53 protein-coding genes and 3 tRNA genes (1 of these 56 running past the window's edge) are annotated in these 55231 nt (G+C 64.4%); 29 read left to right on the forward strand and 27 right to left on the reverse strand.

Annotation, left to right across the window (positions count from 1 at the left end; translation table 11 throughout):
- Positions 1 to 529, forward strand: the 3' portion of a protein-coding gene (locus QUG03_RS15050) for a TlyA family RNA methyltransferase (RefSeq protein WP_107797837.1). The gene continues 218 nt to the left of window position 1, outside the view; 529 of the gene's 747 nt are visible here — the last part of the coding sequence; the start codon falls outside the window, past its left edge; it ends in the stop codon at positions 527 to 529.
- A 60-nt stretch (positions 530 to 589) separates the two neighbouring features.
- On the opposite strand, the gene QUG03_RS15055 is transcribed toward QUG03_RS15050, so the two are convergent.
- The gene (locus tag QUG03_RS15055; protein ID WP_107797838.1) at positions 590 to 1066 is read right to left on the reverse strand and encodes a universal stress protein; all 477 of its coding nucleotides are present in this window, start codon (positions 1064 to 1066) and stop codon (positions 590 to 592) included.
- A 169-nt stretch (positions 1067 to 1235) separates the two neighbouring features.
- Here QUG03_RS15055 and QUG03_RS15060 point away from each other — a divergent pair, with 169 nt between their 5' ends.
- Positions 1236 to 1556, forward strand: coding sequence for a hypothetical protein (locus QUG03_RS15060; RefSeq protein ID WP_146176546.1), 321 nt, complete (start codon positions 1236 to 1238; stop codon positions 1554 to 1556).
- 68 nt (positions 1557 to 1624) lie between these two features.
- Here QUG03_RS15060 and QUG03_RS15065 read toward each other — a convergent pair whose 3' ends face one another.
- From QUG03_RS15065 to QUG03_RS15095, 7 genes are all read right to left on the reverse strand, one after another.
- Positions 1625 to 2974 carry a glutamine synthetase family protein gene (locus tag QUG03_RS15065; RefSeq protein WP_107797840.1) on the reverse strand — a complete coding sequence of 450 codons (1350 nt, stop codon included), beginning with the start codon at positions 2972 to 2974 and terminating at the stop codon, positions 1625 to 1627.
- Between the two features lie 303 nt (positions 2975 to 3277).
- Positions 3278 to 4885: a methyl-accepting chemotaxis protein gene (locus QUG03_RS15070; RefSeq protein ID WP_107797841.1), complete on the reverse strand. Its 1608-nt coding sequence runs from the start codon at positions 4883 to 4885 to the stop codon at positions 3278 to 3280.
- Between the two features lie 188 nt (positions 4886 to 5073).
- On the reverse strand, positions 5074 to 6465 hold the full coding sequence (locus QUG03_RS15075; RefSeq protein WP_235084936.1) for a DUF2252 domain-containing protein: 1392 nt from the start codon (positions 6463 to 6465) through the stop codon (positions 5074 to 5076).
- Between the two features lie 304 nt (positions 6466 to 6769).
- Entirely contained in the window at positions 6770 to 7153 is a 384-nt protein-coding gene (locus QUG03_RS15080) for a hypothetical protein (RefSeq protein ID WP_107797843.1), read from the reverse strand.
- A gap of 127 nt (positions 7154 to 7280) precedes the next feature.
- Positions 7281 to 7703, reverse strand: coding sequence for a DUF2214 family protein (locus QUG03_RS15085; protein WP_235084933.1), 423 nt, complete (start codon positions 7701 to 7703; stop codon positions 7281 to 7283).
- Positions 7704 to 7798: 95 nt separating this feature from the next.
- Positions 7799 to 8275 (reverse strand): WbuC family cupin fold metalloprotein, encoded by a 477-nt coding sequence (locus QUG03_RS15090; protein ID WP_107797845.1) that lies wholly within the window; start codon positions 8273 to 8275, stop codon positions 7799 to 7801.
- A 112-nt stretch (positions 8276 to 8387) separates the two neighbouring features.
- The gene (locus QUG03_RS15095) at positions 8388 to 9647 is read right to left on the reverse strand and encodes a glutamate-5-semialdehyde dehydrogenase (RefSeq protein ID WP_474455439.1); all 1260 of its coding nucleotides are present in this window, start codon (positions 9645 to 9647) and stop codon (positions 8388 to 8390) included.
- Between the two features lie 244 nt (positions 9648 to 9891).
- On the opposite strand from QUG03_RS15095, the gene QUG03_RS15100 reads away from it, so the two are divergent.
- The 4 genes from QUG03_RS15100 to QUG03_RS15115 are packed head-to-tail and all read left to right on the forward strand — an operon-like array spanning position 9892 to position 13717.
- On the forward strand, positions 9892 to 10884 hold the full coding sequence (locus QUG03_RS15100; protein WP_235084925.1) for a sulfate ABC transporter substrate-binding protein: 993 nt from the start codon (positions 9892 to 9894) through the stop codon (positions 10882 to 10884).
- A 7-nt stretch (positions 10885 to 10891) separates the two neighbouring features.
- Positions 10892 to 11746, forward strand: coding sequence for a sulfate ABC transporter permease subunit CysT (cysT, locus tag QUG03_RS15105; RefSeq protein ID WP_048408327.1), 855 nt, complete (start codon positions 10892 to 10894; stop codon positions 11744 to 11746).
- A gap of 1 nt (position 11747) precedes the next feature.
- On the forward strand, positions 11748 to 12644 hold the full coding sequence (cysW, locus tag QUG03_RS15110) for a sulfate ABC transporter permease subunit CysW (RefSeq protein WP_048408326.1): 897 nt from the start codon (positions 11748 to 11750) through the stop codon (positions 12642 to 12644).
- Entirely contained in the window at positions 12641 to 13717 is a 1077-nt protein-coding gene (locus QUG03_RS15115) for a sulfate/molybdate ABC transporter ATP-binding protein (RefSeq protein WP_107797848.1), read from the forward strand. The genes cysW and QUG03_RS15115 overlap by 4 nt, the downstream gene beginning before the upstream one ends.
- Positions 13718 to 13879: 162 nt before the next feature.
- On the opposite strand, the gene QUG03_RS15120 is transcribed toward QUG03_RS15115, so the two are convergent.
- The 3 genes from QUG03_RS15120 to QUG03_RS15130 form a co-directional block, all read right to left on the reverse strand.
- Complete coding sequence (locus tag QUG03_RS15120; RefSeq protein ID WP_235084922.1) at positions 13880 to 14329, reverse strand: hypothetical protein; 450 nt, start codon at positions 14327 to 14329, stop codon at positions 13880 to 13882.
- 932 nt (positions 14330 to 15261) lie between these two features.
- Positions 15262 to 16923 carry an acid phosphatase gene (locus tag QUG03_RS15125; protein ID WP_500820340.1) on the reverse strand — a complete coding sequence of 554 codons (1662 nt, stop codon included), beginning with the start codon at positions 16921 to 16923 and terminating at the stop codon, positions 15262 to 15264.
- Between the two features lie 72 nt (positions 16924 to 16995).
- Positions 16996 to 17883, reverse strand: a complete 888-nt coding sequence (locus tag QUG03_RS15130; RefSeq protein ID WP_500820341.1) for a phytanoyl-CoA dioxygenase family protein — start codon at positions 17881 to 17883, stop codon at positions 16996 to 16998.
- Positions 17884 to 18122: 239 nt separating this feature from the next.
- Here QUG03_RS15130 and QUG03_RS15135 point away from each other — a divergent pair, with 239 nt between their 5' ends.
- Positions 18123 to 19733, forward strand: a complete 1611-nt coding sequence (locus QUG03_RS15135) for an FMN-binding glutamate synthase family protein (protein WP_500820342.1) — start codon at positions 18123 to 18125, stop codon at positions 19731 to 19733.
- Between the two features lie 2 nt (positions 19734 to 19735).
- On the opposite strand, the gene QUG03_RS15140 is transcribed toward QUG03_RS15135, so the two are convergent.
- From QUG03_RS15140 to QUG03_RS15160, 5 genes are all read right to left on the reverse strand, one after another.
- The gene (locus QUG03_RS15140; protein WP_107797854.1) at positions 19736 to 20140 is read right to left on the reverse strand and encodes a hypothetical protein; all 405 of its coding nucleotides are present in this window, start codon (positions 20138 to 20140) and stop codon (positions 19736 to 19738) included.
- A 57-nt stretch (positions 20141 to 20197) separates the two neighbouring features.
- Entirely contained in the window at positions 20198 to 20623 is a 426-nt protein-coding gene (locus QUG03_RS15145) for a DciA family protein (protein ID WP_048413534.1), read from the reverse strand.
- Positions 20624 to 20706: 83 nt separating this feature from the next.
- Entirely contained in the window at positions 20707 to 22020 is a 1314-nt protein-coding gene (locus QUG03_RS15150) for an ABC transporter ATP-binding protein (RefSeq protein WP_253313501.1), read from the reverse strand.
- 10 nt (positions 22021 to 22030) lie between these two features.
- The gene (locus tag QUG03_RS15155) at positions 22031 to 23770 is read right to left on the reverse strand and encodes an ABC transporter permease (protein ID WP_235084911.1); all 1740 of its coding nucleotides are present in this window, start codon (positions 23768 to 23770) and stop codon (positions 22031 to 22033) included.
- 357 nt (positions 23771 to 24127) lie between these two features.
- Complete coding sequence (locus QUG03_RS15160; protein ID WP_500820343.1) at positions 24128 to 26167, reverse strand: alkaline phosphatase D family protein; 2040 nt, start codon at positions 26165 to 26167, stop codon at positions 24128 to 24130.
- A 436-nt stretch (positions 26168 to 26603) separates the two neighbouring features.
- On the opposite strand from QUG03_RS15160, the gene secA reads away from it, so the two are divergent.
- Positions 26604 to 29315, forward strand: a complete 2712-nt coding sequence (secA, locus tag QUG03_RS15165) for a preprotein translocase subunit SecA (RefSeq protein ID WP_227106503.1) — start codon at positions 26604 to 26606, stop codon at positions 29313 to 29315.
- A gap of 247 nt (positions 29316 to 29562) precedes the next feature.
- The gene (locus tag QUG03_RS15170) at positions 29563 to 30087 is read left to right on the forward strand and encodes a DUF2087 domain-containing protein (protein ID WP_107797859.1); all 525 of its coding nucleotides are present in this window, start codon (positions 29563 to 29565) and stop codon (positions 30085 to 30087) included.
- 45 nt (positions 30088 to 30132) lie between these two features.
- Here QUG03_RS15170 and QUG03_RS15175 read toward each other — a convergent pair whose 3' ends face one another.
- Positions 30133 to 30609: a TlpA family protein disulfide reductase gene (locus QUG03_RS15175; RefSeq protein WP_107801581.1), complete on the reverse strand. Its 477-nt coding sequence runs from the start codon at positions 30607 to 30609 to the stop codon at positions 30133 to 30135.
- Between the two features lie 122 nt (positions 30610 to 30731).
- Between QUG03_RS15175 and QUG03_RS15180 the strand changes: the two genes are divergently transcribed.
- The 6 genes from QUG03_RS15180 to QUG03_RS15205 all read left to right on the forward strand — a co-directional run bounded on the left by QUG03_RS15180 (position 30732) and on the right by QUG03_RS15205 (position 35623).
- Positions 30732 to 31676: a carbohydrate kinase family protein gene (locus tag QUG03_RS15180; protein WP_107797860.1), complete on the forward strand. Its 945-nt coding sequence runs from the start codon at positions 30732 to 30734 to the stop codon at positions 31674 to 31676.
- 139 nt (positions 31677 to 31815) lie between these two features.
- A complete protein-coding gene (gene gshA, locus QUG03_RS15185; RefSeq protein WP_107797861.1) occupies positions 31816 to 33105 on the forward strand; it encodes a glutamate--cysteine ligase in 1290 nt (429 codons plus the stop codon).
- Positions 33102 to 33722 carry a hypothetical protein gene (locus QUG03_RS15190; protein ID WP_500820344.1) on the forward strand — a complete coding sequence of 207 codons (621 nt, stop codon included), beginning with the start codon at positions 33102 to 33104 and terminating at the stop codon, positions 33720 to 33722. The genes gshA and QUG03_RS15190 overlap by 4 nt, the downstream gene beginning before the upstream one ends.
- Before the next feature lie 2 nt (positions 33723 to 33724).
- Positions 33725 to 34684 carry a glutathione synthase gene (gshB, locus tag QUG03_RS15195; protein ID WP_107797863.1) on the forward strand — a complete coding sequence of 320 codons (960 nt, stop codon included), beginning with the start codon at positions 33725 to 33727 and terminating at the stop codon, positions 34682 to 34684.
- Between the two features lie 142 nt (positions 34685 to 34826).
- Entirely contained in the window at positions 34827 to 35198 is a 372-nt protein-coding gene (locus tag QUG03_RS15200) for a diacylglycerol kinase (RefSeq protein WP_500820345.1), read from the forward strand.
- Positions 35199 to 35242: 44 nt separating this feature from the next.
- On the forward strand, positions 35243 to 35623 hold the full coding sequence (locus QUG03_RS15205; RefSeq protein WP_107797865.1) for a DUF1622 domain-containing protein: 381 nt from the start codon (positions 35243 to 35245) through the stop codon (positions 35621 to 35623).
- A 90-nt stretch (positions 35624 to 35713) separates the two neighbouring features.
- Here QUG03_RS15205 and topA read toward each other — a convergent pair whose 3' ends face one another.
- The 4 genes from topA to QUG03_RS15225 all read right to left on the reverse strand — a co-directional run bounded on the left by topA (position 35714) and on the right by QUG03_RS15225 (position 40883).
- Entirely contained in the window at positions 35714 to 38014 is a 2301-nt protein-coding gene (topA, locus tag QUG03_RS15210) for a type I DNA topoisomerase (protein WP_227106512.1), read from the reverse strand.
- Between the two features lie 265 nt (positions 38015 to 38279).
- Entirely contained in the window at positions 38280 to 38738 is a 459-nt protein-coding gene (locus QUG03_RS15215) for a Smg family protein (protein WP_048413521.1), read from the reverse strand.
- A 34-nt stretch (positions 38739 to 38772) separates the two neighbouring features.
- Positions 38773 to 39852, reverse strand: coding sequence for a DNA-processing protein DprA (gene dprA, locus QUG03_RS15220; RefSeq protein ID WP_500820346.1), 1080 nt, complete (start codon positions 39850 to 39852; stop codon positions 38773 to 38775).
- The gene (locus QUG03_RS15225) at positions 39849 to 40883 is read right to left on the reverse strand and encodes a LysM peptidoglycan-binding domain-containing protein (RefSeq protein WP_235084894.1); all 1035 of its coding nucleotides are present in this window, start codon (positions 40881 to 40883) and stop codon (positions 39849 to 39851) included. The genes dprA and QUG03_RS15225 overlap by 4 nt, the downstream gene beginning before the upstream one ends.
- A 149-nt stretch (positions 40884 to 41032) precedes the next feature.
- On the opposite strand from QUG03_RS15225, the gene def reads away from it, so the two are divergent.
- From def to QUG03_RS15265, 8 genes are all read left to right on the forward strand, one after another.
- Complete coding sequence (gene def / locus QUG03_RS15230; protein ID WP_107797869.1) at positions 41033 to 41536, forward strand: peptide deformylase; 504 nt, start codon at positions 41033 to 41035, stop codon at positions 41534 to 41536.
- Positions 41537 to 41573: 37 nt separating this feature from the next.
- On the forward strand, positions 41574 to 42494 hold the full coding sequence (fmt, locus tag QUG03_RS15235; protein ID WP_500820347.1) for a methionyl-tRNA formyltransferase: 921 nt from the start codon (positions 41574 to 41576) through the stop codon (positions 42492 to 42494).
- Positions 42495 to 42529: 35 nt separating this feature from the next.
- Positions 42530 to 43387, forward strand: a complete 858-nt coding sequence (htpX, locus tag QUG03_RS15240) for a zinc metalloprotease HtpX (RefSeq protein WP_227106518.1) — start codon at positions 42530 to 42532, stop codon at positions 43385 to 43387.
- A gap of 95 nt (positions 43388 to 43482) precedes the next feature.
- Positions 43483 to 44733: a 16S rRNA (cytosine(967)-C(5))-methyltransferase RsmB gene (gene rsmB / locus QUG03_RS15245; RefSeq protein WP_227106520.1), complete on the forward strand. Its 1251-nt coding sequence runs from the start codon at positions 43483 to 43485 to the stop codon at positions 44731 to 44733.
- Complete coding sequence (locus tag QUG03_RS15250; protein WP_233246632.1) at positions 44720 to 45292, forward strand: DUF4390 domain-containing protein; 573 nt, start codon at positions 44720 to 44722, stop codon at positions 45290 to 45292. Before rsmB ends, QUG03_RS15250 begins: the two co-directional genes overlap by 14 nt.
- Positions 45292 to 47400 carry a sensor histidine kinase gene (locus QUG03_RS15255; protein WP_107797874.1) on the forward strand — a complete coding sequence of 703 codons (2109 nt, stop codon included), beginning with the start codon at positions 45292 to 45294 and terminating at the stop codon, positions 47398 to 47400. Before QUG03_RS15250 ends, QUG03_RS15255 begins: the two co-directional genes overlap by 1 nt.
- On the forward strand, positions 47400 to 48668 hold the full coding sequence (locus QUG03_RS15260; protein WP_019100015.1) for a sigma-54-dependent transcriptional regulator: 1269 nt from the start codon (positions 47400 to 47402) through the stop codon (positions 48666 to 48668). The genes QUG03_RS15255 and QUG03_RS15260 overlap by 1 nt, the downstream gene beginning before the upstream one ends.
- A gap of 227 nt (positions 48669 to 48895) precedes the next feature.
- On the forward strand, positions 48896 to 49651 hold the full coding sequence (locus QUG03_RS15265; RefSeq protein WP_500820348.1) for a HesA/MoeB/ThiF family protein: 756 nt from the start codon (positions 48896 to 48898) through the stop codon (positions 49649 to 49651).
- A 49-nt stretch (positions 49652 to 49700) separates the two neighbouring features.
- On the opposite strand, the gene QUG03_RS15270 is transcribed toward QUG03_RS15265, so the two are convergent.
- From QUG03_RS15270 to QUG03_RS15290, 5 genes are all read right to left on the reverse strand, one after another.
- Entirely contained in the window at positions 49701 to 50186 is a 486-nt protein-coding gene (locus QUG03_RS15270; protein ID WP_500820349.1) for a TlpA disulfide reductase family protein, read from the reverse strand.
- A gap of 55 nt (positions 50187 to 50241) precedes the next feature.
- Positions 50242 to 50655: an acyl-CoA thioesterase gene (locus tag QUG03_RS15275; RefSeq protein ID WP_107801583.1), complete on the reverse strand. Its 414-nt coding sequence runs from the start codon at positions 50653 to 50655 to the stop codon at positions 50242 to 50244.
- A gap of 70 nt (positions 50656 to 50725) precedes the next feature.
- Complete coding sequence (locus QUG03_RS15280; protein WP_107797877.1) at positions 50726 to 51094, reverse strand: VacJ; 369 nt, start codon at positions 51092 to 51094, stop codon at positions 50726 to 50728.
- 20 nt (positions 51095 to 51114) lie between these two features.
- Entirely contained in the window at positions 51115 to 51975 is an 861-nt protein-coding gene (locus tag QUG03_RS15285; protein WP_486636411.1) for an energy transducer TonB, read from the reverse strand.
- Positions 51976 to 52115: 140 nt separating this feature from the next.
- Positions 52116 to 52583 (reverse strand): Dps family protein, encoded by a 468-nt coding sequence (locus tag QUG03_RS15290; RefSeq protein ID WP_107797879.1) that lies wholly within the window; start codon positions 52581 to 52583, stop codon positions 52116 to 52118.
- Positions 52584 to 52684: 101 nt separating this feature from the next.
- Here QUG03_RS15290 and QUG03_RS15295 point away from each other — a divergent pair, with 101 nt between their 5' ends.
- Complete coding sequence (locus tag QUG03_RS15295; RefSeq protein ID WP_107797880.1) at positions 52685 to 52981, forward strand: DUF167 domain-containing protein; 297 nt, start codon at positions 52685 to 52687, stop codon at positions 52979 to 52981.
- Here the strand turns inward: QUG03_RS15295 and QUG03_RS15300 are convergent.
- Positions 52975 to 53412 (reverse strand): FxsA family protein, encoded by a 438-nt coding sequence (locus tag QUG03_RS15300; protein WP_474455458.1) that lies wholly within the window; start codon positions 53410 to 53412, stop codon positions 52975 to 52977. The genes QUG03_RS15295 and QUG03_RS15300 overlap by 7 nt on opposite strands.
- Positions 53413 to 53669: 257 nt before the next feature.
- Between QUG03_RS15300 and QUG03_RS15305 the strand changes: the two genes are divergently transcribed.
- From QUG03_RS15305 to QUG03_RS15325, 5 genes are all read left to right on the forward strand, one after another.
- Positions 53670 to 53745: transfer RNA gene (locus QUG03_RS15305), tRNA-Lys, on the forward strand.
- Positions 53746 to 53781: 36 nt separating this feature from the next.
- A tRNA-Lys gene (locus QUG03_RS15310) sits at positions 53782 to 53857 on the forward strand.
- Positions 53858 to 53882: 25 nt separating this feature from the next.
- Positions 53883 to 53958: transfer RNA gene (locus QUG03_RS15315), tRNA-Lys, on the forward strand.
- Between the two features lie 245 nt (positions 53959 to 54203).
- A complete protein-coding gene (locus QUG03_RS15320; protein ID WP_227106529.1) occupies positions 54204 to 54785 on the forward strand; it encodes a biliverdin-producing heme oxygenase in 582 nt (193 codons plus the stop codon).
- Positions 54782 to 55228 (forward strand): YbaN family protein, encoded by a 447-nt coding sequence (locus QUG03_RS15325; protein WP_199225783.1) that lies wholly within the window; start codon positions 54782 to 54784, stop codon positions 55226 to 55228. Before QUG03_RS15320 ends, QUG03_RS15325 begins: the two co-directional genes overlap by 4 nt.
- Positions 55229 to 55231: the final 3 nt, after the last annotated feature.

The raw sequence follows: 55231 nt of genomic DNA on the forward strand, positions 1-55231 counted from the left end.
GTCCGGCCTGGACCCGCGCGACGCGCTGGCGCTGGACGTGGGCCAGTCCACCGGCGGTTTCAGCGACTGCCTGCTGCAGCAGGGCGCGCGGCGAGTGGTGGGCGTGGACGTGGGGCACGATCAATTGCATCCGCGGCTGCGGACGGACGCGCGCCTGCGTTATTTCGAAGGGGTGAACGCCAGGGCGCTGGACCACGCGGCCCTGTTGGCGGCCAACGAGGGTTTGCCTTTCGACCTGATGGTGTGCGACGTGTCCTTCATTTCGCTGACCCTGGTGCTGCCCTCGGCGCTGCCCTTGATCCGTCCCGGCGGTCACCTGCTCAGCCTGGTGAAGCCGCAGTTCGAGGTGGGGCGCGAAGGTTTGGCCAGAGGCGGCATCGTACGCGACGAGAGCCTGTACCCGCGCGTGCGGGACAAGATCAGCGAGGCGGTGCGGGAGCAGGGCTTTGAGCTGCTGAAGTGGTTCGACAGTCCGATCACCGGCGGCGACGGCAACCGCGAGTTCTTCATCTACGCGCGCAAGCGCTGAGCGGCGCGAGGCGACGCCTTGTTATGATGAAGGCATCGCCAGGGCCGCGCGTCGCGGTTATTATTCCGCTTGGCCGAACTCGCTTTGCTCGCTGCGCAGAACCATGACGGGACAGTTGGCGCGGCGCAGCAGGTTCTGGGCGAAGCTGCCCAACAGCAGATGGGCGATGCCGCTGCGGCCATGGGTGCCGAGCACGACCAGGCCGGCTTTGTGGCTGTCCGCGTAGCGCACCAGCAGTTCCGCCATGTCGGCGCCGCCGTCCCAGCTTTCCGCCATGTGGATCTGCACCTGTTCCACGCCGGCTTCCACCGCCTGTTTGCGCGCCTGTTCCAGCACGCGGTTGCCGTCGCGGAAGGCTTGATCGTGCAGTTCGTGGGTGCCGAGCAGGCCGACGCCTTCCACCGCCAGATCGCGCAGGCTGGCGATGTGGAACAGGGTCAGGCTGGCTTTGCAGAACTTGGCGACGCGAATGGCTTCCAGCAGCGCCTTGTCCGAATTGCTGCTGCCGTCCAGCGCGGCGATGATGTGTTGGTACATGTCCGATGTCCTTTATGGCTGGTGAGACAGGGGGATTATCGTGACAGCATATCGCGGCGGGCGGCCCAGGCCAAGCCGGCATGAACCGGGTTTGACCTGGCGCAAGGCGTTGACGGCGGGGCGAGGCGGTGTTTTACAATGACATCCTCAGTTAAAGGTTTGATTTGAAATGTTTGTTTTTCTATTGATCGTGGGCGCGTGTTTGCTGGCTTTGCTGGGGTGGATTGTGTACTCGCGCCGTGCGCCGCGCCAGGTCACGAGGACGCGCGCCGAGGACAAGGTGTACGCCTTGAATACCCAGATCCGCAGCGTGGAGCCGCCTGAGCATTCCACCGGGGCGGCCTTCGGCGTGTTGCTCAAGGCCGCGCGCGGCGACCGCGCCGCGGTGGAAAAGTGGATCGTGGCCGAGCAATACCGCGGCAGCGTGCCGGTCAGCCGCGAGGAGGCGATCGAACTGCTGGCGCGGCGGCTGCTGTTGAGCCGCAACTGAGGCGCTTGGCGCGAGACAATGCAAACAGGCCCGCATCAGCGGGCCTGTTTGCATTGGTCAATGGGTTCTCAGGCCAGCAGACCCAGGTATTGACGCTCCCACGGCGTGATCTGGCTGTGGTAGTGAGTTAGTTCCACCTCCTTCACCGCCAGATAGGCGGCGCTGAACTCCGCGCCGAACAGCTGCGCGGCGGCGTCGCCGCCGGCCATCGCCTCGCAGGCGGCGTCCAGAGTATTGGGCAGGCTGGCGCGTTCGCTCTTGAACACATTGCCGGTGGCGGGCTCGCTGGGCTGCAAGCGGCCTTCTATGCCCAGCAGGCCGGCGCCCAGGCTGGCCGCCAGCGACAGATAGGGGTTGGCGTCGCAGCCGGGAAGCCGGTTTTCCACGCGGCGGCCTTCCGGGCCGGACACCGGCACCCGCAGCCCCACCGAGCGGTTGTCCAGGCCCCAGCTCAGATTGACCGGTGCGGCCATGCCTTTGACGAAGCGGCGGTAGGAATTGGGGCTGGGGCAGAACAAGGGCATCAGTTCCGGCAGATAACGCTGCAGGCCGGCGATGAAGCCGTAGAAGGTTTCCGAGGCTTCGCCGTCGGCGCGGCTGAAGACATTGTCGCCATGCTGGTCCACCACACTTTGGTGCAAGTGCATCGAACTGCCCGGCTGGCCCGGCAGCGGCTTGGCCATGCACACCACGCTGAGGCCGTGGCGGTTGCCTATCTCCTTAAGCGCGGTCTTGAACAGGAAGGTTTGGTCGGCCAGCGCCAGCGCGTCGCCGTGTTTGAGGTTGATTTCAAACTGGCTGGGGCCCATTTCGTGGACGAAGGTGTCGGTGGCGATGCCCAGCATTTCGCAGGCGCGGTAGAGATCGTCGAAATAGGCTTCCAGATCGTTGAGCGAGGAGAAGCTGAAGGAGTCGAAGCCGGCTTCGCGGCGGCCGCTGCGCAGCGTGGGCGGCTGAAACGGCTGCTGCGGGTCGCCGTGGGCGGCGAAGATGTAGAACTCCAGCTCCGGCGCCACCACCGGCGTCCAGCCGAGCGCCGCGTAGCGCGCCAGCACTGCTTTCAGCGCCGAGCGCGGCGCCAGCGGCGCCAGGCTGCCGTCATGGTCCACGCAGTCGCAGATCACGCTGGCGCGCGGGGTCTTGGCCCACGGCACCTGGCGCAGGGTGGCGAAATCCGGAACCAGGGTGACGTCCGGATCGTGCTCGCCGTAGTAGCGGTAGTCCGGGAATTCGCCGATGCAACTTTGGATGGGCACCGCCCGCGCGATGCGCAGCGGCTGCCCCTTGATGAAGGCCTTGGCCGGCAAGGTTTTGCCGCGGGCAAAACCGTGCACGTCGGCGAAAGCCAGTTCTACGTCACGAACATTCTGTTGAATCAGCCATTCGGCCAAGTCCGCCGGGATGGTGGCCTGGGACATGAATCTCTCCCGATGCGCTTGCGCATTATTGTTTGCATGTTTGGGTCTGTCTGTCCGTGGCTTTGTTTTATTTTTGGAGCGTTTGCTCTGCGCACATTATGCCATCAGGCAGGGGCGGGAGGGCAAGCCCGGAATGAAGGCGGCAAAAAGCCCCGGCGGAGCGGGGCTTGGGGAAGGCTGGGAAGGGGTTTACGATCGCGAGCTAGGGCGAGACAAGGCGTTGCGGCCGAGAAAGCGGAACGTACTCGTGGCGCATGAGTACTTCGACTTTGTTTTCAACGCCGTATCGCCGCCAACAGGCTCTTAGAGGCGGAAACGGCCCACGGTCTGTTGCAGGGTGTCCGCCTGCTGATCGATGGCGCGAACCGCCCCCACCGCGTTACTGACCGAATTCTGGGTTTCCTCCACCACGCCGGCCACCTGCTCGACGTTGCCGGCGATATTGGTGCCGGCCTGGCTCTGCTCGCCCATCGCCACCACCACATTGTGCACATGCTCCAGCGCCTGGCTGGCCTGCTTGCTGATGGCGTCCAGCGTCTGGGCCGCCTGCTGCACCTGCTCCACGCCGCCTTCCACCGCCGGGCGGATGTCGTCCATCTGGCTGGACACGCTGCCGGTTTCGCTGACCACCGCCTGCACAATGGTGGAGATCTCGTCGGTGGCGGAGGCGGTGCGCTCGGCCAGCTTGCGCACTTCGTCCGCCACCACCGCGAAGCCGCGGCCCATCTCGCCGGCGCGCGCCGCTTCGATCGCCGCGTTCAGCGCCAGCAGATTGGTCTGGTTGGCGATATCGCGGATGGTTTCGGCGATGCCGCTGATGTTGCGGGTGCGTTCGGCCAGCTTGCCCACCATATCGCTGGCGCTATGCACTTGGCCGGCGATGTTGCGGATGCCCTCGGCGGCCCGCGCCGCCAGCGCTTCGCCCTGGCGCGCCAGCTCCACGGTGTCGCGCGAGCCGGATTCGGTGTCGCGGGCGCTGGCGGTGACGTGGTCTATGCTCACCGACAGCTGCTCGATGGCGGCGGCGGCGGAACTTGTGGAGGAGCTGGCCACGCCGGAAACGTCGTGCACCTTGTCCATATCGCTGGACAGCTGACGGCTGGCCTGGTTGATATTGGTGGCGGCGAGGCTAATCTCCTCGATCATCTGGCGCAGTTTCAGCTGCATTTCGCGCATTGCCGCCAGCAGGCTGTGCGGCGGGCCCTGCACCACGATGTCGGTGCCCAGATCACCGTCGGCGATGGCCTTGACCACCTGAGCCGCGTAGTTGGGATCGCCGCCCAGAGACTGCATGATGCTGCGCGAGACCAGCAGGATCAGGCCGGCCAGCGTGATCACGCCGATGGCGGCGATGATCAGCAGCGTGCGCGCCTGGCTCCAGAACAGCTGGTCGATGTCGTCGATGAAGATGCCGGTGCCCACCATCCAGCCCCAGGGCTCGAAGCGCACCACGCCGTTGAGTTTGGGAAACTCCCCCTTGCTGCCCTTGCGCGAGGTCTGGATGGTCACCAGGCCGTAATGCTCTTTCTGCAAGGCCTCTTCATAGACCGCCACCGTGGTGCGGCCGTCCGGCAGCGTGCTGCCCATGTCCACCTTGCCCACCCGGTCTTTGTTGGGGTGGAACATCACCACGTTTTGCGGATTGCGGCCGAAGAAGTAGATGTCGTCTACCTTGAGCGCGTTGAGGGCGGCGATGGCTTGTTTTTGGGCGTCGGCGCGCGGCAGGCCTTTTTCCTCCAGTTTCTGGAAGTGGCTCATGGTGCCTTCCGCCATGCGCAGCAGGTGGGTGATTTGCTCGCGCTTTTCCTGGCCCAGCGTGGCGCGGGTGGAGAGCAGCGCCACGGCCGCGATGCTGAGCAGCGCCAGCAGGCTGGCCGCCATGATGATGAACAGTCTGGTATTGACCCGCATGATGTTCGCTTTTCGAAGGTGGATGTCTGATTGTGGGCTGTCGGCCCTGTCTTTGCCGGCGGCAAGGACAGGGCCGGGATTATCGCCTGTTCTAGTATGGTTTTATGACATTACAAGCAACAAGATCAAGGGTTTGGTATTAATACGGAAGGATGAACGCCGCCGGAGGCGGCGTTGCGACGGGGTTTTCAGTCGTGGACTTGCAGCCGGCCGCTGGCGATGGCGGCCTTGAACACCTGGTAATCGGCTTCCACCTGGTCGGCGTAGGCCAGCGCGTAGCCGGCGATGGCCTGGTCCAGCTTGTCGCTGTCGCCCACATAGCCGGCCAGTTGGGCGGCTTGGCCGCCGGATTTGGAGTGCGCGCGCGCCAGCGCCCAGGCGCAGGCCTGGCCGTAGGCGGTCAGCGCTTCCGGCGTGGCGAAGGCTTCCAGCGACGGCGCCGCCTTCATGTCGCGCAACTGGCGCACGTAGAAGTGACGGCCGGCCGGGCCGGTGGTCCAGCCCAGGAACAGATCGCTGGCCGCCTGCATCAGGCGCTGGCCGAACACCACCCGCTTGCCCTGGTGGCCGTGCACGCAGGCCTGGGTGTAAGGCTCCAGCACCGAGGGGCGCGCCTCCTTCAATTGCAGGAACAGCGGCTGGTCGAAGTTGTCCTGCAACAGCATCACCAGACAGCGGGTGCCCACGCTGCCCACGCCCACCACCTTGAACGCGCAATCCACCAGCCGGAAGCGCTCCAGCAACTGACGACGGTCTTCCTTCAAGGTGTCGATGTAGTTGTCCAGCATCGGCTTGACCAGGGCCTCGGCGTCGTCGGCGGACAGCCAGCTGTCGTCGTTGTCCAGCAGGGTGTTCTTGTCGTGCAGATGGAAGATCACCGGCGGGTTGTCGCGCAGCCGCAGGGTACCGTCCTCCAGCTCCGTCATCTTGGGCAGCAGTTTTTCCTGGGTCTGGTGTCTGGCCTTGTCGGACAGCTTGAGCATTTGCTGGCGGATGGCGTCGGTGGGCGCGCGCTCCAGCAATTGTTCGAAGCCCACCTTGGTGTACCACAGCTCCAGTTGTCCCATGCGGGCGTATTCGTTGACGCGGCGGCGGTAGACCTCGCTGGCGCGGCACACCATGTCCCGTGCCTGGCTTTCGCTGAAGCCCTGGCCGCGCGCGGCCAGCACCAGGCTGACCGCCAACCGTTTCAGATCCCATTCCCACGGACCGTGGTGGGTTTCGTCGAAGTCGTTGATGTCGAAGATCAGCTGCCGTTCAGGGGAGGCGAAGAAGCCGTAGTTCATCAGGTGGGCGTCGCCGCAGATCTGCAGCTTCAGGCCGCTGGAGGGATTGGCGGCCAGATCGGCGGCCTGGATCATGGCGAAGCCGCGGAAAAAGGTGAAGGGCGAAACCTGCATCCGGCTGTAGCGCAGCGGAATCAGGCCCTGCACCCGGCCCTGCGAGGTGTGTTCCACCATGGCGAGGATGTCGCGCGGCGCGCTGAGCCGGTTTTCGGCTTGCAGCGTGCGGGAGCAGGTTTGGCGCAGCGCCTTGCCGGCGGCGTAGTGCAGTTCGTACTTGGCGTGGTAATTGGACATGCGGGCTCCTGGACGAAGATCTCTTGTCCAGTGTAACCGCTGGAGAATTTTTGTCAGCGGGACTGGCTGTCAAACGCGGGCTCCGCTTATCCACAAGCTTGTCCCCGTTTCATCCACATTACACACAGCGCGCCGTGGGTTTCAAAAGTTGTGCACAAGCGGAAAAGGCAAGCGGACGCAATCAAACCGGGGGTCTGCCGGAGGCTTTTTAATGTTATCCACAGTTTTGTGCACAGTTTGCGCACACTTTCCACAGCCGCGGGGCCGCGGCCGGCGCTGTCCACAGCCCGGCCGGGGGAGGGACTCAGGCGCGCTGGGCGCAGTCCGTGACCAGCTTGCGCCATGCCTTGCTGTAACTGAGGCCATGGGTGTTCACCGTCAGCTTGCTGGCGTCGCCGTCCGGGCGGATGAGGATTTCCAGCCCGTCTTTCTGGGTGGCCGGATTGGTCAGACGCACGGTCTCGCCGCCATCTCGGCCGCGTTCGCGTTCGATGTATTCGCTGGGAATGCGCAGCTTGCGCATGCGTTCGTCCAGGCAGCTGGCCACGGCGGGCGGCGAGGCCTTGGCCTTCAGCGTGGCGACGGGGTCGCTCAGGTTGGCGAGCGCAGGCATGACCGCGCAGCTCAGGGCGACGCCCAGCACGGTTTGAAGCAATAGGGATTTGCAGTGTTCGATCAGAATGGGCATGGCGTTCTTGCGTCGGGACGGGATATGGGGTTGGAAGCCCGGTGCCGTGCGCAAGTTCGAGTTAGGCCGGTTGCAGGTGTTAAGGAGTTTGAGACGGCGGAGCCGCGGCGGACTGGGCGCCGTTTATTCAGCCATGCAGCGCGGCGGATTCGCCGACGATGGCGAGCAGCAGCCAGATTTGCCAATAACTGCTGCGGGCTAGCGAGTCGGCGCCGCGCAGTTCCAGACTGCGCTGGATGCGCAGCTGGCTTTGCCAGCGCATCAGGCCGCGCGAAGCGCGGACTTCCAGCAGCAGCAGCGGGGCCAGGGTCAGCAGTTTGAGCATGAACAACGGTTGTTGCAGCCGGGCGGGGTCCAGCGAGAGCAGGCCCAGGCCGCTGACGGTCCACAGCGTCAGCGCCAGCAGCCACCAGCGGTGGCAGCGAAACAGCTGCGGGGTCTGATTGGGGAATTGCTGCTGGCGCAGCAGGCCGGCTCGGCTCCAGAGGGCGGCCAGGCCGGCGCCCAGAGCCAGTAGATGCAAGCTTGCCAGCAACCAATGCCACAACATGGTCCGACTCCCGCCCCCAAGAGATGCCCTACACGGTAAACAGGGGCGAGGCGGCTGGCAAGCTTATTCGGCTAGCCGTTTGACCGGCGCGGGGCTCAGCCGTCGAAGCGCTGGCCGGCTTGAGCGCGGCGCAGGAAATCCAGCATCGCCGGCACGCGCTCGGAACCTTCGACCGGGGACCAGGCGGCCAGGTTCTGGTCCTGCAGCGGCAGATACGGGCCGTGCTTGACTTCGAACACCACGCTGCCCGGTTGCAGCGACACCACCGAGTGCCAGGTGTTGGCCGGCATTTCGAAGACGCGCGCGCCGTCCGCGCCCAAGCGATGGCGGCCTTGCACCACGCCGGCCTCGTCGAAAACGATCACTTCAAAGGCGCCGCTGAGCGCGATCAGCATTTCCCAGCTGTGGTCGTGGCGGTGCGGGCGGACATAGGTGTCCGGCTCCATGGCGATGGCCAGGCGCTGGATCGGGTCTTCCAGCTGGACGTGGAAATTCTGATTGGCGCGCAGGCGCGGCGCACAGGCGGCTTTGGCCGACAGCGCGGCCAAGTCTTGTTGGTTCAGGGTCAGCATGGAATCGCCCGGTATGGAAGCAAAGCAGCGATTATCAATGAAAACGCCGCCGGCAGCGAGGCCGGCGGCGTAGCGAAAGCCGCTCAAGCAAGCGGCCTTCGATGCGGCGGGATCAGGAACGGATATGGCCGTCGCCCAGCACGATCCACTTTTGGCTGGTCAGACCGGTCAGGCCCACCGGGCCGCGCGCGTGGATCTTGTCGGTGGAAATGCCGATTTCCGCGCCCAGCCCGTATTCAAAACCGTCGGCGAAGCGGGTGGAGGTGTTGACCATCACGCTGGCGGAGTCCACCTCGCGCAGGAAGCGGCGGGTGCGGCCGTAGTCTTCGGACACGATGGCGTCGGTGTGGTGGCTGCCCCAGTGGTTGATATGTTCGATGGCTTCGTCCAGATCCTTGACCACCTTGACGGCCAGGATGGGCGCCAGGTATTCGCTGGCCCAGTCCTCTTCCCCGGCCGGACGCACCTTGTCGCCCAGGATGGCGCGGGTGCGTTCGCAGCCGCGCAGCTCCACGCCTTTTTCCCAATAGGCCGCAGCCAGGCGCGGCAGGATGAATTCCGCGAAGGCGGTGTGCACCAACAGAGTTTCCATGGTGTTGCACGTGCCGTAGCGATGGGTCTTGGCGTTCAGCGCGATGTCGAAAGCCTTGTCCGGGCTGGCGGTGTCGTCGATGTAGACATGGCAGTTGCCGTCCAGATGCTTGATCACTGGCACCCGCGCCTCGGCGCTGATGCGGGCGATCAGGCCCTTGCCGCCGCGCGGCACGATCACGTCCACGTATTGCGGCATGGTGATCATCTCGCCCACCGCGGCGCGGTCGGTGGTGGCCAGCACCTGCACCGCCTCGGCCGGCAGGCCGGCTTCGCGCAGGCCCTCGTGCACGCAGGCGGCGATGGCCTGATTGCTGTGGAAAGCCTCGGAGCCGCCGCGCAACAGCGCGGCGTTGCCGGATTTCAGGCATAGGCCGGCGGCGTCGGCGGTGACGTTGGGGCGGGCCTCGTAAATGATGCCCACCACGCCCAAGGGCACTCGCATCTTGCCCAGCTGGATGCCGGAAGGACGGTAGGCCATCTCGCTGACCTCGCCCACCGGGTCCGGCAGCGCGGCGATTTGGCGCAGGCCTTCGGCCATGCCGGCGACGGTATTCTCGTTCAAGGCCAGGCGGTCCAGCAGCGCCGGCTCCAGGCCGGCCTTGCGCGCGGCCTCCATGTCCAGGGCGTTGGCGGCCAGCAGCTGCGCCTGCTCGCGCAGGATGGCGTCCGCCATCGCCAGCAGCGCGCGGTTCTTCTGCGCGGTGTCGGCGCGGGCCAGTTCGCGGCTGGCTTTGCGGGCGGCCTTGCCCGCCTGTTGCATATAGTCTTTGACGTTCATCGTGGAAACTTCCGAGAGCCAGAATAGAGGATTGACTCTGAGAGTAAACCAAAGCGGGGAGGGCGGCCAGAGCGGTGCGCGCGCCGCTGGAGCGCGCGGGAATGCGAAGAGGGTGGGGCGGGCTTGTTAGATGATTGAGGGATAAGAGTATTTCACAATATTATTTATGGATATAACAGTCCTTGGGTATAGTCGGGAACATCTCGGGAACATCGCCGATCATCCATTCAGAAAAGGTCTGTCCATGAAGCTCCGTCTCGCCCTGGCCGCCCTGTTGCTGGCCGCGTCAGGCTCCGCGCTGGCCGACGCCACATTGCTCAACGTGTCCTACGACGTGATGCGCGACTTCTACAAGGACTACAACCCGGCCTTTCAGAAAGCCTATAAGGCCAAGACCGGCGAAACCGTCACCCTGCAGCAGTCGCACGGCGGCTCCAGCAAGCAGGCGCTGGCGGTGGCCAACGGCCTGGCCGCCGACGTGATCACCATGAACCAGGCCACCGATATCGACCTGCTGGCGGGCAAGGGCCTGGTGCCGTCCAACTGGGCCAGCCGCCTGCCCAACCACGCGGTGCCGTTCACCTCCACCATCGTGTTCCTGGTGCGCAAGGGCAATCCGCAGCAAGTGCGCGACTGGAGCGATCTGGCCAAGCCGGGCCTGAAAGTGGTGATTCCCAATCCCAAGACTTCCGGCAACGGCCGCTACAGCTATCTGGCGGCCTGGGGCTATGCGCTGAAACAGCCGGGCGGCAACGAGGCCAAGGCCCAGGATCTGGTAGGCCGCATCTTCAAGAACGTGCCGGTGCTGGACGGCGGCGGCCGCGCCGCCACCACCACCTTCATGCAGCGCCAGATTGGCGACGTGCTGGTGACCTTTGAGAACGAGGCGGAAATGATCGCCCGCGAATTCGGCCGCGGCGGCTTTGAACTGGTTTACCCCAGCGTGTCCGTGCTGGCCGAGAACCCGGTGTCCGTGGTGGACAAAGTGGTGGACCGCAAGGGCAGCCGCAAGCAGGCGGAAGCCTATCTGCAATATCTGTGGAGCCCGGAAGGCCAAAAACTGGCCGCCGACAACTACCTGCGGCCGCAAGACCCGGCGGTGGCCAAGCAGTTCGCCTCCCGCTTCCCGGCGGTGAAAACCTTCACCGTGGCCAGCGTGTTCGGCTCCTGGACCGCGGTCAATCAGAAGCACTTCGCCGACGGCGGCAGCTTCGACCAGATCTTCAGCAAGAAATGAGCGCGTGATGGCGGCCAGCGGCTTCAATCTGATCAATAAGCGCCACTCGGTGCTGCCCGGCTTCGGCCTGTCCTTCGGCATCACCCTGTTCTGGCTGGGCCTGATCGTGCTGCTGCCCTTTGCCGCGCTGCTGTGGTCGGCGCACGGCATGGGTTGGGCGGCCTTCGTCGACGCGGTGGCCCATGAGCGCGTGGCCGCCGCCATCCGCCTGTCCTTTGTTTCCGCCGGCATCGCCGCGCTGATCAATCTGCTGTTCGGTTTCCTGGTGGCCTGGGTGCTGGTGCGCTACCGCTTTCCCGGCAAGCGGCTGATAGACGCGCTGGTGGACCTGCCGTTCGCGCTGCCCACCGCGGTGGCCGGCATCGCGCTGACCACGCTGTACGCGCCCAACGGCTGGATAGGCCAATACCTGGAGCCGCTGGGCCTGAAAGTGTCGTTCACCCCGCTGGGCATCATTGTGGCACTGACCTTCATCGGCCTGCCCTTCGTGGTGCGCACGGTGCAGCCGGTGCTGGAAGACCTGGAGCGCGAGCTGGAAGAAGCCGCCACCTGTCTGGGCGCCGGACGCTGGGACATTTTCCGGCGCGTGATCTTCCCGGCGGCGTTGCCGGCCTTGATCACCGGCGGCGCGATGGCCTTCGCCCGCGCCACCGGCGAATACGGCTCGGTGATCTTCATCGCCGGCAATATCCCGATGGTGTCGGAAATCGCCCCGCTGATCATCGCCGCCAAGCTGGACCAGTTCGATCAAAACGGCGCGGTGGCGGTGGCGCTGGTGATGCTGGCCATCTCCTTCCTGTTCCTGTTCGCCATCAACCTCATCCAATGGTGGGCCGCGCGCCGCCACGGCGCGGGTAAATGATATGCAAAGCCTGACCACTGAATCGCGCACGGTGCGCTATCTGCTGACCGGCCTGGCACTGGCCTTCTTGTTCCTGTTCCTGCTGGTGCCGCTGCTGGCGGTGTTTTGGGAAGCCTTCCGCAAGGGCTGGGACCTGTACCTGGCCGCGCTGGTGGAGCCGGACGCATGGGCGGCCATCAAGCTGACGCTGACCGCCGCCGTCATCGCCGTGCCGCTGAACCTGGTGTTCGGCGTGGCGGCGGCCTGGGCCATCGCCCGTTTCGAATTCCGCGGCAAGAGCTTCCTGACCACGCTGATCGACCTGCCGTTCGCGGTGTCGCCGGTGGTGGCCGGCCTGATGTACGTGCTCTTGTTCGGCGTCAACACCGCGCTGGGCGGCTGGCTGCAACAGCACGGCCTGCAAGTGATCTTCGCCGTGCCCGGCATCGTGCTGGCCACCGTCTTCGTCACCTTCCCCTTCGTGGCCCGCGAACTGATCCCGCTGATGCAGGCCCAGGGCGCGGACGAGGAGCAGGCGGCGCTGGTCTTGGGCGCCTCCGGCTGGCAGACCTTTTGGCGCGTGACCCTGCCCAATGTCAAATGGGGCCTGCTCTACGGCGTGATCCTGACCAATGCCCGCGCAATGGGGGAATTCGGGGCGGTCAGCGTGGTGTCCGGCCATATCCGCGGCCAAACCAATACCATTCCGCTGCATGTGGAAATCCTGTACAACGAGTACAACTTCGTCGGCGCCTTCGCCTGCGCTTCGCTATTGGCCTTCCTCGCCCTGGTCACCCTGGGCGTCAAGAGCCTGGTGGAGTGGCGGATGGCGCGACAGAGCGACGCCGCCGCGGAACGCAGCGCGGCCGCTCGCCTGGCCGCCGCCGGCCGCGCCATAGCCAAGGACCAGCCCGCATGAGCATAGAAATCCGCAATATCCGCAAACAGTTCGGCGATTTCGTCGCGCTGGACAATGTCAGCCTCAACGTGGAAGCCGGCGAACTGCTGGCGCTGCTGGGGCCGTCCGGCTGCGGCAAGACCACCTTGCTGCGCATCATCGCCGGCCTGGAACAGCCGGACGCCGGGCAGGTGCTGTTTTCCGGCGCCGACGCCACCCACACCCATGTGGCCGAGCGCGAAGTGGGCTTCGTGTTCCAGCATTACGCGCTGTTCCGCCACATGACGGTGTTCGACAACGTGGCCTTCGGCCTCAGCGTCAAGCCGCGCAAGAGCCGGCCCGGCAAGGACGAGATCCGCGACAAAGTGATGCAGCTGCTGAAAATGGTGCAGCTGGACTGGCTGGCGGACGCCTATCCCGGCCAGCTGTCCGGCGGCCAGCGCCAGCGCATCGCCTTGGCGCGTTCGCTGGCGGTGGAGCCCAAGGTGCTGCTGCTGGACGAACCCTTCGGCGCGCTGGACGCCAAGGTGCGCAAGGACCTGCGCCGCTGGCTGCGCGATCTGCACAACGATATGCACATCACCAGCGTGTTCGTCACCCACGATCAGGAAGAAGCGCTGGAAGTGTCGGACCGGGTGGTGGTGATGGACCACGGCCACATCGAGCAAGTGGGCCGCCCGGACGATATCTACGAAAACCCGGCCACGCCCTTCGTCACCCAGTTCCTGGGCGATGTGAATTTGTTCCACGGCCGCATCGAGCGCGGTCAGCTGCAGATCGGCGGCTACGCTCATGCATTGGAAGGGCTGACGCTGGCCAGCGGCGACGAGGCGGTGGCCTATGTGCGCCCGCATGATCTGGACCTGTCGCGCCAGGCCGACGGCGCGCTGGCGCAGGGCACGGTGGAGCATATCCACGCGGTGGGGCCCATTGTGCGGGTGGAGCTGGTGCAGGCCGATGGCCGGAGCATTGAGGCGGCGGTGAGCAAGGAGCGTTACCGCGAGTTGGGCGTCTTGCCTGGCGACAGCCTGTATGTGACGCCGAAGAAGCTGTCGGTGTTCGCCAAGCAGGAAGGTCAGGATTACGTGATTTGAGCGCTTGTCGCTTCCATTCAAAACGCCCCGGAAGTCGGGGCGTTTTTTTTTGCAAGATGGCTGGGTCTAGCTTGTTGGTGGGTATCGCCTATCGGCTCCACCCACCCTACAAACCGCCTGCCGTAGGGTGGGTGGAGCGCAGCGATACCCACCGCAAGACGCTTAGCGGTTTCGCAGGCGGATGCGGCGGAAGCGCGCTTCCAGGCTGAAGCGCTGTCCCAGCGCCAGATAGATCTGGTGTTGGCTATCGACATGGCGGTAAACCCGGACCCGGTCGGCCCCCAGCAGCATCATGATTTCCAGATAGTTGAAGAAACCCATCCACTGGCCGCGTCCGTCGCGGTCGTCAAAATCAATGTCGCGCGCCACGCGGCTGAGCAGGCCTTTACCGACGTATTCCCGATTGTCCTTCATCCATTGCAACAGGTGAGCCGCGCATTCGCGGCCATAGGCGTGGTCGGCGAGGAGATCCTTGCTGGGTGTGGGCATTTGCCAGTAATGCGGGTAGGTGTGGCCGGGGCAGAAGCGGACGAAGGGGAGCAGTGCGCTCTGTTGTTCCAGAGCGTTCAATTTGTAGCGACGGCGCGGGGGAAAGTTTTGAGGGTGTTGCATGGTGTTTCTCCTGTAATGACACAAGATGAAGCACCTGATCCCAAAGCAGAGGGAACAGGATTGGCGTCTAAACAAATCAAATAGTTGAAAATGGAGGCTTATAGCCCACCATGCGTCTGCCAAGTAGCACGCTCATGGTAAAACCAAGCTCACACCGGAAAGTGTGAGCCCTCTGTCAACTTACGGGACGCCAATCCCGTGTGCCGTTATTGTCGACACCGGGCGATTGTTGCTGAGGGGGCGGCTGGGGTCAAGGTGGGGTGGTTGCTTTGATTGAGCGGGGCTTAGTTGTTGAGTGATCTGGTTTTGAATCCGCTACGCGGATATTAATTTAGGTGCCGCTTTCCGCGCTGACCGAGCGAGGCAAGCGCAGCGTCGCGAGGGAATAAGACGGGGAGGGGGCGGGCCGCCGCCCCCTTCCATCCCCCTCGTCCCCCAGGACGCGAAACCCGGAGCGCGCCCCGAGGGGACACTTGGTTACTACACGAGGTGGTCAATTTTCGAGATAGGGGATGGTTGATTCGCTGCCTAGGCCGCTTTGTGGGTAACTTTGCTTCACTACCCTTGTCTGTGGATAAGTCTTATTCCATAAAGGAAACCACGTATTCGACGCGCCCCTAGTCCCTTCAAGCCTGCCGACGGGTGGCAGGTCCGAGGTCTTAAGCGGCTGCCTGTTCGAGCACCGCGACGTTAGCGCGGTGCGAGTTCAGCCGCGCCTCGGGCCTGACGGGCCCCGGCGGGAAGCCACAGGCCAGGCTTGCAGGGCGGCCTTTGGGGTGAAGGGGAATTTGGCCGAGCAAATTCCCCTTCCTGCCCGCCGGGCAGCCCCGGCAATGAAAATCATTATCCGCGTAGCGGATTCAAATTCCTTAGACACTAGCCCTAAGCAAGTGTAGGGCTGCGAAGAAGCAAACCCTACTCACCAAGCCCCCTCACGCAAACGCCAAAGCCCCGGTCAAATCCCCCGGCGGCTGCGCGCCGCGCGCGCGGAAGGCCGCATTGCGCGCGCTCACCCCCTCCAGCTCCGGCAAATCGTGCAGCCGGCTGATGAAACGGATGATGGACGTGGTGTCGTAAAAGGTGTGATCCACATGCCCGCGCTTGGCGAACGGCGAGGTGATGATCGCCGGAATCCGCGAGCCCGGCCCCCAGCGGTCCCCCTGCGGCGGCGCCACATGATCCCACCAGCCGCCGTTCTCATCGTGAGTGATCACCACCAGCATATGCTTCCACTGCGGCCCGCTCATCAAATGCTGCAACACATTGGCCACATGACGGTCGCCGGACTCCACATCGGAATAACCGGCGTGCATGTTCAGGTTGCCCTGCGGCTTGTAGAAGGCGACCGCGGGCAGCTTGCCGGCTACGGCGTCGGCGATGAAGCGGTTGGAAATCGGGCTGTCGCCCAGGCCGCCGTCCAGCAGATGGCGCTCGCGGGCGGCGCTGCCGGGCGCGAACTGGCGGAAGTAGTTGAAGGGCTGGTGGTGGTACTGGAAGTTGGGCGCGTCGCCGCCGCCCTTGCCGTTCAGCGCCGCCTGCCAGCTGCCGCCGTACCAGGCCCAGTCTATGTGCTTCTCGGACAAGAGGTCGCCTATGGTGCGGTAGCTTTGCGGCGGCAGGGTGCTGGGATCTTGCGGGTCGGCGTAGCGCTTGTCGCCGCCTTCCGCCGGCCGCACGAAGCTGGGCTGGTAGGGCGGGGCCATGGTGTTGACCGCGTAGCCGTCCGGGGTGATGGCGCCGTTGTTGACGAATTTGGGCGGGCCGTCCAGCGCGGAGGCCGGGGATTTGGGGTCCAGCGCCAACTGGTGGCCGGTGGGCCCGTCGGCCAGTACGGCGATTTTCTTCTTGGCCGGGGTCTGGGCGGCGTTGAAGTATTCCGGAGTGCGCGCGGAGATCAGGAACTGGTGGTTGAGGTAGGAGCCGCCGAAGGCCGCCATGAAGAAGTTGTCGCACAGGGTGAAGCGACGGGCGATCTGCCATTGGTTGAGCGTGCGCGCGGTGTCCGGGTAGTGGCCCATCACCAGCGCGCCGGAATCGGCCCAGGCGACGAACTGGTCGTTGCGGCCGTCGTTGATCTGCATCTGGTTGTGATAGAACAGATGACAGAGATCGCGGGTGATCACCGCCTCCGGCAGCGGCTGGCCTTCGGCGTCCTTTAGCGGGAAGGGCGCGTTGGGCAGGCCGTGGATGTCTTTTTCTTCGATGAAATAGCGCTTGCCGGCCACGGTCTGGCCGGTGGGCACCAGGCCGCCCCAGATCTTGGGCAGGCCGGACAGCGGCTGTCCGTCGCGGTCGCGTTGCTGCGCCTGTTCCGGCTTGACCGCGCTCAGCGGCTGGGCCACGCCGGGGAAGTTGCCGTAGAGGTTGTTGAAGCTGCGGTTTTCCAGGTAGATCACCACCACGTTTTTGATATTGGCCTTGAGCAGGGCGTCCAGCTTGCCGCGGCGCGGGTGGCTGCTGGGCGCGGCGGCGGCGGGCAAGGCGCAACTGGCGCCGATGGCGGCCAGGCCTTCGAACAGGCGGCGGCGGGAGGGGTCTTGCGGGGCGTCCGTTTCGGCTGGCAACGAGCTGTCCTGTTCATCGGCGGCGGTCATGATGCGTCCTTGTCTGAGAGCGTGTGGTGTTGTCCATCATCCCGCCGCCGTGTTGCGGCAGGATGTCGGCGTTTAGTCGACGCGCAGCGCGGCGGCGCGCGCTTCCGCCAACGGCTGGCGAATTTCCTCCGGCAGGAATTCGCGGAACAGCGTGTCCGCCGGCGGCTCCTCGCGTAGCAGTTCTATCGGGTCGCGGCCGTCTATGCTGCCGAGATTGGGCGCGTGAACGAAGTAGCCCAGCAGCCTTTGCAGCCGCGGCGGCAGCGTGCGGGCCAGTTCGCGGGAAACGGCGAGATATTGGTTTTCCGCCTGGCGCAGCCAGCCCAGGTTGTAGCTGATGACCACGCCGGTGCGCGCTTGGTCGCTGTGGTTGGCGCCGCCGCAGTGGGTCAGCGAGCCCAGGTAGATCAGCACCGAGCCGGCGGGCATGGCGGCGCTGATGACTTCTTCCGGACGGGCTTCGCGCGGCTCGGGCCAGCGGTGGCTGCCGGGCACGACGCAGGTGGCGCCGTTCTGTTCGGTGAAGTCGTCCAGCGCGTACATGCAGTTGATCATTTTTTCCGATCCGGGCGCGGTGCCGGGGAACATCAGATCGTCGCTGTGCAGGAATTGGCGCGGTTCGCCGGGGCCGATGCTGATGGCCTGGGTCAGATTGAGCTGGTATTCGCGGCAGCCGCGCAGCAGGAAGGCGTCCATCACTTGCAGGATCAGCGGATGGGCGGCGAGTTCGCGGGTGACGGGCACGCGTTCGATCAGACCGCTGATCCTGCGCGTGGCGTAGCCGTAGAAATCGCCCTGACAGGGGGCGGAGCGGTCCAGCAACGGTTGCAGCTGGGCGCGGAACTGGGCCAGGCTTTCCGGGGTCAACAGCTGTTCTATCACGATGCCGCCGTCTTGTTCTAGCGCGGCGATCAGGGTTTCCGGCGCGGTGTCCGGGCGGAAGCGTTGCAGGCTGGGCATGTGGTGGGTTCCATCGTTTTATCTAATGAACCGGCGGCCGGGCCGCGGCGGTGTGGATGTCGAGCGATGTTATCTTCCGGATAGTCGTCGTGTTTGTGGAGCCGGCCTTTAGATCAGGTGGCGGACTATCTATGTAGTGAATGTATTTATTAATGTGAATGGGTGCTTGCCGCGGCTTGTGCGCGGCGGGGCGTCACCTTACCCTGGGCCTTCTCCGCCACCTAAGTTTTGGAGTCCACATGAGTGTGTCTTTGTTGAGCCGTTACGCTTTCTTCTCCTGTTGCCTGTTGTTCACCTTGTTCAGCCTGCCTTTCGTCCATTACGAGTGGTTGTGGCCGTTCACGCTGGCGGCGGCCGCGCTGACGCTGCTGGGGGTGTTCGATCTGCTGCAAACCCGTCACGCGGTGCGGCGTAATTACCCGATCCTGGGCAATATCCGTTACCTGGTGGAAAGCATCCGTCCGGAAATCCGCCAGTATTTGCTGGAGTCCGACCGCGAGCAGCTGCCGTTTTCGCGCGCGCAGCGCTCCCTGGTGTACGCGCGGGCCAAGAACGAGGGCGCGGACAAGCCGTTCGGCACCTTGATCGATGTGTACCAGCCGGGCTTTGAGTTCATCAGCCATTCGATGCGGCCGGCGCCGCTGAGCGATCCGGCCGGTTTCCGCGTGGAGATCGGCGGCCCGCAGTGCGCGCAGCCGTATTCGGCGTCTCTGTTCAATGTGTCGGCGATGAGCTTCGGCGCGCTCAGCGCCAACGCCATCCGCGCCTTGAACCAGGGCGCGCAACGCGGCGACTTCTATCACGACACCGGCGAGGGCAGCATCAGCCCTTATCACTTGGAACATGGCGGCGCGCTGGTGTGGGAGCTGGGCAGCGGCTATTTCGGCTGCCGCGACGCGGCCGGCGGTTTCGACGCGGAGCGCTTCGCCGAGCAGGCGCGCAATCCGCAGGTGAAAATGATTGAGATCAAGCTGAGCCAGGGCGCCAAGCCCGGCCACGGCGGCATTCTGCCCAAGCACAAGGTGACGCCGGAAATCGCCGCCACCCGCGGCGTGCCGCTGGGGCAGGATTGCGTGTCGCCGTCGCGCCACAGCGCGTTTTCCACGCCGATCGAACTGATGCGCTTCATCGCCCGGCTGCGCGAGCTGTCCGGCGGCAAGCCGGTGGGCTTCAAGTTCTGCCTGGGCCACCCGTGGGAGATCATGGGCATCGCCAAGGCGATGCTGGAAACGGGGGTTCTGCCGGATTTCATCGTGGTGGACGGCAAGGAGGGCGGCACCGGCGCGGCGCCGCTGGAGTTCACCGACCACATCGGCGTGCCGCTGCGCGAGGGCCTGCTGTTTGTCCACAACGTGCTGGTGGGGCTGAATCTGCGCGACAAGATCAAGATAGGCGCCAGCGGCAAGCTGGTCAGCGCCTTCGACATCGCCAGCGTGCTGGCCATAGGCGCGGACTGGGCCAATTCTGCGCGCGGCTTCATGTTCGCCATCGGCTGCATCCAGAGCCAGAGCTGCCACACCAACCGTTGTCCCACCGGGGTGGCGACGCAGGACGCGCTGCGCCAGCGCGCGCTGGTGGTGCCGGACAAGGCGGACCGGGTGTTTCATTTCCACCGCAACACCATGAAGGCGCTGGCGGAGATGCTGGCCTCGGCCGGGCTGGAACATCCGTCGCAGCTGCGGCCGCACCACTTGGTGCGCCGCGTCAGCGATACCGAGATCCGCCTGTTTTCGCAGCTGCACGTCTTTTTGCAGCCGGGCGAGTTGTTGGAGCCGGAGATCAAGGCGGCCTTTTACGGCCGCATGTGGCAGATGGCGCGGGCGGACAGCTTCGAGGCCCAGCCGGCCTGAGCCTATTGCGGGGCGGAGGCGGCGCCGCTTTCTTCGTCGTCCGCGTCCTTGGGCGGCGGCACGATGCGCCATTGGCCGTCCTGGCGGCTGAAGCGCATCCGTTGTTCGCGCTCCACCGGCTTGCCGGTGAGCTTGCGGGCCTGATAACTGACTTCGCAGTCCAGCGTGGCGTTTTCCTCGTCGTTCTGGCAGTCGTTCACCGCGGTGACGCGCAGGTCTTTGAGCGTGGACTCCACCATGGAGCGCATCAGCAGGGTGTGGGTGGATTCCGGCTTGGAATCGAATGAGGCGAGGGCCTGGGCCTTGAAAGCGGCTTCCGCCTCGGCCGGCGTCGGCTGTTCCGTCGGCGCGGCTTGGGCGAAGCCGGCGGCGAGACCGGCGATCAATATGATGATGTGTTGTTTCATGCCGCGACTTTAAGCCGGTTTGGCCGGTGGCGGCAAGCTGGGCGGCGGTCCCGGTCTTTACTTGCGGTGGTGGGCGATCAGCTTGGCCAGCGCGGCGCTGACCAGCGGATTGCTGACGCTGGCGGCGGCTTCTTCCATGCCGTCCAACGCGTTCTGGCTGATTTTCAGCTTTTTTTCACGCGGCTTGCGCGCCAGGCGGACATCCACCTTGACCCGGGTCTTGCCGGCGATGAAACCTTGCTTGGCCAATTGCGGCAACAGGCCGGGGGCCAGCATGCGCAAGCGGGCGGCGATGATGCCGGTGTCGGTGTAAATCACCAGCTCGTCGTCGCGGATGCGCACGGCGCGGCAGCTGCCGACCAAGAGCGGCGGCAGCAGTTTCTGAAAGGCGCGGTCCAGCTTCATCAGCTCTTTGGCCTCGGCGGTGAGCCGGGTCAGGGTGCTGTCTTTGCTGGCGATGTCGTTGAATTGGCGTCCGAACATGGCGGGCAGTCTAGTGAAAACAGTCCATTGTAGCCGCTGAGGGGGGCGCTTGGGGAGCCTTGGGCCGGCGGCGCCCCCAAGTCTTACTGTCCGCCTTCCACATCCTCCAGACTGAAGGTTTCGCTGTGGTCGTTGTAGGAGAAGATTTCCGCGTAGCGCCCCCAGCTGATCACGGTGTCCAGCGTTTCTTCGGCGGTTTCGTCGGACAGCGAGTCTTCCAGCTCCTGGGCGAAGCGTAGCCGCGGCGCGCGCTGGCCCGGACGCTCCTGCAGCACTTTGCGGATGTGGGCGGCCATGGGCACGTGGCGCAGCAGGTGTTCGGCGAACTGCACTTTGCGTTCCTGGGTGCCGTAGTCGGCGAACAGCTTGCCGGCGGCGGTGAGCAGGATGTCGCCGTCTTTCAGTTCGGCGAAGCCCAGGTGTTCCAGGATTTCCGCCACCGGGAACAACTCGTCCACTTCCAGCCGCAGCTTTTCCGCGATTTCCGGCATGTCCGCCTTGCCGTGATACGGCGCTTGCGCCACTTCCTCGATCAGGCCGGCCATCAGGTTGGTGGAGACCTCGCTCAGCTGGCTGCCGATTTCCAGCGGCAGCTTGTGCAGGGTATGGGCGCTGCGGCGCGCGGTCATCAGCGCGTAGATGTCGTCCACCATTTTGCGGAAGGCCGGGTCCAGCCGGTTGCGGCGGTGCGGGAAGGGCACCTTGATTTCCGCCACCACGCGGCCGGGGTTGGACGACAGCACCAGGATGCGGTCGCACATGAACACGGCTTCTTCGATATTGTGGGTGACGATGAGCACGGACTGGATGGGCAACTGGCCTTCGCTCCACAGATCCAGCATATCGGTGCGCAGCGTTTCGGCGGTGAGCACGTCCAGCGCGGAGAAGGGCTCGTCCATCAAGAGCAGGGTGGGGTTGACCACCAGGCCGCGGGCGAAGCCGACGCGCTGGCGCATGCCGCCGGACAGTTCGCGCGGGTAGGCGTTTTCAAAGCCGTCCAGGCCGATCAGGTCGATGGCGGCCAGCGCGCGGCGGCGGCGTTCCTTGGCTTCCACGCCCAGCGCTTCCAGGCCGGCCTCCACGTTTTGCAGCACGGTCAGCCAGGGGAAGAGCGCGAAGGTCTGGAACACCATGGCCACGCCTTCGGCCGGGCCGGTCAAGGGCTTGTCGTGGTAGCGGACGTCGCCGCTGCTGGGCTTGATCAGGCCGGCGATGATGCGCAGCAAGGTGGATTTGCCGGAGCCGGAACGGCCCAGCAGGCCGACGATTTCGCCTTCGCGCAGCGTCAGATTGACGTCGTCCAGCACCTGGATTTCGTCATTGCCCTTGTTGAAGCCGCGGCAGACGTTTTTCAGCTGGAAGATTTCCCGTCCCGGGGTGGTGGTGTCTAGTGTCATGGTTGCCCCCTTAGCTGAGACGGAGTTTGTTTTCGGCGATGGCGTACAGCGGACGCCACAGCAGGCGGTTGAACAGAACGACGAAGATGGACATCACGGCGATGCCGAGCAGGATCTTGGGGTAGTCGCCGGCGGCGGTGGTCTGGGCGATATAGGCGCCCAGGCCGTGGGCGGCCAGTTTGTCGTCGCCCCAGGACACGTATTCGGACACGATGCTGGCGTTCCAGGCTCCGCCCGACGCCGTTATCGCGCCGGTGACGTAGTAGGGGAAGATGCCGGGCAGCATCACTTGCCGCCACCATTGCCAGCCGCGGATGCGGAAATTGGCCGCGGCTTCGCGAAAATCGTTGGGGAAGGCGCTGGCGCCGGCCACCACGTTGAACAGGATATACCACTGGGTGCCCAGCACGATCAGCGGCGACAGCCAGATGTCCGGATTGAGCTTGAAGTGGACGATGAAGACCACGAACACCGGGAACAGCAGATTGGCCGGGAAGGCGGCGAGGAACTGGGCCAGCGGCTGGATTTTTTCCGCCAGCGCCGGGCGCAGGCCGATGTGCACGCCCAGCGGCACCCAGATCAGCGAGGCCAGCAGGATCAGCAAGGTGACCCGCAGCAGGGTGATCAGGCCCAGGCCCAGCACGCGCAGCACTTCGGCCGGGCCCACTTCGGTATGGATGAAGGTCAGCAGCTTCCAGCTGGCCAGCAGGCCCAGCGCCGCCACCAACAGCCACCAGACCACGTCGATGCCGCGCGACACCGGCGTTTGCGCCTCCGAATGCAGGCCTTGCGGCAGGCTGTAGTTGAGGCGCAGCCGGGCGGTTTTGCGCAGCAGTTTGCCAAAGGGCTTGAGCAGCAGCTGGATGGCGCGGGTGCGCTGGATCAGCTTGAGCACCCAGGATTCCGGCGCGGATTGGCTGGAGGTGTCTTCCAGGCGGAATTTGTCGGCCCAGGCCACCATGGGGCGGAACAGGAATTGGTCGTAGACGACGATGACCACGGTCATGGTCAGGATTACCCAGCCCACCGCGGCCAGATCCTTGTGCTGGATGGCCATGGCCAGATAGGAGCCGACGCCGGGCAGGGTGACGGTCTTGTCGCCGACGGTGATGGCTTCCGAGGCCACCACGAAGAACCAGCCGCCGGACATGCTCATCATCATGTTCCAGATCATGCCGGGCATGGAGAACGGCACTTCCAGCTTCCAGAACTTCTGCCACGGCGTCAGCCGCAGATTGACGGAGACTTCCTCTAGATCGCGCGGCACGGTGCGCAGCGATTGGTAGAAGCTGAAGGTCATGTTCCAGGCTTGGCTGGTGAAGATGGCGAAGATGGCGGCGAACTCCGCGCCCAGCACCCGGCCGGGGAACAGCGCCAGGAAGAAGGTGACGGTGAAGGAGATGTAGCCCAGCACCGGCACCGATTGCAGGATATCCAGCATGGGCACCAGCAGCAGGCCGGCGCGGCGGCTCTTGGCCGCCAGCGTGCCGTAAACCAGGGTGAAGACCAGCGCGGCGGCCATGGCGGCCAGCATGCGCAGCGTGGTGCGCAGCGCGTATTCCGGCAGATTGGCCGGGTCCAGTGTGATGGGAACGGTTTGCAGCGCGGTCAGCGGCGCCCAGGTTTCGCGGATGCCGGTGGTGGCCATCAGCAGGAAGCCGAGCAGGAGCGGAAACGCGATCAGGTCCCAGCGGTTGGGAATCAGCCGCTTGGCCGTGGCGGGCATGAAATGGCGGACAACGGCTGTCATCGGGCCTCTCCGGTTTATCGCCGCCGACGCCGGCGGTGTGTAGTCTGTTTTGTCCGGGCGGAGTTGCGGCGGAAAGCCGGCCCGACGATCTGGGGTTGCGGCGCGACGCGCGGCCGGGATCGGCCCGCCTGCCTTCACAGCATAGGCCAGCATCAGGGACGGCGGGCTGTCGCGGAGGCTGGTTTGCGGCGGGAAAATGCGCGTGGCGTAGGCGCTGGATACTAGCAGAGTTGCGTGGACGGGAATGTTACCGGCGCCGCAGATTTGTTGGGCTTTTGTGACGGATTGTACTGTTTGAAACTGAGTGGCGTTTCGCCACCCGCTCCCGGCGTTCCGAGCGGGCGGCGGCGTTAATGCTTACAAGACGTTGACGGCGGGGCTGCCGGCCGACACTTCCACGGTTTTGACGCTGGCGGTGGCCGGGCTGGGCGCCGCGCCGCCGTTCAGCGCGGCCACCTTGTGGAAGGCGCAGCTGAGTTTGGCCGGCGTCAGCGTGACCAAGGCGTAACCCTGGGCGTCGCTGTCCACGTATTTGAGCCAGCTGTTGAAGCTTTGCAGGGTGTTGGTGAAGGTGTCGACTACTTGGCCGCTGACCGTGGTGTAGATCAACGGTTTGGCCTTGGAGAAGGCCGGCACGGTGTCCACCACGTTTTTGAAATAGCTGAACAGCGAGTTGCTGGATACGCCGGCGGTGACCAGGTCCACCATCACCGGTGCGGGGCTGGCGGCGTCGTAGTCGTCCATCACCGGGCCGGCGAAGAAGGCGTGGATGTCGCCGGTGAGCGCCACCACATTGGCGACGCCCTGGGCTTTCAGATAGGCCATCAGCGCTTTGCGTTCGGCGTTGTAGCCGTCCCATTGATCGGCGTTGAGGATGAATTTATCGAAGAACATCGACGGCGGCAGGCTGGCGTCCAGGCCGGGCTTGATGGCGGCGTTGAACACGCCGGCGGAGATCGCGCCGCCGCTGAGGGTGTTCAACAGCGGCTGGGTGTTGGCGTAGCTGACCACGGGGGTGGAGCCGCTGGTGTTGGCGGCGGCCAGGTCCAGATAGAGCGCGCCTTGCAGCTGGGCGATCTGCGGCTGGGTCAGCGTCAGGCCCATGCCGGCCAGTTGCGGCGCCAGGCCCTGGGTCAGCAGCGAGGCCACCGCGACGGTGCCGTCAAAGCCCATGCGCAGCAGCGAGACTTCATTGCCCCACAGCTTCCAGGTGGTGGCGGCGGATTTCATCTGAGTCTGCCACCAGGCGCGCTGCGTCTCGCCCAGGATGGAGACATTGAGCAGATTGCCGCCGGTGGAGGCCATCTTGGCGGCTTCCACCTGGGCCAGGGTGTTTTTCTGCACGAAGTAGCGGCTGCCGATTTCGCCGCCGGCCTGGGTCTCCGGGATGATGTGGTCGCTGCGGTACAGGCGCTCGTCGGTCATCACCAGGGTGGCCAGGTCGCCGAAGGTGAAGCTGCGGTAGATCTGGATGTTCTGGAACGAGGGGTTGTTCAAGTCCAGCCGTACGTCGGCCGGCATATTCTCGAACCAGGCCTGGCTGGCGCTGCGGCGGCGCGCGGTTTGCGGCGAGCTGTCGTCGGTGGCGGTGTATTCCTGGCGGTCCTGCCAGCAGTCGTCGGAAAACTCGTGGTCGTCCCAGATCGCAATCATCGGGAAGCTGGCGTGCAGCTTTTGCAGGCGGGCGTCGTTGCGGTAGGACTTGTACAGCGCGCGATAGTCCGCCAGCGTGGTGGCGTAGCGGGCGCCGTCGGCGCGCAGGGTGCCGTTGGGCAGGCTCAGCGCCGGGTGGCGGGTTTCGTTGCCGCCGCTCTGGAAGCCGGCGCCGACGGTTTCGTAGATGTAGTCGCCCAGGTGGACGATGAAGTCCAGATCCTGATTGGCCAATTCCTCGAAAGCGCCCCAGTGGTTGACGCTCCAGTCCTGACAGGAAATGAAGGCGAACTTGAGCTGGGACAGCGGCGCGCCGGCGGCCGGCGCGGTCTTGGTGCGGCCGGTCATGCTGACCGCCGGGCCGGTGAGGAAGCGGTAGTAGTAGGTGGCGGCGCTGCCAAGGCCGGTGACCTTGTGGCGTATGGTGTAGTCCCAGTCAGGCTGGGCGCTGAGCGCCACGTTCACCAGCAGGGTGGAGAAGTCCGCGCGGTCGGACAATTGCAGCGTGACTTTGACGTTCTGGCTGCCGTCGCCGCCGTCGACACGGGTCCACAACACGATGCTGTCCGGCTTGGGGTCGCCGGAGGCCACGCCCTGGCTAAAGCCGCTGCCGTTGACGCCGATCGCGGCGCCGGAGCCTCCGGGCAGGCTGCCCGCGCCCCCGCCGCCGCATGCGCTCAAGCTGCCGACGGCGACGGAGGCGGTCAAGAAGCCGCTCCACTTCAGAAACTGTCTGCGATCCATCAATGTCTCCCCTCTATTGTCCTGCGTGCTTGTGTCTGAATCGGGCCGTGGGCGGCCCTTGTCGGAAAGGCGCTATTGTTTGAGGGGATTATTAAAGTGGCATGACAGCGGGTGTCAATTTAATTGAGTGTTTGCTCGAATTTGTCAGGGAAACGTGGGTTAAAACCAACACTTGTTTGAGTTTGATCCGCTTCCGCCCGCCAGCGCCGCGCCGGGGCGGCGCGCTTTGGGACGCGGCCGCGCTGCGGCGGGCGGTTTTCGCGCGCGCATCCGGCGGCGGCCGGGCGCGGAGGAAAATAAAGGCCGCGCGCAGCGCCTGCCCCCTTGATACAGCGCAAGCGCGCCCCCATAAAATAAGACTGCTAATGTGCTACACTTTCAGGCATTTTTGCGGACACCTTACCTAAACAGCCCGCTGGTCTCTGGATTCGATTACATGATTTCTTCTTTGCTTAAAAAAGTATTCGGCAGCCGCAATGACCGGCTTCTGAAGCAATTCCACCAGACGGTGGTGCGCATCAATGCTCTGGAAGAGGGCTTGAAAGCGTTGTCCGACGAGGCTTTGGCGGCCAAAACCGATGAGTTCAAGCAACGCCTGGCCAAGGGCGAGACGGTGGACGGCCTATTGCCGGAAGCCTTCGCGGTGTGCCGCGAAGCCTCGCGCCGGGTACTGGGCATGCGCCATTTCGACGTGCAGCTGATCGGCGGCATGGTGTTGCACTACGGCAAGATCGCCGAGATGCGCACCGGCGAGGGCAAGACCCTGGTGGCCACGCTGCCGTCCTATCTGAACGCGCTGACCGGCGACGGCGTGCACGTCGTCACCGTCAACGACTACCTGGCCAGCCGCGACGCCGGCATCATGGCCAAGCTGTACAACTTCCTCGGCCTCTCCGTGGGCGTCAACCTGTCCCAGATGCCGCACGACGAGAAGCAGAGCGCCTACGCCTGCGACATCACCTACGGCACCAACAACGAATTCGGCTTCGACTATCTGCGCGACAATATGGTGTTCAGCGTGGAAGAGAAGGTGCAGCGCAAGCTGGCCTACGCGGTGATCGACGAGGTGGACTCCATCCTGATCGACGAAGCGCGCACCCCGCTGATCATCTCCGGCCCGGCCGACGACAATATCGACATGTACCAGCGCATGAACGCGGTGCCGCCGATGCTGAAGCGCCAGGAAACCGAAGAGGGCGAGGGCGATTACTGGGTGGACGAGAAAGCCAACTCGGTGATGATGTCCGAAGCGGGCCACGAGCACAGCGAAGAAATCCTGACCCGTCTGGGCCTGCTGAAGGAAGGCGACAGCCTGTATTCCGCCACCAACATCACGCTGATGCACCATCTGATGGCCGCTCTGCGCGCCCACTCGCTGTTCCACAAGGACCAGCACTATGTGGTGCAGGACGGCGAAGTGGTGATCGTGGACGAATTCACCGGCCGCCTGATGTCCGGCCGCCGCTGGTCCGAAGGCCTGCACCAGGCGGTGGAAGCCAAGGAAGGCGTGGAGATCAACCGCGAGAACCAGACGCTGGCCTCGATCACCTTCCAGAACTACTTCCGTCTGTACGGCAAGCTGGCCGGCATGACCGGCACCGCCGACACCGAAGCTTACGAATTCCAGAGCATTTACGGCCTGGAAACCGTGGTGATCCCGACCAACCGGCCCATGGTCCGCAAGGACGCGCAGGACAAGGTCTACCGCTCCGCCAAGGAGAAGTACGACGCCATCCTGGCCGACATCAAGGACTGCCACGAGCGCGGCCAGCCGGTGCTGGTGGGCACCACCAGCATTGAAAACTCCGAACTGATCGCCAATCTGCTGCAAAAGGCCAAGCTGCCGCACAATGTGCTGAACGCCAAGGAACACGCGCGCGAAGCCGACATCGTGGTGCAGGCCGGCAGCCCCGGCGTGATCACCGTGGCCACCAATATGGCCGGCCGCGGCACCGACATCGTGCTGGGCGGCAATCCGGAGCCGGAGATCAAGGGCGTCGAATCCGACGACAGCTTGTCCGCCGAGGAGAAGCGCGCGCGCATCGAGAAGATCCGCGCCGATTGGCAAGTGGTGCACGATCAGGTGCTGGCCGCCGGCGGCCTGCACATCGTGGGCACCGAGCGCCATGAATCGCGCCGTATCGACAACCAGCTGCGCGGCCGTTCCGGCCGTCAGGGCGACCCGGGCTCCTCCCGTTTCTACCTGTGCCTGGAAGACCCGCTGCTGCGCATCTTCGCCTCCGATCGCGTCGCCGCGATCATGGACCGCCTGAAAATGCCGGAAGGCGAGGCGATCGAGCACCCGTGGGTGTCCCGCTCCATCGAGAACGCCCAGCGCAAGGTGGAAGGCCGCAACTTCGACATCCGCAAGCAATTGCTGGAATACGACGACGTCGCCAACGACCAGCGCAAGGTGATCTACCAGCAGCGCAATGAAATCCTGGTGGAAAGCGATGTGTCCGACGTGGTGGTCAATATGCGCGAAGGCGTGTTGTCCGACCTGGTGGACCTGCACCTGCCGCCGGAATCCATGGAAGAACAGTGGGATCTGCCGGGCCTGGAGAAAACGCTGGAAGCCGAATTCCTGCTGCCGATCAAGGTCAGCGAATGGCTGAAGGCCGAGCCGGCGCTGGACATCGAAAGCATCCGCGAACGCATCATCGAGCAAGCCGCCGAGACCTATCAGGCCAAGGTGGAGCTGGCCGGCGACGGCGTGATGCGCCAGTTCGAGCGCAGCCTGGTGCTGCAGATGCTGGACAATCACTGGCGCGAACATCTGGCGGCGATGGATCACCTGCGCCAGGGCATCCACCTGCGCGGTTACGCGCAAAAGAACCCTAAGCAGGAATACAAGCGCGAAGCCTTCGAGCTGTTCGCCGACATGCTGGAGCGCATCAAGCGCAGCGTGGTCAATGTGCTGATGACGGTGCAGATCCGCAGCCAGGAAGACGTGGACGCGGTGGAGCCGCATCAGGTGGGCGAGTACGAAATGCAGCACGCCGCGCCGGGTTCGGCGCTGGGCGAGGACGAGGACAATCCGCTGTCCCCGGACGCGCTGGCGGCGCAGGGCCTGCGCATCGGCCGCAACGACGCCTGCCCATGCGGCAGCGGCAAGAAGTACAAGCAGTGCCACGGCCGCCTGGAGTGATCCGGTAGCCGCAGGGCCAAAAGCCGACGCGCGAGCGTCGGCTTTTTTCATGCCCGCGCGCTTTGCAAGCGGACGGCGCGGTGTTAGCATCGTCGCGGGTCAACAGTTCACCCAGGCGTCGCCGGTGCCCTCACCACGCTAAACCTGTCTTGGCTAGATTCATCCCGCTTGGCTCGAACCCGTGCCAGGCCGTAACGGCGACCGCGGCAGTCCCTCCCGACCTTGGCACGACGACAGGATTCGAACCATGTCTCGTACGCTTTATCCCTTTTATTGCAGCGACATCTCCGCGCTGGCGCGTTCGCTCAAACAGCAATGGGCGCAGGAAAGCGCTCCGCCCAGCCATGTGCACATCCTCAATATGCTGGCGCGTTCCGCCGGCTTCCAGAACTTCCAGCACTGGCGGGCGGAATGCGAACGTCCGGCGCCGCCGGCCGGCCTGTCCGCGGCGACGACGCGGCTGTTGCGTCATTACGACGCCGAGGGGCGCTTGACGCGCTGGCCTAAGAAATTCAGCGAACAGCGCGTCTGCCTGTGGGTCTTGTGGGCCAGCCTGCCGGGCGGGGAGCAGTGGTCCGAGCCGGAGGCGAACGCCTTGATCCGCGCCGAAGAAGCCTTTGGCGACCATGTGTTGCTACGGCGCGAGCTGGTGGAGCAGGGCTTGCTGGGGCGGACGCCGGATTGCCGGCGTTATTGGCATGTGGCGCAGGCCTTGCCGGCGGAGGCCGAGGCCTTGGCGGCGGAAGTGGGCCGGCGCAGAGCCGGCCGCTGAGGAGGCTTGGGCGGCGGCCGGCGTCAATGGCCGTCGCCGAGCGGTTTACAACTGGGCTTTGATCGCCGCTTCCAGTTTTTTCTCGTCCAAGAGGCCGGTGAGCTTGGCGGCGATCTTGCCCTTGCGGTCCAGTATCAGGGTGTAAGGCAGGCCGCCGGTGGCGTTGCCCAGGCTGCGCATCAGGTTCAGCGTGTCGCTGTCGCCCAGCAGGATGGGATAGCTTATCTTTAGCTGGCCGACGAAGGCGCTGACTTCTTCCTTATTGTCCAGCGCCACGCCCACCACTTCCACGCCCTTGGGCGCCAGCTTGGCGCGCAGGCGGTTCAGCATCGGCATTTCCTCGCGGCAAGGCCCGCACCAGGTGGCCCAGAAATTCAGCACCGTGACCTTGCCCTTATAGGCGGCGATGGTGGCGTCGCCGCCTTGCAGTTTGGTGAAATGGGTTTGTTCCAGCGTGGGCGCGGCCATGGCGGAGAGCGGCAGCAGCGCGATCAGCGCGGGGGCGAGCAGTCGTTTCAGCATCTTGTTGAGCTTCCGGTAGGTGTTTGAAGTGTATTGGATATCCGACAAGGTCAAAGTTCTCGACGTGAACCAAACAAATGTTTCATGTTAAAATGGTCGATTGACCTTTTTGCGGAGTGGGCATGTCTATCCTCGTCTGCGGGGCCCTCGCATACGATACCCTGTTCTCGTTTCATGGCCGTTTTGACAGCCAGATCCTGCCGGATCAGCTGCACAAAATTTCCACGACCTTCCTGGCCCCGACCATGCGCCGCGAATTCGGCGGCATGGCCGGCAATATCGCCTACAGCCTGTGTCTGTTGGGCGAAACCCCCATCGTCATGGGCGTGGTGGGTGAGGATTTCGAGCCGTATCGCCAACATCTGAAACGCGCCGGCGTGGACGACCGCTTCATTCGCTTGATCCGCAAGCAGTATACCTCGCAGTGCTTCGGCATCGCCGACAAGGATGGCAATCAATTGATGGCCTTCCATCCCGGCGCCATGGATTTTGCCACCGAAAACCACATATCGGATATTCCGGGGCCGATCGAGCTGGCGATTCTGTCGCCCGGCGGCTACAGCGCCTTCCTGCAGCATTCCAAGGAATTGGCCGCGGCCGGCATTCCCTTCATCTTCGATCCGGGTCAGGAGCTGCCGCTGCTGTCGCGCGACGAGATCCACGAGATCGTCGAACTGGCCAGCTATGTGGCCATCAACGACTACGAGAGCGAGCTGATGCGCGAACGCGCCGGCCTGTCGGTGGAGGACTTGCGCAAAAAGGTGGAGGCGCTGATCGTCACCCGCGGCTCCAAGGGCGCGGAGATTTACGTCGGCGACACCGTGCACCTGATCCCGCGCGTGCAAATGCCGATCAAGCCGGTGGACCCGATGGGCTGCGGCGACGCTTTCCGCGCCGGCCTGCTCTACGGCATCAGCCGCGGCCTGGACTGGAAGATCACCGGCCGTCTGGCCAATGTGATCGGCGCGATCAAGGTCACCACGCCGGGCTGCCAGAATCACTTCTTCGACTGGGACTCGCTGAAGGACTTGTATCAGCAGGCTTACGGCGAACCCTGGCCGTTGTGACGATGCGGCCCGCGGGCCAAACCGACAAGGACGCGCAAGCGTCCTTTGCTTTTTGACGGTCCCAACACAACAAGTCTTGAATTCATCCCGCGCCACCCCCACCATTAGCGAATTCAATTCGAAAACCCAAGGGGATTCCATGCCGCCCGTTCCGCATCTGGCAACCGCACTGACCGGCCCGCTTTACGAACTGGAAAGCCGCATCCTGACTGCCCAGCCTCAGATCGAACACTGGTTCCGCAGTCAGTGGCATAACCACGCGGCGCCGTTCTACGGCTCGGTGGACCTGCGCAACAGCGGTTTCAAGCTGGCGCCGGTGGACATGAACCTGTTTCCCGGCGGCCACAACAACCTGAACCGCGACTTTCTGCCGCTGGCGGTCCACGCCGCGCAAAGCGCGGTGGAAAAAGTGTGTCCGGAAGCGCGCAGCGTGCTGCTGATACCGGAAAACCACACCCGCAACACCTTCTACCTGCAGAACATCGCCGCGCTGGTGCATATTTTCGAGCAGGCCGGCCTCAAGGTGCGCCTGGGCTCGCTGAACCCGGAAATCACCGAGCCGACCGAGCTGCAATCGGCCAACGGCGACATCGTGCGCTTGGAGCCCATCGAACGCCGCGGCAACCGCCTGGTGCTGGCGGACGGCTTCAACCCCTGCGTGGTCCTGCTCAACAACGATTTGTCCGGCGGCATTCCCGACCTGCTCAAAGGCCTGGAGCAGAACCTGCTGCCGCCGCTGCACGCCGGCTGGGCGGTGCGCCGCAAGAGCAACCACTTCGCCGCCTACGACAAGGTGTGCGAGGACTTCGCGCGTTTGATCTCCATCGATCCCTGGACCATCAATCCCTATTTCGCCAGCTGTAGCGGCCTGGATTTCCACGCCCGCACCGGCGAGGAGCAATTGGCGGACGAGGTGTCGCGGATGCTGGACAAGATTCGCGTCAAATACCGCGAATACGGCATAGACAACGATCCCTTCGTCATCGTCAAGGCGGACGCCGGCACCTACGGCATGGGCGTGATGAGCGTGAAGAGCCCGGACGAGGTGCTGGGCCTCAACCGCAAGGCGCGCAACAAGATGTCGGTGGTCAAGGAAGGCCTGGAGGTGTCCGAGGTCATCGTGCAAGAGGGCGTGTACACCTTCGAAACGGTGGAGGACGCGGTGGCCGAGCCGGTGGTCTACATGATGGACCGCTACGTGACCGGCGGTTTCTACCGCGTGCACACCGGCCGCGGCATCGATGAAAACCTGAACGCGCCGGGCATGCACTTCGTGCCGCTCTCGTTCGAAACCGCCTGCCTGCCGGACAAGCAGGGCACGCCGGACTGCGCGCCCAACCGTTTCTACGCCTACGGCGTGATTTCGCGGCTGGCGCTGCTGGCCGCCTCGCTGGAGCTGGAAGCCACCGATCCGGACGCGGACGAATGAAAGCCTGGCTGAGCCTGGCGCTGTTGGCGGCGACGGCCTCGGCGGCCGCCGACGAAGCCTTGACGCCGCAGGCGCTGGAGGAATTGGTGCAGTGCGCGTCGTTCGAGCGCTACCAGGCCTTGCAGCCGGCCTTGCTGGACGTGGTGTTCGACAAGGGGCCGGACTGGATACGAAAGAACGAGCAGGCCAGCACGCTGGGCGTTTACGCCTATGATCTGAAACGGCCGATCCGGGTGTTCGGCGCGGAGACGACGCGGCTGGCGCTGCACAAGGAGTTCGTGTCGGTGCCGCTGCCGTCCGCTTGGACAATGGCCGAAGCCGCGTCCCGGCTGCGGCTCAAACGCGCGCCGATCCGGGCGATGGAGCAGTATTACCGCTTCGTCGGCGCGGAAGGGCCGATGCTGTCCGCCTACGAGATGTCCGCCAATCCCTTGGCGGCGCTGCTGGGCGCGCCGCAGCAGGGCGAAGCGCTGCGCTACCTCGGCTGCTCCTATAATGGGGCCGACGAGCCCACTTTCCTTTCCGTCGCCGCACAGGCCGACGAGATGATGCAAACGGCGCGCAGCGGCATGGAACGCATGCTGCGCGACGCCGCCAAGCCAAGCGAGGACCGATAATCATGCGCATCCTGTTCATTGCCGATCCGCTGGATCACTTCAAGCTTTACAAGGACACCACCTTCGCGATGATGCAGGAGGCCGCCGCGCGCGGCCATGCCCTGAGCTTCGCCCAGGCCCATCAATTGTCGGTGGAGGGCGGCCGCGTGCTGGTGGATGCGCGCGATCTGAGCCTGACCGGCCAGTACGAGGGCGAGCATCCGGCCTGGTTCAAGCTGGGCGAAGTGCATCGCCAGCCCTTGCAGTCCTTCAGCGCCACCGTGATGCGCAAGGATCCGCCCTTCGACATGGAATACCTGTACGCCTCTCAGCTGTTTACGCTGGCGGAGGCGCAGGGGGCCAAGGTGTTCACCAGCGGCCAGGCGCTGCGCGATTTCAACGAGAAGCTGGCCATTTTGCAGTTCCCGGAGCTGACCGCGCCCACGCTGATCACCGGCGAGGCGCACCGCCTGCGCGCCTTTATCAACCAGCATCAGGACGTGATCCTGAAGCCGCTGGACAGCATGGGCGGCGACAGCATTTTCCGGCTGCGCCCGGACGACGCCAACCTGTCTGTGATCATTGAAACCATCACGCTGCGCGGCAAGCGCACGGTGATGGCGCAGCGCTACATTCCGGAGATCCGCGACGGCGACAAGCGCATTCTGGTGATAGACGGCGAGCCGGTGGAGTGGTGCCTGGCGCGCATTCCGGCGGCGGGGGAGACCCGGGGCAATCTGGCCGCCGGCGGTCGCGGCGAGGCGCGGCCGCTGACCGAGCGCGATCGCGAAATCGCCAGGACGGTGGGACCGGAGCTGAAAAAGCGCGGCATCCTGCTGGCCGGGCTGGACGTGATCGGCAACTATCTGACCGAGGTTAACGTCACCAGTCCCACCTGCTTCCGCGAAATCATGGACCAGACCGAGATCAAGGTCGCCGGCCTGTACATCGACGCCTTGGAGCGGCGTTGCCAGCCGCACTGACACGGTTTGCGACGACTTTTAGACACGGCCGGCGGCAACGTCGGCCGTTTTGATTTTTATTGTCGTCATCTTGAGCTGGCATGCTGGAGCGCCGGCCGCCATCCGATGCCGTTTCCGACGACCCAACCGCATGGATCTAGCAATGAAAGAAAGCCCGTTCAAAGGCAAAACCGGGATCACCCGCCTGATCAACGCCTTCGGTTACTCGCTGGACGGCCTCAAGGCGGCGTTCCGGCATGAGGACGCCTTCCGCCAGCTGGTGCTGCTGGCGGTGGTGCTGATCCCGCTGGCCTTCGTCATCCACGCCCAGCCGCTGGAGCGCGCCTTGCTGGTGGCCAGCTCGCTGGCGACGCTCATCATCGAACTGCTGAACTCCGCGATCGAGGCGGCGGTGGATCACACCTCGCTGGAGCGGCATCCGCTGGCCAAGCGCGCCAAGGACATGGGCAGCGCCGCTCAATTGCTGGGCCTGATCAATCTGACCGCGGTGTGGTGTCTGGTGTTGTTTGCCTGAAGCGGGTAAGGTGACGGCTGCCTGAACCCAGAGGGAGCCGTCCGATGATGTCGCCAGTGGAATCCGGAGTCGAGGAGTGGGTGTTGAACATCGTGCTCTGGCTCAAGTTGGGAGTGGAAGCGCTGGGCGCGCTGGTGATAGGCGTCGGCATCCTGGCCCTGGGCGTCCGCTATGTTCGCCGCTGCCTCAGCGCCAACCATGACGATTACAATCAGGTGCGGCTCAGCTTCGCCCGCTTCCTGGCGCTGGCGCTGGAGTTGCAATTGGCGGCCGACATCCTGTCCACAGCGGTGGCGCCCAGTTGGGACCAGATCGGCAAGCTGGGCGCCATTGCGGTGCTGCGCACCGCGCTCAATTACTTTCTGGGCAGGGAAATTCGCGAAGCCGAGGCGGCGCGCCGGCCCACAGAGCCGCCGGCCGCGTGATCCGGCGCTTGGCGCAAGCGTAAGCGAGGCCTCAATGAAAACAGCCCTGCCGCGGTGTCCCGCGCAGGGCTGTTGTCGTAAGCGGAGCCCTTAAGCCGGTTCGGCTTCCTTGCCTTCCGGCGGCGCGATCACCTCGCTGTAACCACACTCTTTCTGCGGGCAGACTTTCTCGGTGCCGCGGCGCTTGGTGGTCTTGATGGTCAGGATCGGCCAATTGCACTTCGGGCACGGTTCGGCCACTGGCGGATTCCAGGTGGCGTACTTGCACTTGGGATAGGTGTTGCAGCTGTAGAACAGTTTGCCGTAGCGGCTCTTGCGCTCGATCAGCTGGCCGGCCTTGCATTCCGGGCATTCCACGCCGGTTTCGCGCGGCTTTTCCAGCGGCTCGATGTGCTTGCACTTCGGGTAGTTGGCGCAGCCGATGAACTTGCCGTAGCGGCCTTTCTTGATGTGCAGCTCGCCGCCGCACTCCGGGCAACTGCGGCCTTCGATCACCGTCGGCGCTTCCGCCTCTTCCGCCGCCTGTTCGGCGGTTTCGCCCATATTGCGGGTGTAATCGCAGTCAGGATAACCGGTGCAGGCGATGAAGCGGCCGCGCTTGCCGAACTTGATGGACAAGGGCTTGCTGCATTTTGGACAGGCTTCGTCCAGGCTCTCGGTGGTGACCTCGGCGCGGGAGATGCTTTCCTTCTCCGCGATCTGCTTGGAGAAGTTCTTCCAGAAGCTGTCCATCACCGGCACCCATTCGCGCTGGCCGTTGGCCACTTCATCCAGCTGGTTTTCCAGCTTGGCGGTGAAGTTGTAGTCCACGTATTGCGCGAAGTGCTCGGTCAGGAATTTGTTGACGATGTCGCCGGTGTCGGTGGGCAGGAAGCGCTTCTTGTCCAGCACCACGTATTCGCGGTCTTTCAGCGTGGAGATGATGCTGGCGTAAGTGGACGGCCGGCCGATGCCGAATTCTTCCAGGGCCTTCACCAGCGAGGCCTCCGAATAACGCGGCGGCGGCTGGGTGAAGTGCTGGGTGCCGTAGAGCTTGTCCACCGGCAGAGTCTCGCCCTCGTCCAGCAGCGGCAGCTTGGCGTTGTCCTCGTCCTCGGCGTCGTCCACGTCTTCTTCATACACGGCGAGGAAGCCGGCGAAGGTCTGCACCTGGCCGGTGGCGCGGAAAACGCCTTCGCCGACGGCGATGTCTATGCTGGTGGTGTCGAACTTGGCCGGCGCCATCTGGCAAGCCAGCGTCCGCTTCCAGACCATGTCGTAGAGCTTGAACTGATCCGAGGTCAGGAAGGGCTTGACCATGTCCGGGGTGCGCAGGATGGACGTGGGGCGGATCGCCTCGTGCGCTTCCTGGGCGTTCTTGGACTTGTTCTTGTAGGCCACCGGGTTCTTCGGCAGGTAGTCGCCGTCGAATTTCAGGCCGATATAGCCGCGGATCTCCTCCACCGCCTCGCCCGCCAGCGCCACCGAGTCGGTACGCATATAGGTGATCAGACCGACGGTGCCCTGGCCGATGTCTATGCCCTCGTACAGCTGCTGCGCGGTGCGCATGGTGCGGTCGGTGGTCATGCCCAGCTTGCGCACGGCTTCCTGCTGCAGCGTGGAGGTGGTGAACGGGGCGGCGGGGCTGCGGGATTTCTTTTTCTTCTCGATGCTGCTGACCACCGCCGGGTGGCCTTCCAGCCGCGCCAGTATGCTGGCTTGCTCTGCCTCGTTGGGGATGTCGAACTGTTCCAGCTTCTTGCCGGCCATCGAGGTCAGCTTGGCGCCGAACTTGGTGCGGCCCTTGTGGCTGTCCAGGTGCACAGACCAGTATTCCTGCTCGACGAAGGCGCGGATTTCGTTCTCGCGCTCGCAGATCAGCCGCAACGCGGGGCTTTGAACCCGGCCGGCGGACAGGCCGCGGCGGATCTTCTTCCACAGCAGCGGCGACAGGTTGAAGCCCACCAGGTAGTCCAGCGCGCGGCGGGTCTGCTGTGCGTCCACCAGGTTCTGCGCGATTTCGCGCGGGTTCTGGATCGCTTCCAGCACCGCGTTCTTGGTGATTTCGTGGAAAACCACGCGCTGGGCGGTCTTGTTCTTCAGCAGCTTCTTGCCGTTGAGGATCTGCACCAGATGCCAGGAAATGGCCTCGCCTTCGCGGTCCGGGTCAGTCGCCAGATAGATGTGTTCGGCGTCGCCCACCGCTTTGACGATGGCGTCGACGTGTTTGCTGTTGCGCGCGATCAGCTGGTATTTCATCGCGAACCCTTTTTCAGGGTCCACTGCGCCGTTCTTGGGCACCAGATCGCGCACATGGCCGTAGGAGGCCAGGACTTCAAAGTCAGGGCCTAGGTATTTCTTCAGCGTTTTCGCCTTGGAAGGCGATTCGACGATCAAGAGACTGGTGGGCATATTATCTTTTCTATGTGCAATCGCCGGCATGCCGGCCGATCCGTCCGGACCGGGCGTTTCTGCCGCGCGGCAGAAGGGCGCCAGGCCCGTGCGTGGGCTGCTGCGTTCCCGTCGACAAGGAGGATGAAGGCTTCACCCTGAAAATTTCGCGTCGACAGAAAATATATTCGTCAAATAAAACAAGAGCGCAAGAGCGCTCTTGGATCGGCCGCCGGAACCGGCGGCCAAGGGCGGCATGTTAAGCCCGCTCCATGAGGCTGACAAGTCATTGCATGGTGGGTTCGCCATGCACGGCATCCAACAGCGCCTCGCCCAGCAGAATGGGCAGTTCCGCCTGTTGCGCCCACAACACCATCAAGGCCACCAGCTTGGCGCTGCCGACGTTGATGTCGTCGCCGTGCAGTTCCATCAGGCGGTCGATGACCATTTCGCGCTGCGCGGGCGTCAAGGCGCCGTGATCCTCCAGGAACTGCAGCAGGCCGCGCACGTCGGCGGGCAGGTGCTCCAGCTCGTCTTCGGCGTAAACGCGCATGCCGCTGGCTTCGTTGGCGCCGACGTAGCCGCTGTCGTCCAGGCCGCTGATGCCGTCCAGCCAATCCAGCGCGTCGTTGATCTCCTCGTCCTCGAAACCGGCGGCCTCCAATTGGCGCATCAGCGCGCCGCGGTCGCCGAAAGCGTCCGGATCGCGGAATTGTTCAAACAGGAAGGCGAGTACGTCAAACATCAATCTATCTTCTTAAAGTGCGGGTTAGCGCGGTTCAGCCCGGTTTCAGGCGCTGAAAAAGCCCGCCGGGATGGCTGGCCACCAGGCCGGCCAGCTCAAGTTCGAGCAGCATCGCGTAAAGCTCCCCCACAGTCAACCCGAGCGTGGTCGAAAGCGCATCCATACTGATGGGGTCGAATCCCATGGCTTCAAGCAGCGGCGATTCCGCCGCGGGGGCCGCCGGCTTGGCGCTGGGGCGTTTGCGTTGCAGCCTGCCCACTTCGTCCAGCACGTCGTCCACGGTTTCCACCAGTTTGGCGCCGTCCTTGATCAGCCGGTGACAGCCGCGAGACTGCGGATTGTGGATAGAACCGGGGATGGCCATCACTTCGCGGTTGTTCTCCATCGCCAGCCGCGCGGTGATCAGCGAGCCGGAGCCGATATTGGCCTCCGCCACCAGACAGCCGCGGCTGAGGCCGGCGATGATGCGGTTGCGGCGCGGGAAATGGCCGGCCAGCGGTCCCATGCCCAGCGCGAACTCGGACAGGATCAGGCCTTCCTCGGCGATGCGGTGCGCCAGCTGGCGGTTGCAGGCCGGGTAGACGCGGTCTATGCCGGTGCCGACCACGGCGACGGTGGCGGGCGGCTGTCCGAGCGCGCCGAGGTGGGCGGCGGCGTCGATGCCGCTGGCCAGGCCGCTGACGATGCAATAGCCGTGCTCGGCCAGTTCGCGGGAAAAGCTTTCCGCGTTCTGCCTGCCCTGCGGCGTGGCGGCGCGGCTGCCCACGATGGCGAGCATGGGCTGGGTCAGCAGCTCGCGCCGGCCGCGGGCGAACAGCAGCGGCGGCGGCGAGTTGGATTCGGCCAGCTGCGGCGGGTAGTCGTCGTCCAGCAGCGACAGCAATTGGCAGCCCGGCGTTTGCGCCCATTCCAGCGCCGCCTCGGCGGAGGCGGCGGCCTCGCGCCGCTGCAAGGCTTCGGCCGCTTCTTTGCCGATCAAGGGCTCGGTCTGGCGGCTGTTGGCGTTCAAGGCGGCGTCGGCGCCGCCGAAGGCGTCGATCAGCCGTAAAAAGCCGGCCGGGCCGATGCCGGGGGTCAGCGCCAGCAACAGCCAGTCATGCGGCGGAGCCTTCATTCTTGCTCGGGGCTGGCCACGCCGTCGCCCACGTAGATCGGGCCGCGGCTGTCCAGCACCAGCGCGTAGGACACTTTGTCGAACACGCGGTAGACGAAGGCGTTGCCGGCGCGCTCCGCCGGCAGCGTCACCGTGCGCTTGCCCTGTTCGTCTTTGATTTCCAGCGGGCGGCCTTTTTTGAACAGGCCGAACACATGACCGTTTTCGACGCCCTGCGACTGGCCCAGATTGAGTACAATAGTGGAGTATTGGGCCGCGCCGTCCACGCCGTTGTAGACCGAGACCACCTTGCCGCTCAGATGAGCGTCGGCCGGATGCGGGGCGTAGTTGTTGAAGTTTTGCTGCGGCGCGCGCATCAGATGGTCGCCCACCAGGATTTCCTCGCTGACGTTTCTGACTTTCAGCGTCTGAACGTCGCCTTGGGGCTTGTCTGCGGTCAGGTCGCCGCTGTAGGTCGCTTCTACGCCCAGCACCTTCTTGGTGTCCGGGTCCAGCAGCGGCTTGCCCAGCCGGTAAGCCTGCCAGGTGCCGGCCTCGTTGACGCCGGTGGCGTAGACGCGGTCCCCGGTGGCGACGGTGAGGTGTTCTTCCGGTCCGGCGATCAGCTTGGGCGATTGCAGGAACTGCGCCATGTCCACCACCAGCGGCCGTTTGAGGAAGGGCTCGATCGCCGAAGCGGGAATGCTGGCCACCGCCTGATCCAGCGTCTCGACGCGGGCCTGCGGCGAGAGTTTGACTTCGCGCTGCGCACCTCGCGCCAGCGACAGCCGCGGCTGGCCGTCCACATAGTCCAGCGCCAGCACGTCGCCCGGGTAGATCCAGTGCGGATTCTTGATTTCGCCTTGGTTCATCCGCCACAGACGCGGCCATTTCCAGGGGCTGCTCAGATAGCGTCCGGAAATGCTCCACAGCGTGTCGCCGCGCTTCACGGTGTAGCGGCTGGGCGCGTCAGCCTTCAACTGGAGATCGGCGGCGAAGGCGGGCGCGGCGAGCCCGAGGGCCAAGGCGAAGGATATAATGCTTTTACGCATGGGAAATGCCCCAATATGAAGGTGGACGGACACCTGCGGGGGTGGCCCGCATACAAGGAATCGCGTTTCGAACATGTCTATTATCGGCGTGCCGATCGCGATACGACAACTTGATGAGTGAATGAAACGACGGGGAGTCATTAAATCCGATGGCATTGTTGAATATTTTGCATTACCCGGATGAACGGCTGCACACCGTGGCCAAGCCGGTGGAGGTCTTCGACGAGGCCTTGCAGATCCAGATCGATAATATGTTCGAGACCATGTACGAGGCCAAAGGCATCGGCCTGGCCGCGACTCAGGTCGATTTCCACCACCGCCTGGTGGTGATGGACATTTCCGAGGAACGGAACGAACGCCGCGTGTTCATCAACCCGGAAATCCTGAGCAAGGACGGCGAGACGGAATATGAAGAAGGCTGTCTGTCCGTGCCCGGCATTTACGACAAAGTGACTCGCGCCGAGCGCGTCAAGGTGCGCGCGCTGGACCGCAACGGCAAGCCGTTCGAACTGGAGGCCGACGGCCTGCTGGCGATCTGCATCCAGCACGAGATCGACCATCTGGACGGCAAGGTATTCGTTGAATACCTGTCGCAGATGAAGCAGACCCGCATCAAGACCAAGCTGAAAAAGCGTGAAAAACAGAATATGTGACCGCGGCGCCGTGGGCGCCCCGTCCGGAATGGTTTGAATGAAACTGATCTTTGCCGGTACGCCGGAGTTTGCCGCCGCCGCGCTGCGCGAGTTGATCGCCGCCGGCCATGAAATCGCCCTGGTGCTGACCCAGCCGGACCGTCCGGCCGGCCGCGGCATGAAATTGAAGCCCAGCCCGGTCAAGGCGGTCGCGCTGGAGCACGGTCTGCGCGTGGAGCAGCCGGCGTCCTTGCGCAACGACGAAGCGCAGCAGATGTTGCGCGACATCGGCGCCGACTTGATGGTGGTGGCCGCCTACGGGCTGATCCTGCCGCAGGCGGTGCTGGATATCCCGGCGCGCGGCTGTCTGAACATCCACGCCTCGCTGCTGCCGCGCTGGCGCGGCGCGGCGCCGATACAGCGCGCTATCCTGGCTGGCGACGCCGAATCCGGCATCACCATCATGCAGATGGACGTGGGCCTGGACACCGGCGACATGCTGTCCATCCATCCTGTGGCCATCGCCGACGACGAAACCGCCGCCACGCTGCACGACAAGCTGGCCGTGGAAGGCGCGCGCGCCATCGTCTCCACGCTGGCCGGACTGGACGGGATCGCCCCGCTCAAGCAGCCGGAAGCGGGCGTCACTTACGCGCAGAAGCTGAGCAAGGCCGAGGCCTTGGTGGACTGGAGCCTGCCGGCGGAAGAAGTGGCCCGGGCGATCCGCGCCTACAACCCGGCGCCGGGCGCGCATACGCTGCTGGCCGGCGAAGCGCTGAAACTGTGGATGGCCGGCGCGGAGGCTGGCCAGGCCGAGCCGGGCGTGATCGTCGCCGCGGACGCGGACGGCGTGCTGGTGGGCTGCGGCTCCGGCCTGGTGCGCTTGAGCGTGCTGCAGGCGGCCGGCGGCAAGCGGCTGGCCGCGCGGGACTTCGTCGCCGGCAGAAGCCAGCTGGCGGGCACGCGGCTGGGCGTGTGAGCGGATAGACTGAGGCGAGAGGAAAGGGGGCGGCAATGACGGACAACTGGTTCAAGACCACCTTGCTGATGGCGGCGATTTTGGCGCTGTTCGCCGTGATCGGCGGCATGATAGGCGGCAAAAGCGGCATGATTCTGGCCTTGCTGTTCGGCGGGGCGATGAATGTGTACGCTTGGTGGAATTCCGACCAGATGGTGCTGCGCATGTACAACGCGCAGGAGGTGGACGCCCAGAGCGCGCCGGAATTCTACGGCATGGTGGCGGAACTGGCGCAGCGCGCCGGCCTGCCTATGCCGCGCGTCTACGTGATTCACGAAGAGCAGCCGAACGCCTTCGCCACCGGCCGCAGTCCCGAGCACGCGGCGGTGGCCGCCACCAGCGGCATCATGCGCATGCTGGACTATCGCGAGCTGCGCGGGGTGATGGCGCACGAACTGGCCCACGTCCAGCACCGCGACACCTTGATCTCCACTATTTCCGCCACCATGGCCGGCGCAATATCCGCGCTGGCCAACTTCGCCATGTTCTTTGGCGGCCGCGACGAAAACGGCCAGCCGGTGGGCTGGCTGCCGCGTCTGGCCATCGCCCTGCTGGCGCCGCTGGCGGCCAGCCTGATACAGATGGCGATTTCCCGCGCGCGTGAATTCGAGGCCGACCGCGGCGGCGCCGAGATTTCCGGCGACCCGCTGGCCTTGGCCTCCGCCTTGCAGAAGATCGAGTACTATGCGCAGGGCATTGTGATGCCCACCGCCGAGGCGCACCCGGAAACCGCGCAGATGATGATCATCAACCCCTTGTCCGGCGGCGGCGGGATGGGCGATCTGTTCCGCACCCATCCGCAGACCGCGGACCGCATCGAACGGCTGCAAGCGATGGCGCGCGGCGTATATTAATTGAAGAGCGTCGGGCGGCCGCGCGCCGCCTTGATCGCGCAAGGCCAATGCCGGAGGGCATTGGCCTGTTTGTTATGGTTTGATAGAAAGCACCCATGCATCATATTCAGCAATTGGCCGCCAATATTCTGTTGCGCGTCGAATCCGGAACCAATCTGACCGAGGCCTTGGCCGAGGCTCAACGCAAGGCGCCGGAGTTGACGCCGTCCGAGCGCGGCGCTTTGCAGGATCTGGCCTACGGCAGCCTGCGCCACTTGGCGCGGCTGCGTTTCTACCTGCGCCAACTGGTGGCCAAGCCCTTGCCCGAGCCGGTGCTGGAGCGGGTGCTGATCGTGGCCTTCTATCAGCTCTCGCACACCCGCGCCGCCGAGTACGCGGTGGTGAACGAGGCGGTGACCCTGGCCAGCCGGCTGGCCAAGGGCAATTTCAAGGGCCTGGTCAACGGGGTGCTGCGCAACTTCCTGCGCCAGCGCGCCGCCTTGGAACGCGCGGCGGAAAAGGACATAGAGGCCAGCTTCAACCACCCGCTATGGTGGATCAAGGGCTTGCAGCGCGCCTATCCGGACGCCTGGCAAGCCGTGCTGGACGCCGACAACGGCCATCCGCCGATGACTTTGCGCGTCAATCGCCGCCATGGCGACGCCGCGGCCTATCTGGAGCGGCTGCGCGCCGCCGGGCTGGACGGCGAGGCTTTGGACGGCGGCTCGATCACGCTGGCGCGGCCGGTCAATGTGCGAGACTTGCCGGGCTTCGCCGACGGCGAAGTCTCGGTGCAGGATTGGGGCGCGCAGCAGGCCGCGCACTGGCTGGACCTGCGCGCCGGCCAAAGGGTGCTGGACGCTTGCGCGGCGCCGGGCGGCAAGACCGGCCATATCCTGGAGAGCGCCGATGTCGAAGTGACCGCGCTGGACATCGACGAACAGCGGCTGCAGCGCGTGGCCGACAATCTGGAACGCATCGGCGCGACCGCGCGGCTGCATGCGGCCGACGCCGGCCAGCCGGACGGCTGGTGGGACGGCCGGCCCTTCGACCGCATCCTCGCCGACGTGCCCTGTTCCGCCAGCGGCGTGGTGCGTCGCCATCCGGACATCAAGTGGCTGCGCCGCCCCGGGGATTTCGCCGCGCTGGGCGTGCAACAGGCCGCCATGGCCGACGCGCTGTGGCCTTTGCTCGCCTCGGGCGGCAAAATGCTTTACGCTACGTGCTCCATTTTCCCCGAAGAGAATCAGCAACAGCTAGACTCCTTTCTGAATCGCCATGCGGATGCCGCGTGCCTGAGACAGGAGCAGTTGCTTCCTTGTGAGCGTCATGACGGCTTTTATTACGCGTTGCTTGAAAAACGTTAGCCTGCTGCTGTGCTTGCTGGCCGGTCTCGCCATGGCGGCGCAGGCCGAAACCATCAGCTCGCGTCGGGCTGAGGCCGAGGTGACGGCGGACGGCCAGTTGTCCGTCAGCACCCGGTTTCAGACGCGCTTGACGCCCAGTCTCAGCGACGCGCTGGAACAGGGCGTGGTGCTGCCGTTCCGGCTGGAGTTCCAGCTGACCAAGCCGCGTTTGACCGCTTACTATCTGAATTTCAGCGAGTGGTTCGATCCGCACGCCCAGCTGGGCTTCAAGCTGTCCTATCAGTCCTTGACCAATCGCTACCGCGTCACCATCGGTAATCTCTCCAACTACTACCCCACCCTGCGCGAAGCGCTGGGCGCGGTGGGCGCTATCCAGGGCTGGCGCGTGCTCAATTCCGGCACCCTGGACCCGCGCGCCTCGGGGCGCGTGGCCGGCCAGGTGCGGCTGTTGCTGGACATCGGCGAACTGCCCAAGCCCTTCCAATTGAACGCGCTGGGCTCGTCGGACTGGTCGCTGTCGTCAGACTGGGTCAAGCTGGACGTGAAGGACGGCGGCTGATGCGTTACGCGGTGATTGCGCTGGCGACGCTGGGCGCCATCCTGCTTTATCTGCTGGCCTTGGCCACCGGCAACGCATCCAAACTCAACGAATACTACTGGTGGGTGTTCGGCCTGAACGGCCTCCTGCTCGCCACGCTGCTGGGCGTGGTGGCGCGGCAGCTGCTGCGCCTGCGTCAGCGGGTGCGGCAACGGGTGTTCGGCGCCAAGCTGACCCAGAAGCTGGTGATGATGTTCGCGGTGGTGGCCCTGGTGCCGGGCATCCTGGTGTTCACCGTTTCCGCCCAGTTCCTGACCCGCAGCATCGAAAGCTGGTTCGACGTCCGCGTCGAGTCGGCGCTGGACCGCAGCCTGGGCTTGGCGCGCAACTCGCTGCAGTACGTGCAGGAAGACCTGGGGCGCCGCACGCGTTCGGTGCAGGACGATATCGAGTCCTTGCCGGAAGGCCTGCTGCCGGCGCGGCTGGAGCGCTTGCGCGAGCAACTGGGATTGCGCGAGCTTGCTGTCTATAGCCGCAGCGGTCAGCTGCTGGCCTTCGCCGGCGGACTCAGCGAGCGAGTGCCTCCTCCGCTGTCGCGCGAGAGCATAGGCAAGCTCAAACCGCGTCAGACGCTGGACAGCTTCGAGAACGACGGCGGCAGCGGCCTGGTGCTGAAATCGCTGCTGATTTACCGCAATCTGGACAGCCAGCAACGCGTGTTGCAGGCCCTGCAATCCGCTCCCGGCCGCATCGCCCAGGACGCGGAGCAGATCGAGACCGCGCGCGCGGAGTACCGCCAGCTGCTCTTGGGCCGCGAGGGCCTGACCACCTTCTACATGCTGACGCTGGCGCTGTCCGCGCTGCTGGCGCTGACCGCGGCGCTGGCCTTCGCCTTATTCTTGTCCGAGCGCCTGTCGGCGCCCTTGTCCGAGCTGGCCGCCGGCACCCGGGCCGTGGCGCAGGGCGACTTTTCCAAGCGCCACCCGGTATACCGGCGCGACGAGCTGGGCATGCTAACCACCTTGTTCAACCGGATGACGCAGCAGCTTGAGGACGCGCGCCACGCCGCGGACCTCAGCCGCAGCGAACTGGAAAGCAGCAAGCTTTACCTGGAAAGCATTCTGGCCAACCTGAGCGCCGGGGTGATCGCCTTCGGCGCCGATTGGCAGCTGCGCGCCGCCAATACCAGCGCCTCGCGCATTCTGGGCGTGGATTTCGCCGAGGTGTCGGATCAGGATTTCCCGCACTGGGCCACCTCGATTCCGGCGGTGGCGCCGCTGGTGGAGTGCGTGCTGGAGTACGCGTCCAAGAACAGCGACAGCGACTGGAAAACCCAGCTTAACTATTTGACGGTGCAGGGCGAGCGCACCTTGCTGGTGCGCGGCGCCCATCTGCCTGAGGCGTCTGCGGTGGGCTATGTGGTGGTGTTCGACGATATCACCGAACTGGCGCGCGCCCAGCGCGACGCGGCCTGGGGCGAGGTGGCCAAGCGGCTGGCGCATGAGATCCGCAACCCGTTGACGCCCATCCAGCTATCGGCGGAACGGCTGGCGATGAAGCTGCAGGACAAGCTGGCCGGCGCCGACGCCGACATGCTGCGACGCTCCACCGACACTATCATCAAGCAGGTGGGCGCGCTCAAGGCCATGGTGGACGCCTTCCGCGATTACGCGCGCGCACCGCGCACCAAGTTGACCGAATTGGACCTGAATCAAGTGGTGCGGGAGGTGATGGCTCTTTACGAATCCAACTCTGCTGTTAAGATGGCGCTTGATGAAAGGCCGTTGATGATCATGGCGGATGCGGCATTGTTGCGGCAGGTTTTACATAACCTGATTCAGAACGCGCAAGATGCGGTCCTTGACGTTGACATCCCGATGATTCAAATTAGCAGCCGAAAAGAAGAAGGCTATGCGCTCGTTTGCGTGGAGGATAACGGTCCGGGCTTTGCTCCGGAGATCCTGCAACGCGTGTTCGAACCCTATGTGACCAGCAAGACCAAAGGTACCGGTCTTGGCCTGGCGGTGGTCAAGAAGATTCTTGAAGACCATCACGGGCAGATCAAAGTGGGTAATCTCGAACCGAATGGCGCGCGCATCCTTCTCTCCCTGCCATTGCTGGAGGCCTAATGCGTAGCAGCGATATTTTGATTGTTGACGACGAGATCGGTATCCGTGAATTGCTCTCCGAGATACTGCAGGATGAGGGGTACACCGTCGCGCTGGCGGAAAACGCCGAGGTAGCCAGACAGTTGCGCAACCAGACGCGTCCGGCGTTGGTGTTGCTGGACATTTGGATGCCGGATTGCGACGGCGTGACTTTGCTCAAGGAATGGGCCAAGTCCGGTCAGCTGAACATGCCGGTGGTGATGATGTCCGGTCACGCCAGCATAGACACCGCGGTAGAGGCGACTCGCATCGGCGCTTTCGACTTCCTGGAGAAGCCGATCGCGCTGCAAAAGCTGCTGACCACGGTGCAGCGGGCGCTGAAATACGGCGATATGCAGGCCAACACCTCGCTCAATCTGGACAAGCTCGGCCGCAGCGAGCCGATCCAGGAGCTGAAGCGGCAGCTGGAACGCGTGGCCAAGGTCAAGTCACCGGTGCTGCTGACCGGCGAACCGGGTTCCGGCTTCGAACTGGTGGCGCGCTTCTTCCATCAGGGCAACACCCCGTGGGTGACGCCGGCCAAGCAGGAGCAATTGGCGGACGCCCCGCTGGAGCTGCTGCAAAAAGCCAATAACGGCGTCTTGTTCCTGCCGGAGATCGGCCAGTACGGCCGCCGCGTGCAACAAGGGCTGCTGTTCCTGCTGTCCAAGCTGGACCGCTTCAATGTGCGGCTGCTGTGTTCCTGCAGCCGCCCGTTGCAGGAACTGCTGGTGGATCCCGAGTGCGACAACCGCCTGCTGACGGCCTTGTCCAGCGTGATCGTGCCGATTCCGCCGCTGCGCGAGCATTCCGAAGACATCATCTTCATCGCCGAGCAGATCCTGACCGAGCTGGTGGAGTCCAAGCAGGTGCCGGCCCGCAAGCTGACCACCGCCGCGCTCAACGCGCTGCGTCAGTACGACTGGCCTGGCAATCTGGAGCAGCTGCGCAGCATCATCAAGAGCCTGGCGCTGACCTCGGAGTCGGACGAGGTGGACGCCGGCGAGGTCAACAAAGTGCTGGCGCAGTTCCGCCATGAGAAGCCGGTGGAAGAGTCCGGTTTTGACTTCAACATGCCCTTGCGCGAGTTGCGTGAACAGCTGGAGCGCCGTTACTTCGAGTACCATATCTCGCTGGAGAACGGCAATATGAGCCGGGTGGCGCAGAAGGTGGGCCTGGAGCGCACCCATCTGTACCGCAAGCTCAAGCAGCTGGGCATCAAGTTCGCCCGCAAGACGGTGGAAGAATAAGTCCGCGTTTCCGTTAGAACCGTTCAAAGTCGCGCGAGCAAGAGCGAGACAAGGCGAAAATGGCTGAAGAAGCGGAATGTACATACGGTACATGAGCATTCTGAAGGTATTTTCAACGCCGTATAGCTGAAGCGCAGCAGACTTTGAGCATAAGGCCAGCCCGCATACGGCTGGCCTTATGCTTTGGGCGATGGCGCGGCGGCGGCGTTCGGATTAGGCTAGCAATCATGATTGAACTCAACGACGAGGCGCTATTGCGCTACAGCCGGCACATTCTGCTGCCGGAAATCGACATTGCCGGCCAGCAGCGTTTGAGCCGGGCGCGCGCGCTGATCGTCGGTGCCGGCGGGCTGGGCTCGCCGGTGGCGCTGTACCTGGCCAGCGCCGGGGTAGGGCGGATCAGCATCGCCGACGACGATGTGGTGGAGCTGTCCAATCTGCAGCGTCAGATCGTTCACGACAGCGATAGCCTGGGGCGTTTGAAGGCCGAGTCCGCCGTCGAGAGAATGCGCCGCATCAACCCGGAGGTGGACGCGCGGCCGCTGGCGCGGCGGCTGGACCAGGCGGCCCTTGAGGAATTGGCGGCCGGCCATGATCTGGTGTTGGACTGCAGCGACAATTTCGCCACCCGTCACGCGGTGAACCGCGCCTGCGTCGTCGCCGGCACGCCGCTGGTGTCCGGCGCCGCGGTGCGTTTCGCCGGCCAGCTGGCGGTGTTCGATCCGCGCGACGCGGCGTCTCCCTGCTATCACTGTCTGTTTCCGGACGAGGGCGAGGCCGGCGACGGGCCGTGCGCGACTTTCGGCGTGCTGTCGCCGCTGGTGGGGGTGATAGGCAGCCTGCAGGCGGTGGAGGCGGTCAAGCTCTTGGCCGGCATCGCGCCGCGTTTGGGCCGGCTAACTCTGTACGACGGGCTGAGCGGAGAGTTCCGCCAGATCAAGGTGCCGCGGGATCCCGCTTGCGCGGTGTGCGCCGCGCGATGAAAAACGCCCCGTTTGACCGGGGCGTTGGTTTTGCCGGGGCGAGCGGGCATCACAGATGCTGCAGCACCAGCTTGCGCACTTCCTTGAAGTCCATCACGCCGACGTAGCGCTTGATGATCTTGCCCTGTTTGTCGATCAGGAAGGTGGTCGGCGCCAATTGGATGTCGCCGAAGGCCTTGGCGATCTCGCCATTGCCGTCCAGCGCCACGAAGAAGGGCAGCTGGTATTTGTCCACGAAGCTCTTCACGTAATTGGGCGGATCGTAGCTCAGCGCCACTGCGATGGTTTCATAGCCCTTGCCGGCGAACTCCTGATGCATTTTCTTGATTTCCGGCATTTCCTCAACGCAGCCCGGGCAGCTGGTGGCCCAGAAATTGACCAGCACCACCTTGCCCTTCAGCGATTCGGTGCTGGCGGTCTGGCCGCTGAGCGAGGTGTAGTTGACCTGGGGCGCCGGCGAGCCGGCGAACAGCGTCATATAGGCGACGACGGCGACCAGCGCGATGCCCAGCAGCGCGAGCAGACCTTTCTTCATTTCCTTATCCTGCGGTAAGGTCCGGGCGCGGCCCGGACGGTTCATGCCATGGCGATCAAGCCTGTTCGGCCAGCATTTGTTCCAGTAGTTCCTTCAGCTTGCCGTCCAGCGCCACCGCCTTGCCTTGTTTGGCGTCAAACACTGCGAAAGTGACGTCGGCCTCGGCCACCAGCTTGCCGCTGCCGACCAGGGTGACGCGTTGATGCATCACCGCGCTGCGGGTGCCTATCGATTTGACGCCGGTGTCGATTTGCAGCTCATCGCCCATGGTGGCCGGATAGCGGTAATCGATATTGATGTTGACGACCACCAGCGCCAGGCCGGACTGCAGGAACCAAGGCAGGTCGCCGCGGCTCTCGAAGTAGTTCCAGCGCGCCTCCTCCAGAAATTCCAGATAGCGGGCGTTGTTGACATGGCCGTACAGGTCCAGATGATAGCCGCGCACTTTGATCTTGGTATTGTGCTGCATGATGGTGTTTTCCCCTTTGCTCGTGATGGCACGCTGCGCCGCCATGGACGGCGACGCCGCGGCGCCCATGTTATTCGCCCAGTTCCAGCGGCACGAAGGCCTCGCGCTCCAGCGCCTCGTCCACCAGGTCGGTGACGATGGAATGAATTTCCAGCGAGAACCATTGCTGGAACAGTTCCAGCGACAGCTCTTCCGGCCACAGGCTGTCGTCGTCGCACCAGTCGGACAGCTCGGCTGCGAATAATTGCTGGTAACGCTCGAAAACAAAGGCTTGGGCGTCGGCGTAATCTTCCGCCGCCGGGATCAGCAGCGCGTTGCAGTCCTGGCCCAGGTGCTGCAGCGAGATTTCCTCGTCCAAGCCGCCGGGCAAGGATTGCAGCCAGGCGTGGAAGGGGGCGAGGGGGCGGATCAGGGCGATGCTTCGATTGACTTCGTACATGGAGATTCCTTGATGATGTGTCAGCGACTGGACAGTTGATTGTCGCGAGTGAAAACGAATTTCTGGCGGATGCGTTGCGAGCTGGATTGCTCCGCGAGCGAGGCCGGGAACGGCGCGTAGGGCGCGGCCAGTTCCACGATGCGGCGCGCGGCTTCGTCCAGCACGTCGAAGCCGGAGCTGCGCAGTACGCGCACGTCGCGCAGGCCGCCGTCGGCTGCAATCAGCACTTCCAGCGTCACGGCGCCGTGAATGTTCTGGCGGCGGGCGGCTTCCGGGTAGTTGAGGTTGCCGATGCGCTCCACTTTCAGCCGCCAGTCTTCCTGGTAGCGGGCCCAGGGGTAGCCGCGGGCGCTTTCGGCCAGCTTGCCCTGTTTGCCGCCGCTTTCCTGCTCCTTGTCGGTCAGGCCGCTGTCGCCCAACTGCCGGCTCAAGTCGCCGACCTGGGCCAGCAGGCTGCCGGCGCTGACATGTCCGACCGTGCCGGACTGCGCGGCCGGCAGCGCCGGTTTTTTGCCGGCGTCAGGCGGCCGGGCCATGGTTTGTTGCCGCGGCGATGCGTCGGCGGGTTCGGGCGTGCCGGGCTCCGCCGGCGCGGCGACCGGCTTCGCGCGATGGCTGGCCAGCTTGTCGGTCTGAGCGCTATTGCCGGCCCCCAGATTGTTCTGTTCCGCCAGCCGGCGGGTTTTGGGCGTCTGGCGGCTGGGCGTCTGGTTCAACTGCACATTGATGATCTGGGCGGAGACGGGCGCGGGCGGGCTGGAGCGTGGACGAATCTCCAGGCTGAACAACAGCGCATGGACCAGCAGCGAAGCGAGCAGCGTCAAGCCCAGCGGCAGCATGGTGGCGCTGGAAGTCGAGGGCGAGAGCGGACTAGTGGACATGGATGGCTGTTGTGTTGGCTTTCACCGGGTAAGCGGAGTTCGCCGCAGGCGGAACCGGGCGCAGCTGAAAGTGTAGCACGGCGGCCAGTAAAAACGCCGCGCTGAGCGCGGCGTGGCGATGCATCAAGCGTACGGGCGTATTATTTTTCCAGCAGGCTGCGCAGCATCCAGGCGGTTTTCTCGTGAACTTGCAGGCGCTGAGTCAGCAGGTCGGCGCTGGGCTCGTCGGCGGCGCGTTCCACCACGGCGAAAATGCTGCGCGCGGTGCGACATACGGTTTCATGGCCGTCCACCAGCTGGCGGATCATCTCCTCGGCCTTGGGCGGGGCGCCGGCGGCTTCCTGGATCGCGGTCAGCTTGGCGTAGTCGGCATAGCTGCCCGGCGCATGGTGGCCCAGCGCGCGGATGCGTTCAGCCACGGCGTCCACCGCCAGCGCCAGTTCGTTGTACTGGGTTTCGAACATCAGGTGCAGGGTGTTGAACATCGGCCCGGTGACGTTCCAGTGGAAGTTGTGGGTTTTCAGATACAGGGTGTAGGTGTCGGCCAGCAGGCGGGACAAGCCATGAGCGATTTCCTGGCGGTCTTGTTCGTTGATTCCAATATCCATCGCGATATCCTCATAAGTGAAGGGAGAGCGGAAGCCTCCCGTCGGCTGACGCCGGCGCGGCGGCTTTTGGACTACACTCTCCCGTTTTGCGGGAAAAAATCATGAAACCTTGGCTGGACTGCCGCAACGGCGCTGTCCGTCTGACGCTGCATGTGCAGCCCGGCGCCAGGAAAACCGAGGCGGCGGGCGAACACGGCGACTGCCTGAAAATACGTTTGGCGGCGCCGCCGGTGGACGGCAAGGCCAATGCCGCGCTGTTGGCCTGGCTGGCGCAGCGCTTCGCCGTGGCCAAGCGCGACGTTCAACTGCTGTCCGGCGACAAGAGCCGGCACAAGGTGGTCTTGCTTCAGTGCGAGATCACCGAGGAAGACGCGCTGCGGCGGCTGGACTTTCAGTGAAGGCGCCGGTCGGGCGGCGTGGTTTTGTCCACCCGGGTATATTCTCCATCGATGATGTCGGGGTCGGCGGCGGGTCCGGGTCCGGTCGCCGCGCGAGCGTTGACGGCAATGCTGGGGCCTTTGAAAGGCAGCAGCAATAGTACGGCGGCCAGGTCGCTGATGACGCCTGGTATCAGGAACAGCACGCCGGCCAGCAAATAACGCAGCGGCCAGAGCAAGGAATACAGCGATACGCGGTCGCCCTGGCGCATCACGCTGCCCAGGGTGAACAAGGCGCCGATCTGCTGGTTGCGCAACATCCACAAGCCCAGCAGCGAAGACAGCACGACGAAAACGAAGACGGCGAGCCCGCCGAAGTGGTCCGCCAGCGCCACCAGGGCGGCGATTTCAGCGAAGGGGTACAGCAACAGCAGGATGAGGAAGGTGCGCATGGGCAACTGAATCCGGTAAGTGGGTTTCGCGATCAGGCGGCGGACGCGTAAACCTGATCCCTTGTTGTACACATGGGTATGGCTTGGCGGCTTTCAAGGCCGGTCTGGAATTATCGTTCGGGCTTAGATGATATCGCGGCGCTTCGGTTCCCGTTTCAAGCGGGCTTTTCCGTCCGTGCCGCTGTCATTGTCATGAAAAAAAATGCAAAAACCCGTTGACGACCCTGAACTGTTTCATTATAGTTGCGCTCTCTCTTGGGTCGTTAGCTCAGCTGGTAGAGCAGCGGACTTTTAATCCGTTGGTCGCAGGTTCGAATCCCGCACGACCCACCAGTTTCCGATACCGGAAATTGCCAAGAGTTTTGTTGGGGGTCGTTAGCTCAGCTGGTAGAGCAGCGGACTTTTAATCCGTTGGTCGCAGGTTCGAATCCCGCACGACCCACCACGACAAACTCTTAGCGCCCAGGATCGGGTCGTTAGCTCAGCTGGTAGAGCAGCGGACTTTTAATCCGTTGGTCGCAGGTTCGAATCCCGCACGACCCACCAAATATATAGCAATCAGGCCAGTTCGCGAGAACTGGCCTTTTTGTTTTCTCCCGCTTCCCTTGTTTCCCTCTGCTTTAGCGTTTGCCGGTTTTCCCGGTCTTTCTCGCGGACATGTCTTTGTCGTGGTAAATTTGATAATGATTGTAAGAATCATTCGCATTATAATGGCGAGTTATTCGCCTCTTCCCGACGTCCGCGCCGCCGCGCGCAGGCGCCGGGATCGCATCAAACAGGAAACACAGAGCATGACTACCGTTGTCGAGAAAACCCGCACTCAGGACTTGAAGGCCCGCACCCACGAAACCCACGACGCGCTGGACCAGCGCATCATGGCGAATCAGCCGTTCGCCACCCGTGAAAACTACGCGCGCTTCCTGCTGGCGCAATACCGCTTCCTGCGCGACGCCGACGCGCTGTACGACAATCCTGAGCTGGCCCGCCTGTTCCCGGACCTGGCCGAGCGCCGCCGTTACGACAGCATCGCCGCCGATCTGCGTGATCTGGACCGCCCGCTGCCGGAATTGCGCGAAGCGCCGATCAGCAGCACGCTGGATGTGGCCAGCGCGATGGGTTGGCTCTACGTGGTGGAAGGTTCCAAACTGGGCGCGGCCATTCTGTACAAGCTGGCCGGCAAACTGGGCCTGGACGAGCATTGCGGCGCCCGCCATCTGGCCGGCCACCCGGACGGCCGCGCCCGCCACTGGCGCGCGTTCACCGCGGCGCTGGACGGTCTGCAGCTGGACGAGGCGGCCGAGCAACGCGTCACCGCCGGCGCGGTGGCCGCTTTCGCCTGCATGAACAGCCATCTGGACCAGGTGTACGCTTGAGTCAGCGTTTGCGGCACCCCGCGGTGCGCTGGCTATACCTGTGCGCTGGCGTGGCGATGTTGGCCTTGGGCGTCATCGGCGCCTTGCTGCCGGTGATGCCGACCACGATTTTTCTGATTTTGGCCTTGGCTTGCTTCAGTAAGTCCTCTCCGCGGCTGGAGCAGCGGCTGCTCGCGCATCCGCGTTACGGGCCGGGCCTGCGCCGCTGGCGCGAGCACCGCGTGGTGCCGGTCAAGGCCAAGTGCTTCGCCGCCATGGGCATGGGCGCGGGTTTCGCCGCCTTGTTGCTGGCGCGGCCTCCGCACTGGGTGCCGTGGCTGGTGGGGGCGATCGAATTGAGCGTCTTGCTGTACTTGCTGTCGCGGCCTTCGCAGGCGATCGAACCGGCCGGGACGGCCGCGGCGCCCCAGCCGGATTTAGCCAAAACCCCGCCGCCGCGTTAAGCT

Source organism: Chromobacterium sp. CCUG 30098, from assembly GCF_059916605.1.

Bases quoted from the DNA above. Each gene is read 5' to 3' on its own strand.
- QUG03_RS15055 (WP_107797838.1), bottom strand. From the start codon at position 1,066: ATGTACCAACACATCATCGCCGCGCTGGACGGCAGCAGCAATTCGGAC.
- QUG03_RS15060 (WP_146176546.1), top strand. From the start codon at position 1,236: ATGTTTGTTTTTCTATTGATCGTGGGCGCGTGTTTGCTGGCTTTGCTG.
- QUG03_RS15065 (WP_107797840.1), bottom strand. From the start codon at position 2,974: ATGTCCCAGGCCACCATCCCGGCGGACTTGGCCGAATGGCTGATTCAA.
- QUG03_RS15070 (WP_107797841.1), bottom strand. From the start codon at position 4,885: ATGCGGGTCAATACCAGACTGTTCATCATCATGGCGGCCAGCCTGCTG.
- QUG03_RS15075 (WP_235084936.1), bottom strand. From the start codon at position 6,465: ATGTCCAATTACCACGCCAAGTACGAACTGCACTACGCCGCCGGCAAG.
- QUG03_RS15080 (WP_107797843.1), bottom strand. From the start codon at position 7,153: ATGCCCATTCTGATCGAACACTGCAAATCCCTATTGCTTCAAACCGTG.
- QUG03_RS15085 (WP_235084933.1), bottom strand. From the start codon at position 7,703: ATGTTGTGGCATTGGTTGCTGGCAAGCTTGCATCTACTGGCTCTGGGC.
- QUG03_RS15090 (WP_107797845.1), bottom strand. From the start codon at position 8,275: ATGCTGACCCTGAACCAACAAGACTTGGCCGCGCTGTCGGCCAAAGCC.
- QUG03_RS15095 (WP_474455439.1), bottom strand. From the start codon at position 9,647: ATGAACGTCAAAGACTATATGCAACAGGCGGGCAAGGCCGCCCGCAAA.
- QUG03_RS15100 (WP_235084925.1), top strand. From the start codon at position 9,892: ATGAAGCTCCGTCTCGCCCTGGCCGCCCTGTTGCTGGCCGCGTCAGGC.
- cysT (WP_048408327.1), top strand. From the start codon at position 10,892: ATGGCGGCCAGCGGCTTCAATCTGATCAATAAGCGCCACTCGGTGCTG.
- cysW (WP_048408326.1), top strand. From the start codon at position 11,748: ATGCAAAGCCTGACCACTGAATCGCGCACGGTGCGCTATCTGCTGACC.
- QUG03_RS15115 (WP_107797848.1), top strand. From the start codon at position 12,641: ATGAGCATAGAAATCCGCAATATCCGCAAACAGTTCGGCGATTTCGTC.
- QUG03_RS15120 (WP_235084922.1), bottom strand. From the start codon at position 14,329: ATGCAACACCCTCAAAACTTTCCCCCGCGCCGTCGCTACAAATTGAAC.
- QUG03_RS15125 (WP_500820340.1), bottom strand. From the start codon at position 16,923: ATGACCGCCGCCGATGAACAGGACAGCTCGTTGCCAGCCGAAACGGAC.
- QUG03_RS15130 (WP_500820341.1), bottom strand. From the start codon at position 17,883: ATGCCCAGCCTGCAACGCTTCCGCCCGGACACCGCGCCGGAAACCCTG.
- QUG03_RS15135 (WP_500820342.1), top strand. From the start codon at position 18,123: ATGAGTGTGTCTTTGTTGAGCCGTTACGCTTTCTTCTCCTGTTGCCTG.
- QUG03_RS15140 (WP_107797854.1), bottom strand. From the start codon at position 20,140: ATGAAACAACACATCATCATATTGATCGCCGGTCTCGCCGCCGGCTTC.
- QUG03_RS15145 (WP_048413534.1), bottom strand. From the start codon at position 20,623: ATGTTCGGACGCCAATTCAACGACATCGCCAGCAAAGACAGCACCCTG.
- QUG03_RS15150 (WP_253313501.1), bottom strand. From the start codon at position 22,020: ATGACACTAGACACCACCACCCCGGGACGGGAAATCTTCCAGCTGAAA.
- QUG03_RS15155 (WP_235084911.1), bottom strand. From the start codon at position 23,770: ATGACAGCCGTTGTCCGCCATTTCATGCCCGCCACGGCCAAGCGGCTG.
- QUG03_RS15160 (WP_500820343.1), bottom strand. From the start codon at position 26,167: ATGGATCGCAGACAGTTTCTGAAGTGGAGCGGCTTCTTGACCGCCTCC.
- secA (WP_227106503.1), top strand. From the start codon at position 26,604: ATGATTTCTTCTTTGCTTAAAAAAGTATTCGGCAGCCGCAATGACCGG.
- QUG03_RS15170 (WP_107797859.1), top strand. From the start codon at position 29,563: ATGTCTCGTACGCTTTATCCCTTTTATTGCAGCGACATCTCCGCGCTG.
- QUG03_RS15175 (WP_107801581.1), bottom strand. From the start codon at position 30,609: ATGCTGAAACGACTGCTCGCCCCCGCGCTGATCGCGCTGCTGCCGCTC.
- QUG03_RS15180 (WP_107797860.1), top strand. From the start codon at position 30,732: ATGTCTATCCTCGTCTGCGGGGCCCTCGCATACGATACCCTGTTCTCG.
- gshA (WP_107797861.1), top strand. From the start codon at position 31,816: ATGCCGCCCGTTCCGCATCTGGCAACCGCACTGACCGGCCCGCTTTAC.
- QUG03_RS15190 (WP_500820344.1), top strand. From the start codon at position 33,102: ATGAAAGCCTGGCTGAGCCTGGCGCTGTTGGCGGCGACGGCCTCGGCG.
- gshB (WP_107797863.1), top strand. From the start codon at position 33,725: ATGCGCATCCTGTTCATTGCCGATCCGCTGGATCACTTCAAGCTTTAC.
- QUG03_RS15200 (WP_500820345.1), top strand. From the start codon at position 34,827: ATGAAAGAAAGCCCGTTCAAAGGCAAAACCGGGATCACCCGCCTGATC.
- QUG03_RS15205 (WP_107797865.1), top strand. From the start codon at position 35,243: ATGATGTCGCCAGTGGAATCCGGAGTCGAGGAGTGGGTGTTGAACATC.
- topA (WP_227106512.1), bottom strand. From the start codon at position 38,014: ATGCCCACCAGTCTCTTGATCGTCGAATCGCCTTCCAAGGCGAAAACG.
- QUG03_RS15215 (WP_048413521.1), bottom strand. From the start codon at position 38,738: ATGTTTGACGTACTCGCCTTCCTGTTTGAACAATTCCGCGATCCGGAC.
- dprA (WP_500820346.1), bottom strand. From the start codon at position 39,852: ATGAAGGCTCCGCCGCATGACTGGCTGTTGCTGGCGCTGACCCCCGGC.
- QUG03_RS15225 (WP_235084894.1), bottom strand. From the start codon at position 40,883: ATGCGTAAAAGCATTATATCCTTCGCCTTGGCCCTCGGGCTCGCCGCG.
- def (WP_107797869.1), top strand. From the start codon at position 41,033: ATGGCATTGTTGAATATTTTGCATTACCCGGATGAACGGCTGCACACC.
- fmt (WP_500820347.1), top strand. From the start codon at position 41,574: ATGAAACTGATCTTTGCCGGTACGCCGGAGTTTGCCGCCGCCGCGCTG.
- htpX (WP_227106518.1), top strand. From the start codon at position 42,530: ATGACGGACAACTGGTTCAAGACCACCTTGCTGATGGCGGCGATTTTG.
- rsmB (WP_227106520.1), top strand. From the start codon at position 43,483: ATGCATCATATTCAGCAATTGGCCGCCAATATTCTGTTGCGCGTCGAA.
- QUG03_RS15255 (WP_107797874.1), top strand. From the start codon at position 45,292: ATGCGTTACGCGGTGATTGCGCTGGCGACGCTGGGCGCCATCCTGCTT.
- QUG03_RS15260 (WP_019100015.1), top strand. From the start codon at position 47,400: ATGCGTAGCAGCGATATTTTGATTGTTGACGACGAGATCGGTATCCGT.
- QUG03_RS15265 (WP_500820348.1), top strand. From the start codon at position 48,896: ATGATTGAACTCAACGACGAGGCGCTATTGCGCTACAGCCGGCACATT.
- QUG03_RS15270 (WP_500820349.1), bottom strand. From the start codon at position 50,186: ATGAAGAAAGGTCTGCTCGCGCTGCTGGGCATCGCGCTGGTCGCCGTC.
- QUG03_RS15275 (WP_107801583.1), bottom strand. From the start codon at position 50,655: ATGCAGCACAATACCAAGATCAAAGTGCGCGGCTATCATCTGGACCTG.
- QUG03_RS15280 (WP_107797877.1), bottom strand. From the start codon at position 51,094: ATGTACGAAGTCAATCGAAGCATCGCCCTGATCCGCCCCCTCGCCCCC.
- QUG03_RS15285 (WP_486636411.1), bottom strand. From the start codon at position 51,975: ATGTCCACTAGTCCGCTCTCGCCCTCGACTTCCAGCGCCACCATGCTG.
- QUG03_RS15290 (WP_107797879.1), bottom strand. From the start codon at position 52,583: ATGGATATTGGAATCAACGAACAAGACCGCCAGGAAATCGCTCATGGC.
- QUG03_RS15295 (WP_107797880.1), top strand. From the start codon at position 52,685: ATGAAACCTTGGCTGGACTGCCGCAACGGCGCTGTCCGTCTGACGCTG.
- QUG03_RS15300 (WP_474455458.1), bottom strand. From the start codon at position 53,412: ATGCGCACCTTCCTCATCCTGCTGTTGCTGTACCCCTTCGCTGAAATC.
- QUG03_RS15320 (WP_227106529.1), top strand. From the start codon at position 54,204: ATGACTACCGTTGTCGAGAAAACCCGCACTCAGGACTTGAAGGCCCGC.